The sequence below is a fragment of the Cellulosimicrobium sp. TH-20 genome (assembly GCF_002105775.1).
Taxonomy (GTDB): domain Bacteria; phylum Actinomycetota; class Actinomycetes; order Actinomycetales; family Cellulomonadaceae; genus Cellulosimicrobium; species Cellulosimicrobium funkei.
This window is the reverse complement of record NZ_CP020857.1, coordinates 683,703-740,093: the sequence shown is the minus strand read 5'-3', so window position 1 is coordinate 740,093 and position 56,391 is coordinate 683,703. Positions and strand designations below refer to the sequence as shown.

Sequence of the window (56,391 nt, the reverse complement as noted above, 5' to 3'; positions counted from 1 at the left end):
CGCCGCGCGAACCGCTCGTCCGTGGTCAGCGGGCCCGGGCCGAGCGCGTGGGCGCAGCGCCGCTGCACCTCCTCGACGACCTCCGCGACGACGCCGCGCACGCGGCGCGCCAGCAGGGAGGCGTCCGGGCCGTCCACGCCCGCGTCGACGGCGCTCGCGGCCTCCGCGAGGACCGCCCGGCCGGCGGCGAGCGCGCGGTCCGTCGCGCCGAGGTGCGCGAGCGCGAGCTGGTCGGGCTCGCGCGCGGCGAGCGCGTCGCGCTGCGTCCGCGCCAGCCCGACGGCACCGCCCCACCAGCACGCCGCGACGCCGATCCCGCCCCACGCGAACCCCGGCCGCTCCAGGTACCAGCCGGGCGCCCCGACCGGCACGGCCGGGACGTCGTCGAACCGGACCGCGGCGCTCACGACCTGGGCGAGCCCGCGCGCGACCCACGGCCCGTCGGCGGGGACGACGCCCGGCGCTCGCAGCGCGACCGCGAACAGCCGGCGACCGGCGTCGGTCCACGCCGTGACGAGCGCGTGCGAGAGGTCGGCGGCGAGGGAGCACCACGGCTTCGTCCCCGAGAGCACCCACGCGCCGTCGCGCTCGTGCGCCTCCAGCCGGACGCCGGGACCCTCCGCCGCGAACACGCCCCACGTGCTGTCCGGACCCGCCCCGACGGCGTCGAGCGCGACGGGGACCGGGACCTGCCCGAGGATCGCGAGGGCGTCGAGGTGCGGCTCGACGACGCGCGCGGCGCCCACGTCCGTCGCGGCCAGCGAGGCGAGCGCCCCCCAGAGCTCGGCGGTCCGCCCGTCGCCGGGGAACGGCGCCCGGGCGCCGATCGTCCGCGCGTGGTCGAGGAGGGCCGCGACGTCGGTACCGGCCGCGTCGATCGCGGCGAGCTCGTCGGGCCCGACGAGCGCGGGCCGGTCGGCGAGCGGGGTCGACGGCGGGCCTAGGTACAGCGGGACGAGGCCGGGGGTGGTGGGTCGAGCGAGGTCGGGCACGTCGCGGCTCCGGGGGATCGAGGACGGGCCTCGTCTCGACCCGGCACGACCGTAACCGCGGGGGCGCCGCCGGGCGCGTCGAGCCCGGCGGCGCCGGCGCGGTCAGTCGCGCCGCGGCGTCGTGCCCGGGCCGGTGCCCTCGTCGTCCGTGCTCGCGCGCCCGGTCCCGGGGGAGTCGGTGTCGGTGTCGCTGTCGGTGTCCGTCGACCGGCCGTTCGACTCGCGGAGGGCGCGCGCCTGCTCGACGGCTTCCTCGCGCTTGGCGGCCTTCTTGTCGCTCGCGCGCGTGTCGCGCGGCGGGAGCTGGATGCGCTCCTCCGCGGGCATGCCGCTCTGCAGCTCGCGGCTGCGCTCGACCTCGGCGTCGAGCTCGGCGCCGAGCAGGAGCGCGAGGTTCGTCAGCCAGAGCCACAGGAGGAAGATGATGACGCCCGCGAGGGTGCCGTAGGTCGCGCCGTAGTTGCTCAGCCCGCTGCCGAGGTAGAGGCCGAACGCCGCCGAGGCGACGACCCACACGAGGATCGCCAGGATCGCGCCCGGGCTGACCCAGCGGAACTTGGGCTGCTTGATGTTCGGCGTGAGGTGGTAGAGCAGCGCGACGAGGATGACGACGAGCAGGAGCGCGACCGGCCACTTCGCGACCTGCCAGACGGCGATCGCGGTGTCCCCGAGGCCGACGAGCTCGCCCACCTGGCGCGCGATCGGCCCGGACAGGACGAGGCTCCCGACGACCAGGCCCGCGAGCAGCACGGTGATGACGGTGACGCCGAGCATCACGGGGCGCAGCTTCCAGATCGGGCGCCCCTCCTCGATCTCGTAGATGCGGTTCATCGACCGCGAGAACGCGCCCACGTAGCCGGACGCCGACCACAGGGCCAGCACGACACCGATGACGAGCGCGAACCCGGCCTTGTCCGTGTTGGCGGCGTTCTCGACGAGCGGCTTGATCATGTCGAGGGTGGTCTGCGGCACGACGCCCTCGACGCTCTTGAGCACCGACTCGACGGCCTTCTCGCCGTCGCCCACGAGTCCGAGGATCGACACGAGCGCCAGCAGCGCGGGCGCCGACGCCAGCACCGCGTAGTACGTCAGCGCGGCGGCCAGGTCGGTGCACTGGTCGTCCATGAACTCGCGCACCGCGCCCTTGACGGCGAAGCCCCACGACGGCTTGCGCAGGTCCGTGGGGGAGTCGGGCTTGTGGTCGGCGTCGGGGGCAGGCCGCGACTCCTCGTCCCGTGCGGTACCGGACGCGTGGCGTCCGCTGCTGTCGGTCATGGCGGCCTCCTCGGTGGGCGTCGCCTCGGCGCACGACGCTCGCGTCGGTGGACGGCCTCACGGCGCGTCCCGGACGAGCACCACGCTCCGTGCGCCGGGCTCCACCCGCAAGCGGAGCGCCCCCGCGCCGGCGGCTACTCCAGCCCGAGGTCCTGCTGCGCGGCGTGCAGGGCGTCGGCGGACGCGCGGAGCTGACGCTCCTCGGCCGCGGACATCGTGAGGTCGAGGACCTGCTGGACGCCGCTGGACGCGACGACGCTCGGTACGGAGAACGCGACGCCGCCGATGCCGCGGTAGCCGTCGTGCACCGTGCCGACGGGCAGCACGGCGTGCTGGTCGCTGACGACCGCCTCGACGATCCGGGCCCCCGCGAGCCCGATCGCGTAGTTCGTCGCGCCCTTGCCCTCGATCACCCGGTACGCGGCCTGGCGCACCTGGTCGGTGATCTCGTCGAGCTCGCCGTGCGTGAAGTGGTGGCCGTCGGGCGAGACCCAGTCGAGGATCGGCACCGGCCCGATGCGCGCCTGCGACCACAGCGCGAACCCCGTGTCCCCGTGCTCGCCCACGATGTCGGCGTGCACGCTCGTCGCCGCGACGCGAGCCTTGTCGGCGATGAGGCGCCGCAGCCGGGAGGTGTCGAGCACCGTGCCGGACGAGAACACGCGCGACGTCGGCAGGCCGCTGATCTGCTGCGCGGCGACGGTCAGCACGTCGCACGGGTTGGTGACGATGCAGTAGACGGCGTCCGGCGCGTGCTCGAGGAGCTGCGGCAGCAGCGTCTCGAGGATGCGGACGTTCGTGCCCGCGAGGTCCAGGCGGCTCTGGCCCGGGTCCTGCTTCGCACCGGCGGTGATGACGACAACGTGCGACCCCTCCGCGACCGACGGGTCCGCACCACCGACGACCTGGCTCGCCCCCGTGAACTGCGTGCCGTGCGCGAGGTCGAGCACCTCGGCCTCGACCTTCGCGCGGTTGATGTCGTAGAGCGACACCGTCCGTGCGGAGCCGCGGATCAGCGCGGCGTACGCCAGGCTGGTCCCCACGCTCCCGGCGCCCACCACCGTGACCTTCGAACTCTCGACGCGTGTCATGGGCACCACGCTACGCAGACGGCGCCGCTGCGGCTCGTGCTCGCCGTCCGGGAGCGGTGACGGAGGGCCTGGGGCATCATCGGCAGTGCTCCTCGGCCGCCCGGGGAGGCCGGGCCGCCCAGGCCGGGCGGGGTGCGAGGCGAGGACGGTCATGAGAGCTCTGCGGTCCCGGGTCGCGGCGGTCGCCGCGGCAGGTGTGGTGCTGGTGTCGGCAGGGGCCTGCTCGGCGGACGAGCCGAGCTTCTGCGACGCCGCCCGGTCCTACGAGGAGACCGTCAGGGCCAGCACGGAGTCGCTCACGCGCGAGGAGGCCGCGGACGCGTTCGCGCAGGACGCCGAGGCGATGCGCGAGGTCACCGCGCCCGACGCGCTCAGCGCGGACTGGGACCGCGTGACGACGACGGCCTCGGACGTGGCGGACGCCTTGGCCGACGGCGACGACGGGACCGAGCTCCTGCTCGACGACGACTACCAGGCCTCGTTCAGCGCGGTCACCGAGCACGTCGAGAACAGCTGCAGCTGAGACGGCTCTCGCGCGAAGGTCGGGAAGGGTGGTCGTGGCTCTGGGCTGACGCCAACGAGCGCCGCAGAGCCCGGGAGCGACGAGCCCCGACCGGCTCAGGGGGTAGCGGCAGAGGCGTCGTCGTGCCGTACCGCTGTCGCTCGGGGGAGCGGCGGGCGCACCGGTGAGGTCCTGGCCGAGCAGGCGCTCGACACCCCCACCACGCCGTAGGCCGACACCCGCGCGCCGATCCGTCCGAGACGACACCCGGCCTCTGCCACACTCCTCAGGCATGGACGACGGACGAGGCTGGACGTGGGGCTTTCGCGCTGCGCGCCCGGCCGTCGAGCTGTTCGCGATCGCGACCGTCCTGCTCTGCGTCGCCTGGCTGGCTGATCGGGCGTCGGCAGGGCACGCGGACGACGCTCGGGCCCTACGGGTGGCCGTCGACGGCCGGTCCGTGCTCGGAGATGATCAGAGCGTCCAGCCCACCCGGGCTTCCATCGGGCCGCCGCACGCTTCCGACCCTCCGACGCGGACCCAGTCGACGGACTTCTCGGTCTCGGCGAGGACTGCTCCGGTCTCGTCGAGGGCGCGCAGCCCGACCGGGTTGGTCCGCGAGAAGACCGTGAAGGACCAGGTGTCACCCTCCCGTGAGGTCGCGATGGCCGGCTCCTGCGCGTCGGGACCTGTCGGCAGCGGTGGTTGCCACCCGGCGTGTCCGCCATCGCGCACCTGAAGATGGTGCACCTCCTCGGTGTCGCCGGTCACCACCACCTCGAGGAGATCGGCGTACCCGATCGCGGGGCAGACCTCGGCGCCGCCGGAGAGCCGCGAGACGAGGAGCGCCACGACGACCAGCGCCCCGACGACCACGAGGCTCGTCCCCGCCCAGACGGGCAGGCGCACGCGCCGAGGTCTCGTCGGCCGGTGCGCCCGGTCGACGTCCTGCTCCTCCATGAGTGCCCCCTCGTCGCGGACCGGTCCCGGTACCGTGCACGTCGCGGTCGACGACCCTGGCCGCGTGCGACACCGAGGACCATCATGGCCGATCTGCCGCCCGGTCAGGCGGTGCGCACCCGTCCCCGCAGGTCCACCCAGGTCTCCTCGCGGAGGTCGGGTGCGGCGGCGTCGACCCCACCCGGTTCGCCCGTCGCGGGTGATGCCGCGCCTCGCTCGTCGTCCGTACGGTCGAGCCGATGCCCTCCGCCGCGCTGTCCTGCTGCGCGCCGGTCGGCGACGACGTCGCACCCGCCCACCGCACCTCGGCAGGTCCGCACCCGAGGCGGGCCACGGCGTCGGTCCGCACGGCCCAGGACAGACGGGAGAGAGTGGATGAGCACCGAGCCCCGCCGGACGGTCGTCGGACCGCCCCTGCCCACGGAGCGGTCGTTGCCGTTCCCGCCCCGCCGCTCCGGCAGCGTCGCGGGCCGGACGATCCAGGAGTCGACGTACTCCCCGCGCCCGCCGGAACGCCACCTGCCCCCGGGCACGCCGAACGTCGTCGTGATCCTCATCGACGACGCGGGGTCCGCGCTCCCGACGACGCTCGGGGGCGCCGTCCGCACCCCGACGCTCGACCGGGTGCGCGCGAACGGCATCGGGTACAACCGCTTCCACACGACCGCGATGTGCTCGCCGACGCGCGCGTCCCTGCTCACCGGGCGCAACCACCACCGCGTGGGCAACGGCCAGATCGCGGAGCTCGCGAACGACTGGGACGGCTACTCGGGGCACATCCCGAAGAGCAGCGCGACGATCGCGGAGGTGCTGCGCCAGTACGGGTACGCGACCGGCGCGTGGGGCAAGTGGCACAACACCCCGGCGGAGGAGACGACGACGGCCGGCCCGTTCGACCGCTGGCCCACCGGGTACGGGTTCGAGTACTTCTACGGCTTCCTCGCGGGCGAGGCGTCGCAGTACGAGCCGCACCTCGTGCGCAACACGACCCCGACCCTGCCGCCGAGGACCCCGGAGGAGGGCTACCACCTCAGCGAGGACATCGCCGACGACGCCATGCGGTGGCTGCGCGACCACAAGGCGAACGCGCCGGACAAGCCGTTCTTCGTCTACTGGGCCACCGGCGCGCTGCACGGGCCGCACCACGTCATGAAGGAGTGGGCGGAGAGGTACGCCGGCGCGTTCGACGACGGGTGGGACGCCTACCGGGAGCGGGCCCTCGCGGGCGCGAAGGCGGCGGGCTGGGTGCCCGACGACGCGGAGCTCACCCCGCGCCCGGAGAGCCTCGCCGGCTGGGACGACATCCCCGACGACCAGAAGGCGTTCCAGGCGCGGCTCATGGAGGTCGCCGCGGGGTTCGGCGAGCACGCGGACGTGCAGGCCGGGCGCCTGCTCGACGAGGTGGAGCGGCTCGGCTACGCGGACGACACGATCGTCGTCTACATCTGGGGCGACAACGGCTCGTCGGGGGAGGGACAGAACGGGACGATCAGCGAGCTGCTCGCCCAGAACGGCATCCCCTCGACGGTCGAGCAGCACATCGCCGCCCTGGAGGAGCTCGGGGGCCTCGACGCGCTCGGCACCCCCGCGACGGACAACCAGTACCACGCCGCGTGGGCGTGGGCCGGGTCGTCGCCGTACCAGGGCATGAAGCTGCTCGCGTCCCACCTCGGCGGCACGCGGAACCCGATGTTCGTGAGCTGGCCCGGGCACATCGAGCCCGACCCCGTGCCGCGCACCCAGTTCCACCACGTCGTCGACCTCGTGCCGACGATCTACGAGATCCTCGGCATCTCCCACCCGGAGACGGTGAACGGCGTCCCGCAGGACCCGATCGACGGGACGAGCCTCGCGTACTCCATCGACGACGCCGGGGCCGAGGGCCGCCGTCGGACGCAGTACTTCGAGATCATGGGCAGCCGGTCGATCTACTCCGACGGCTGGATGGCGTCGGCGACCGGCCCACGCCTGCCGTGGGTCCAGGGGATGCCGGCCGGGATCCAGACGTGGACCCCGGACCAGGACCGGTGGGAGCTCTACCACCTCGACGAGGACTGGAGCCAGGCGCACGACCTCGCCGCCGAGCACCCCGAGAAGCTCGCCGAGCTCAAGGAGCTCTTCGCGATCGAGGCGGCGCGCAACGACGCGCTCCCGGTGGGCGGCGGGCTGTGGGTGCCGGTCATGCACCCCGAGGACCGGATCAGTCCCCCGTACACCGCGTGGGACCTCTCGGGGGACACCGTGCGCATCCCGGAGTTCTGCGCGCCGGCGCTGGGCAACCGCCCGAACCGGGTCGAGATCCGGCTCTCCGTCCCCGACGCCGCGAACGGCGTGCTCTACAAGCTCGGGGGCGCGGGCGGCGGGCTGACCTGCTTCCTGCTCGACGGCGTCCTCACCTACGAGTACAACCTCTTCCTCGTCCAGCGGACCGTCGTGCGGTCGGGCGCGCCGCTCGCCGCCGGCGACCACACGGTCGAGATCGTCACGACGTACGCCGAGCCGCGGCCGGCCGGGCCGCTCGACGTCGTGCTGCGGCTCGACGGCGAGGAGGTCGGTTCCGGCACGGTGCCCGTCAGCGCGCCGCTGCTGTTCTCCGCGAACGACTGCCTCGACGTGGGACGCGCGTACGGGGGCGCGGTGTCGCGCGCGTACGCGGACCGGATGCCGTTCGCGCTCGACGGGCGCATCGACGGCGTGCACGTCGCGTACGTGTGACGCGACTTCACACTTCCCGGGTGAGGACGCGGACGGCGCCCGGGGGCGAGCCTGGGGGTCGAGCCCGTGCGCCGCGCGGGACGGACGCGGGGAGGACGCGACGATGACGCAGGAACTCAGCGACGGGCCCGGTGACGGGCTCGACGACCTCCGGGAGAGCGGGCCCGTCGACTTCCTCGTCGTCGAGCTCCCGACGGACCGCGCGACGGGCGACGCCGCGTTCCCCTACCTCGTCGACCTCGTGGACCGCGGCATCATCCGCGTGCTCGACCTGGTGGTCGTGCGCCGCGAGGACGACGGCGGCGTGACGGCCGTCGGGCTCGAGGAGCTCGACGACGGGTCGACGGAGCTCGCGGTGTTCGAGGGTGCGCGGTCGGGGCTGCTCGACGACGACGACCTCGCGCAGGCGGTGGACGCCGTCGAGCCCGGCATGACGGCCGTCGTGCTGGTGTACGAGAACGTGTGGGCGGCGCCCTTCGCGACCGCGCTGCGTCGCAACGGTGCCCAGCTCGTCGCGAGCGGGCGCATCCCGGTCCAGGCGCTCATCGCGTCGCTGGACGCCACCGAGCCGGTCGGCTGACCGGCGCCAGGAAGGAGACCACCGTGCCAGGACTGCTCCGCGGCGTCGCCCGCACCGCCGTCGTCGCCGGGACGGCGACCGCCGTCTCGAACCGTGTCTCGCGCCGCCAGGCGGGCCGCTGGGCCGCCCAGGAGTCGCAGTACGCGGCCCCGCCGCAGCAGCCGCAGTACGCGGCCCCGCCGCCGCAGTACGCCGCGCCGGCACCCGCCCCGGCGGCCACGGACGCGCGCATCGAGCAGCTCACGCAGCTCGCCGCGCTCCGCGACCAGGGCGTGCTCACCCCGGCCGAGTTCGAGGCCCAGAAGGCCCGCATCCTCGCCTGACACGGCCGGTCCGCCGGCGCGCGGGCCGGCCCGGCACGGCGGAAGGACGAGCATGACCCGCACCCGCACCGCCGACCCGGGGCGTCGCCTGCGGCGCGAGGCGTGGGGGTTCGCGGCGGGGTCGCTGTGCTTCCTCGTCGGCGCGCTCCCGCCGTACGCGGGCGCGGTGGGCGCCGTGGCGACCGGGGTGACGTTCGTCGTCGGCTCGGTGTTCTTCACGGCCGCGGCGTTCGTCCAGCTGGGCCTGAGCGGGCGCCGCCCGCCCCGCACGGGCACGCCGCCCGCCGACCGCTGGGACTGGTGGTCCGCGGCCGTGCAGCTCGTCGGGACGCTGTGCTTCAACGTGAGCACGACGGCGGCCCTCGTCGCGGCCGTGAAGGCCCCGACCGCGCTGTGGGTGGGGTGGCGGCCCGACGCCTACGGGTCGGTCGCGTTCCTCGTGTCGTCGGCGCTCGCGGTCCTCGCGACGCGCGACCGGGGCCACCTGTGGGACACCGACGCGCGCACGTGGCACGGCACGTGGCTGAACATGATCGGCTCCGTCGCCTTCGCGGCGTCCGCCGTCGGGGCGTACGTCGACCCGTCCACGGGCACGTACCTGAGCGCGTGGTGGGACGACGCCGGGACGCTCCTCGGCGCCGTCTGCTTCCTCGCCGCCGCGCTGCTCTCGCGCCGGTCGGCCGGTGCTCCCGCCCGCACCGACGCCGTCCCGGCCGGGTGACGCCCCCGCGTCACCCGGCCGGGCGCTCCCGGTGTCAGGAGCAGTCGGTCGCCGCGTAGTCGGCGTCCACGGCCGCCGTGGCCGTCCCGGCGCTCGCACTCCCGGCGTCGACCGACGCCGCGCGGACCGCGAACGACTGGTACGCCGCCCGGCCCGGCTGGACGCCCGCCACCGTGCGCTCGCCGTACGGCGTGCGCAGCGTGACGTCGGCGGGCTCGTCGCCGGTGTTGCGCGCCGTGACCGCGACGTACGCGCCGCCGGCGAGGCAGCGGCTGGTCGCCTGGACGGCGAGCGCGGCAGGGGCGGCGGCGAGCTCGACCGTCGGACCGTCGAGCTCGACGACCGTCACGCTCGACCCGGAGGTCGAGGTCCACGTCGTGGCGGGCGTGAACGACCCGCGGTCGAGGTCGGCCTGCGTGACGACGTGGTGCGCGAACGTGCACGTGTACGACCCCTCGGCCGGGAGGTTCCGGTACCGGCAGTTCTGCGCGGCGTTCGCGGGGTCGAGCCCGGCGAGGTTGCCCGTCGGCACGACCTGGGTCGCGGCCGTCGAGAGGTTGCGCACGTCGAACGTGAAGCTCAGGCGGTCGCCCACGGCGTACGACTGCTGCGGGTTCGCGTGCGTCCCGCGCACGCTGATGTTCCCGGGCGCGCCGAAGTACACGCCGGGACCCTCGTGCTCCACGGTGGTGACGGTCGTGCCGGACGTCGACGTCCACGTGGTGCGCGGGGCGAAGAAGCCCGCGTCGAGGTCGGCCTGCGTGATCGTGTGCCGGGCGGACGTGCACGTGTACGCCGCGCGCGCCCCGAGGTTGCGGTAGCGGCAGTTCGGCGCGCCCTGCGCGGGGTCGAACCGCTCGAGGTTCCCCGTCGGCGAGACGGTCGTCACGGCGTCGGACAGGTTGGTCACCGTGAACGAGTAGGTGACGACGTCGCCGACCTTCCAGCCGCCGGCCGGGGTCGCGCTCGTGACGCTCGCCGCGGTGACCTCGACCTCGCCCGGCGTGCTGCTCGGGGCCGCGAGGAGCCAGTCGTGGTCGAGCTTGGCGAACCGGATGCCGCCCCCGCCACCGCCGGGCTCGTAGAGCAGGCCGACGGTCCCGTCCGCGAGCGTGGCCAGCGTCGAGTACGCCATGCCGCCCGGCTGGAAGACGCGAGCGACGGGCCACGTCTCGCCGTCGTCGTAGCTGACGCGGACGGTGCCGTTGACGCGCCCGGTCTGCGACGCGGCGTTCGAGAAGAGGAGCACCTTCGCCTCGGCCGACCCCTGCGGCGCGTTCGGGTACGCGCGCACGATCGACGCGTTGTTGGTCGGGTCGGGCAGCTCGGTGTCGATGGTGACCGGCCCGTACGTCACGCCGCCGTCGGTCGAGTACGCGACCTTGCGGTACATCGACCCGGCGGAGTCGCGCGAGTTGAGCATGACGCGCCCGTCCGAGAGCGCGACGGTCTTGTTCTCGTCCATGCCCGTGCCGACGGGCTGCCCGACCTGCCAGGTCGCGCCGTGGTCGTCGGAGTAGACGGACACGGCCTGGAACTGGCCGGAGCCGTTGATGATCGTGTACTGCTGCACGAGCCGGCCCGCGTGGGGGCCGTAGCGGAGCTGGATGCCCTGGCCCGACGCGGCGAAGCGCGAGCGCCACCCGAGGTCCGCGGTGACGTCGGCGGTGATGGTGCGGTGGGTCCACGTGCGGCCGTCGTCGGTGGAGGCGGAGACGTTGGCGTGGATGACGTCGCGCGCGGTCGGGTCGACGCCCGGCCGGGAGCCGCCGAAGCCCTGGTCGTAGGACTTCACGTGGAAGTTGAAGATCGTCCCCGTCTCCCGGTCGACGACGTAGCTCGGGTCGGAGTAGCCCTCGATCGGCGCGGTGGTCTTCCCCGCGGCGACGACCTCCTGCGGCCCCCACGTGACGCCGTCGTCGGTGGAGCGGCGCTGGAGGATCGAGTTCGGCCCGGGGGAGTCGGCCGCGGTGGGGCGGCCGTCGTACGAGGCGAGGACGTCGCCGTTGGGCGCCACGGTGAGCGCGGGGATGCGGTAGTTGGGGAAGCCGCCCTGGCCGTTCGTCGCGAGCTGCTGCTCGGTGTACGAACCCGGTCCGCCGGTGGCGGGCGCGAGGTCGAAGTCGGGGGCGAGGGTCGTGTGGTGGGCCGACGCCGTCGTGACGGGGGCGACGACGCCGCCCACCGCGAGCGCGAGCGCCGCGGCGAGGGGCACCGCGCGGTGCGCGGGTCTGCGGAGGTGTCCGATCATGCCGTTCCTTCCGGTCGGTGCTCGGCGCGGGCGGACGGTCGCGGGGGAACGCGGCGACGCTGCCGAGAACGCTTGAACAGATGATGTCAGATGTCTGACGTCAGGAAGGTAGCCCGGCGGGTCGGCAGGGTCAAGGGCGGCGCGCGGACAGCACGACGCCCGCCGGCCGCGCGGGGTGCGCGGCCGACGGGCGTCGGTGGGGTCGGAGCTCTCCGGCGGCTCAGCCGCGGCGGGTCCGGCGGGACGCGATCACGACGGCGGTGCCCGCGGCGGCGAGCACCGCGGCGATCCCGGCGTACAGCGCCGCGCTCACGCCGGTCTCCGCGAGGCCCGGGTTCGCCGCGGAGGCGCTGACCGTGCTCGAGACCGGGACGACGCCGGCCGGGTCGCCCAGCCCGGGCGGGTTCGTCGCGCAGTCGGGGGACGCCGGCGGGTAGACGGTCGTCACGACGACGTGGGGGTTGACCTCGAAGCGGACGTCGACGGAGGGGCGCACCCAGTCGTACTCGTCGCCCTCGACCCATTGGCCGTCCTCGAGGCGCCAGCCGGGCCAGTCGACCCCGCGGCCGGAGTCGTCGACGACCGCGCCGGGCCACAGGAGGCGGCCCGAGAGCGGGAGTCCGCTCTGCACGACGCTCTCGCCGTCGGGGTTGATCCACGTGACCGTCGCGGTGTCGTGGTCCGTGCCCTCCACCTCGATCGCGTAGTCGAGGTACGCGGCGTCGCTCTCGCACACGGGCGCGAGGGTCGTCAGTCGCATCGAGGGCTCGGTCGGCACGTAGGTGTCGCCCTCCGCCGCGTGGGCCGGCCCCGCGAGGAGCGCGGCGGTGGCAGCGAGGGCGGCGGCGGCGGTGGCCCGCCCGGCGGCGCGGCGCCCGGTCGAGGTGCTCATGGTGGTTCCCGTCGGGTCGTGGTCGGTCGGGTCTCGGCGGTCGTCGTCCACGGGCGCCGCCGTACCCCCGCGGACCAGCGGGACCGGAGCAGCAGGGGCACGGGCGTGTCGGACACGATGAGGCGGCACCGCCGTCGTCGCCGATGCCCGCACCTGCAGGGGGCTGTGGTGCGGGCATCGGCTGGGCCTCAACCTAGACACCCAACTGGACAGGCGTCCAGTTCTCGAGCGGGTGAAGTCCGGGCGTCGTCGAGCCGCCCGTGCGGCGGGCTAGAGGCCCTGCCAGTCGGGCTTGGACGCGTACGTCTGGCGGTAGTAGTCGCCCAGCTGCAGGCGCGAGGCCGCCGCGTCGTCGACCAGGACCGTGGCGTGCGGGTGCATCTGCATGATCGTCGCGGGCCACATCGCGCTGATCGGGCCCTCCACGAGCTGGTGCACCGCCTCCGCCTTGCCCTTGCCCGTGGCCAGCAGCACCAGGTGCCGCGCCGACATGATCGTCGCCAGACCCTGCGTCAGACAGTGCCGCGGCACCCGCTCCACGTCGTCACCGAAGAACCGCGCGTTGTCCTCGCGCGTCTGCGCCGTCAACGTCTTGATCCGCGTCCGCGACGCCAACGACGACCCCGGCTCGTTGAACGCGATGTGCCCGTCCGTCCCGATCCCCAGGATCTGCAGGTCCACACCCCCCGCCCCCACGATCGACTCCTCGTACGCCGCGCACGCCGCCACCAGGTCCTCCGCGTTGCCGTCCGGACCCTGCACCGCACCCGGAGCGAAGTCCACACGCGAGGCGATCTCGGTCTCGATCACGTTGCGGTACCGCTGCGGATGATCGACCGGCAACCCCACGTACTCGTCCAGCATGAACGCCCGCACCCCCGCGAACGACAACCCCTCCTGCACATGACGCCGCACCAGCTCGTCGTACACCTTCAACGGCGACGACCCCGTCGCCAACCCCAGCACCGCCCCCGGACCCGACCGCACCACCGCCTCCACGGCATCCGCAGCCAGCACCGCCAACCGCTCCGCCGGAGCGATCACGACCTCCATCAGACCCTCGCCTCCTCGGGCACCGTCCGGTGCTCCACCGCGACCACGTCGCCCGTCTCGACCGAGCGGTACGCCGCGTCGATCACGGCGAGCGACGCGCGCGCCTCCTCGATCCCGTAGTCCGGCCGTCCGCCGGCCAGCACCGCCCCGACCACGTGCCGCAGGTACGCCGCCGCGGCGACCTGGCCGGCGTCGGCGGCGATCGTCGTCCGACCGTCCGCGCCGAACCGCGCGACGGCCGGGGCGTCGTCGTCCGCGACGGCGTGGCCGTGCGACCCGAGCAGCCGCACCGACGACGTGGTGGGCGTCCCGCCGGGTGCGAACGGGACGCGCCCGAGGGTGATCGTCGCGGTCACGCCGCGCTCCAACTCCAGCGTGACGACCGCCGTGTCCTCCACCCCGGCCTCGCGGTGCGGCTCCAGGAACAGCGACCCCGCGAAGGCGTGCACCTCGACGGTGCGCAGCCCGGTGAGGTGGTGCGCCGCGTCGGCGCAGTAGCCGAGGAAGTTCAGCAGCTCGCCGCCCCCGGAGAGCGTGCGGTCGACGACGAGGCCCGGGCGCTCGACCGACGTCGCGAAGTGGGCGCCGGACGCGAGGAACTCGAGGTCCAGGTGGCGCGGCAGGCCCACGTGGCCGGCGTCGACCCACGCGCGCAGACGGCGCAGCGCGGGCGCGTGCGTGCGGTTCACGACGGCGCACGTCCGCCCCGTGCGGGCGGCGACGGCGACGAGGTGGTCGGCGTCGGCGAGGGTCGTCGCGACGGGCTTGTCGACGAGCACGTCGAGGCCCGCCTCCAGCAGCGCCGCCGCCAGGCGCGCGTGCCGGGTCGGCTCGGCGCACACGACGACGAGGTCGACCGTGCTGCCCAGGCCCTCCGCGACCGCGGCCACGTCGGCGACCTCGGCGTAGGGCACCCCGGCACGCTCGGCGACGGCGCGCGAGTCGTCGCGCACCCAGCCGGGCGCGTCCGCCTCCTCGACGACGCCGACGAGCTCGACGCGGTCGTCGGCGCCGAGGATCCGCAGGTAGTCGGCCGCGTGGCGCACGGCCGACGCGAACGCGACGCGCAGGGTCGTGCTCATGCGGCCACCCCCGTGGTCGCGTAGCCGGGGACGTCGGCGACGCGCTCGCGCCGCCCGGAGACGAGCGAGCGCTGCGCGGCGAGCGCGGTCGCGAGCGCGGCCCGCACCTGCGGCGTCGTGACGACGGGCGCCGCGTCGCCGCGCACCACGTCGAGCCAGTGCGCGAGCTGGATCCCCAGCGCGCCCTCGACGGAGACGGGTGGGGCGGTCGTGGCGTCGGAGTGCAGGCCGTCCTCCTCGGTGGTCGAGTGCGCGAGCGTCCCCTCGGTCCCCACGAGCACGACCCGGCGCACGAGCTCGCCGCGGCGGCGCAGCGCGTAGCAGAGCTCGAGCGTCGCGAGCGCGCCCGACGCCGTGCGGAGCTGCACGTGGAACGAGTCGGGCGACTCCATGTCGGGCGAGAACGTGCGGAAGCCGCGCGCGAAGACCTCGACCGGCTCGTCGTCGAGCAGCCACGTCGCGGCGTCCATGATGTGGGTGCCGTTGTGCACGGGGTGCCCGCCCGAGAGCTCCGGGTCGAGCTGCCAGCCGCGCCACCCGGCGGGCCACGCGTGTCCCGTGTACCAGGAGATGTGCGCGAGCCGCGGGGTGCCGATCTCGCCCCGGCGGGCCGCGGCGGCGAGCGCCGTCACGGCGGGCTGGAAGCGCACGGTCTGCCCGACGACGAGCGTCGTGCCCCGGCCCTCGGTCGCCGCGACCATCGCGTCGAGCTCGGGCAGCGACAGCGCCGCCGGCTTCTCGACCTGGACGTGCTTGCCGGCCTCGCCCGCGGCGATCGTGTCGCGCGCGTGCGTGGGCGTCGCGGTGACGACGTCCACGGCGTGCACGGCGTCGTCCGCGAGCGCCTCGTCGAGCGCGGTGGTCGCCCGCGCGCCGGGGACGAGCGCCGCGAGCGCGCGGGTGCGCTCCAGGTCGTGCCCGACGACCCAGCGCACGTCCGCGCCGTCGAGCGCCGCGAGCGCGGTGAGGTGCTCGCGCGCGAACGCCCCGATGCCCACGACGGCGATCCCGACGGGGCGGCGGCTCGACGGTCGCCCGGCCGTGGGGAGGTGCTGGGGTCTCACGCGGTCGTCACCCCGAGGGCCCGGTCGATCGGCTGGTAGTGCGAGGCGACGGCGGCCCGGAACGCGTCGACGTCGCCGGCCTCGGCGGCGTCGAGCATCGCGCCGTGCGCGCGGGCGGTCTGGTCGAGGTCGGCGGCGACGGAGAGCCCGAGCTTGGGGATCACGGCGGTGTGCACGTCCCAGAACGCGGCGACGAGCTGCCCGACGAGCGAGTTGTCGAGCCGCGCGAGCAGGCCGGTGTGGAACGCCCGGTCCTGGGTGGGGAACGACTGGCCCTGCGACGCCGCGGCGACCATCTCGTCGACGAGGGCGTGCAGCTCGGGGTTCGAGGTCCCGGTGAGGCTCGCGACGATGCGCTCCGCCATGGCGAGGTCGAGGGACTGGCGCACCTCGACGACGTCGCGCAGCGCCCGCAGGTCGTCGCCGGGGGAGAGGACGCCGCGGAAGACGAGCGCCTCGACGAGCGCGTCGAGCGACATGCTGCCGACGAACGTGCCGTGCCCGTGGCGGACCTCGACGATGTCGAGGGTCGACAGGGTGCGGATCGCCTCGCGCACGCTCGACCGGGAGACGCCGAGGTGCTCGCACAGCTCGGCCTCGGTGGGGAGCGGGTCCCCGGGCCGCAGCCCCTCGCCGAGGATGAAGTCCTTGATCCGGTCGGCGGTGGTGGTCCGCCGCGGTGCGGTCGCACCGGTGCTGCCGGCTCTGGAGGCGTCGAGCGTCGCGAAGCTCCTCCGCCGTGGTGTCGCCATCTTGACCCCTTCGGTTTCTGGTCCTAGTGTCATGCTACACAACGTCAGACATCAGACATCTTCTCTCCGGAAGAGTGTCGGTCTCATGTCAGGAGAACCAATGAAGCTTCACGTCAGCTCACCTCCCCGTCGCCGGGGAGTCGCTGCGGTCGCCGCGGGCGTCGTGCTCGCGCTCGGCCTCGCGGCTTGCTCGGGTGGCGACGCCGCGCAGGACGACCCGACCGAGGGCACCGCCGCCCAGGGCGAGATCGACCAGGACGCCGTGATCGAGGCGGGCATCTCGTACTCCCTCTCCGGTGGGTTCGACCCGATGATCACCACCGGTGCCGTGACAGTAGCCGCGAACTGGCACGTGTTCGAGGGACTCACCGAGCTCGACCCCGCGACGCGCGAGGTCTACGCGGCGCTCGGCACCGACCTCCCGGCGCAGGTCGACGACACCCACTACGAGGTGGACATCCGCGAGGGCGCGGTCTTCCACGACGGCACGCCCGTCACCGTCGACGACGTCGTCTTCAGCTTCGAGCGCGTGCTCGACCCGGCGAGCGAGTCGCTCTACGCCGGCTTCATCGACTTCATCGAGTCCGTCACCCCCGTCGACGACGACACGGTCTCGATCAACCTCAAGTACCCGTTCAGCCTCGTCCCCGAGCGTCTCTCGGTCGTCAAGGTCGTCCCCAAGGCGCTCGTCGAGTCCGACTACGAGGCGTTCAACGCCCTGCCCGTCGGCACCGGCCCGTTCAAGATGACCCAGGCGACGCCCGACGACAAGATCACGTTCGAGCGCTTCGACGACTACAACGGCCGTCGTCCCGCGCTGGCCGCCGGTCTCGTGTGGAACCTGCTGTCCGACCCCGCGGCGCGCGTCACCGCGATGAGCTCCGGCACGGTCAGCGCGATCGAGGACGTCCCCTACATCGACGTCCCGACGCTCGAGGGCGCCGTGGACGTCGAGTCGGTCCAGTCGTTCGGCACGCTCTTCATGATGTTCAACACCGACCTGCCCCCGTTCGACGACGTCCGCGTGCGCCAGGCGTTCTTCTACGCGCTCGACATGGACAAGATCATCGACAACGGGCTCCTCGGCAACGGTGCCGCGGCCACGAGCTTCCTGCCGCAGAGCCACCCGAACTACCACGAGGCGTCGACCGTCTACTCGTACGACCCGGAGAAGGCGAAGTCGCTGCTCGCCGAGGCCGGCGTGAGCGACCTGTCCATCACGCTCCTCACCACCGACACCGGCTGGGTCGCGGACATCGCGCCGCTCATCAAGGAGAACCTCGACGCGATCGGCGTCGACACGACGCTCGACATCGGCCAGTCCGGCGGCCAGTACACCAAGGTCGACAACGGCGACCTGCAGGTCATGGTGGCGCCCGGCGACCCGTCCGTCTTCGGCAACGACCCCGACCTGCTCATGCGCTGGTGGTACGGCGACAACGTGTGGTCGCAGTCGCGCTACCGCTGGAACGACGACCCGAAGTTCGCCGAGCTCCAGGGCATCCTCGACGCCGCCGTCCGCACGTCGGGCGACGAGCAGCAGGAGCTGTGGAACCAGGCGTTCGACCTGATCTCCACCGAGGTGCCGCTCTACCCGCTGCTGCACCGCAAGCTGCCGACCGCGTGGGACGGCGACACGCTCTCCGGCTTCAAGCCGCTGCCCATCACGGGCCTGTCGTTCCTCGACGCCGGCCTCGTCAAGTAGCCGCGGGCGCGTAGCCCTCGGCGCCGACCGACCCCGGGCCCCTCGCCCGCCCCGGCGAGGGGCCCGGTACCCGCCCGGCACCCAGAACGGACAGACCATGCACCGCACCCCCGACGCACCAGGAGGTCGACCATGAGCGCGCTGCTGCGACTCGTCGGACGCCGCCTCCTGCAGCTGCCGATCATGATCCTCGGCATCACGTTCCTCGTGTTCCTCGTGATGTCGTTCTCGCAGGTCGACCCCGCGATCCAGGCCCTCGGCGAGGGCGCCTCGGTCGAGGCGCGCGAGGCGTACCGCGAGGCCAACGGGCTCAACGACCCGCTCCTCGTCCGGTACGTCGCGTTCCTCGGCGGCCTCCTGCACGGGGACCTCGGCACGTTCAGCGCCCGCCAGGTGCCCGTGGCCGACGAGGTCGCGCGCGCCCTGCCGATCACCCTGCAGCTCACGCTCATGGGCCTCGTCATCGCCGTCGTGGCCGCGCTCGTCATGGGCATCCTCGCCGCGCTCTACCGCGACCGCTGGCCCGACAAGGCGATCCGCGTCGTGTCCGTCGCGTCCCTCGCGACGCCGTCGTTCTGGCTCGCGGTGCTGCTCATCCAGGTCGTCACGCTGAGCGCCGGGTGGCTGCCCGCGAGCGGCCCCCTGCCCGACCCGTCCGAGGACCTCGGCGGCTACCTCGCGCGCATGACGCTGCCCGCGCTCGCGCTCGCGATCCCCGTCGTCGGCCAGCTCACGCGCGTCGTGCGCACGTCCGTCGTCGAGGAGCTCGACAAGGACTACGTCCGTACCGCGATCGGCGCGGGCATCCCGCGCCACGTCGTCGTGGGGCGCAACGTGCTGCGCAACGCGCTCATCACCCCGATCACGGTCCTCGGCCTGCGCGTCGGCTACCTCATCGGCGGCGCCGTCGTCATCGAGATCATCTTCGCGCTGCCCGGCATGGGCACGCTCATCCTCAACGGCGTCACCAACAACGAGCCCAACCTCGTGCAGGGCGTGACCCTCACCGTGGCGCTCGCCTTCGTGCTCATCAACATCGTGGTCGACATGCTCTACGTGCTCGTCAACCCGCGGATCAGGACGGTGTGACGTGCGCCGACAGCTCACCGAACGACTCTCGACCCCCGGGCTGCGCCTGCGCGCGCTGCCCCTCGGGTCCAAGATCTCCCTCGCGTTCGTGCTCCTCGTGGCGCTCGCGGCCGTCTTCGCGCCGCTCGTCGCGAGCCACGACCCGCTCGCCACCGGCACGCCCGTCCAGCCCCCGAGCGCGGAGAACTGGTTCGGCACCGACCGCCAGGGCCGCGACATCTTCTCCCGCGTCGTCTACGGCGCGCGGTACTCGCTCGTCATCGGCCTCGGGTCCACGGCGATCGCGCTCGCCGCGGCCGCCGTGCTCGGCGCCGTCGCCGCGACGGCCCGCAAGAGCGTCTCCGAGACCCTCATGCGCGTGCTCGACATCATCATGTCGTTCCCCGGCATCGCGCTGGCCGCCGTGTTCGTGTCCGTCTTCGGCCGGTCGCTGCCCGTGCTCGTGCTGACGATCGCGTTCCTCTACACGCCGCAGCTCACGCGCGTCGTGCGCGCCAACATCCTCGACCAGTACGGCGAGGACTACGTCGCCGCGACCCGCGTCATGGGCGCGCGCACGGCCTGGATCCTCGCGAAGCACGTCGCCCGCAACTGCGCGGCGCCCGTGCTGGTGTTCACCACCGTGCTCGTGGCCGACGCGATCGTCTTCGAGGCGTCGCTGTCCTTCATCCAGGCCGGCGTCCCCGACCCGGAGCCCTCGTGGGGCAACATCATCGCCGCCGGCCGCGACCTCGTCATGGGCGGCTACTGGTGGGCGACGTTCTTCCCGGGCCTGGCCATCATGCTCACCGTCCTGTGCCTCAACATCCTCTCCGAGGGCATGACGGACGCGATGGTCGCCGCCCCGCGGGCGACGCGCGCCACCCCGGCGAAGGCCGTCGCGACCGACTCCGACGACGCGGCCGTCGCCGCGGAGCTCACCGCGATGGACGCCGACGAGCCGGTCGAGACGGCGGACGAGGCACGCCTCGCCGAGTCCGAGCCGGTCGTGCCGGACGTCGAGCCGCAGGTCGCGCACGTCGGGCGGGCCGTGCCCCTCGCCTCGCGCCTCGCCACGCTGCGCGCCGCCGAGGCGGCCCGCACGGACCGGCCGGTGTACGACGGCGACGCCGAGCCCCTGCTCGAGGTGCGCAACCTGTCCATCCGCTTCCCGCGCCACGGGGACGTCGCGGTCGTGGACGACGTGTCGTTCTCGGTCCGCCCCGGCGAGACGATGGCGCTGGTCGGCGAGTCCGGCTGCGGCAAGTCGATCACGTCGCTCGCCGTCATGGGCCTGCTGGACCCCTCCGCGCAGATCAGCGGCGAGATCCGGTACGGCGGCAAGGACCTGCTCGCGATGGGCAACCGCGAGCGCGCGGCGCTGCGCGGCACCGAGATCGCGATGATCTACCAGGACGCGCTGAGCTCGCTCAACCCGTCGATGCTCGTCCGTGCGCAGATGAAGCAGCTCACGCGCCGCGGCGGGACCCGCACGGCCGAGGAGCTCCTCGAGCTCGTGGGCCTCGACCCGGAGCGCACGCTCAAGAGCTACCCGCACGAGCTCTCCGGCGGGCAGCGCCAGCGCGTGCTCATCGCCATGGCCCTCACGCGCGACCCGAAGCTGGTCATCGCGGACGAGCCGACGACGGCGCTCGACGTCACCGTCCAGGCCCAGGTCGTCGCGCTGCTCGACGAGCTGCGCGTCAAGCTCGGCTTCGCGATGGTGTTCGTCAGCCACGACCTCGCGCTCGTCGCGCAGATCGCGCACCGCATCACGGTCATGTACGCGGGCCAGGTCGTCGAGCAGGCGCCGACGAGCGAGCTGCTCACCGACCCCCGCCACGAGTACACGCAGGGCCTGCTCGGCGCGGTGCTCTCGATCGAGCAGCGCTCCACGCGCCTGCACCAGATCCCCGGCACCGTCCCGTCGCCGCGTGACTTCCCGACGGGCGACCGGTTCGCGCCGCGCTCGTCGCGCCCCGACCGCGGCCTCGACGTGCGGCCCGTGCTGCGCGCCGTGGACGCGGACGGGCAGCACCTCGTCGCGATGCCGCCGGACGAGCCGCTCGGCGCCGTCGCGGGCGGTGGCCCCGCCCCGATCACCACCGGAGGGACGCGATGAGCGCCACCGACCAGACCCCGACCGCCGCGGAGCGGGGGTCCGTGACCGACCACGACACCCCCGTCGTCGAGCTGCGCGGCGTGCACGTCGTCTTCAAGGCCCGCACGGGCACGCTCTTCAAGGCCAACCGGGTGCACGCGGTGAACGACGTCAGCGTCGCGGTCCGCCGCGGCAGCACGCTCGGGATCGTCGGCGAGTCCGGCTCGGGCAAGTCGACCATGGCGAAGGTGCTCGTCGGGCTGCAGGCGCCGACGTCCGGCGAGATCCGCTTCCGCGGGCAGCCGGTCGACAAGTACACGACGCGCGTGCGGCGCGACGTCGGGCGGGTCGTGTCCGTCGTCTTCCAGGACCCGGCCACCGCGCTCAACGCCCGCATGCGCGTGCGGGACGCCCTGCGGGACCCGCTCGACGTGCACCGCGTCGGCGACGCCGCGTCGCGCGAGGCGCGCGTCCGCGAGCTCGTGCACCTCGTCGGGCTGCCCGAGTCGGCGCTCGACGCGCTGCCCGGCCAGCTCTCCGGCGGGCAGCGCCAGCGCGTCGCCATCGCGCGCGCCCTCGCGCTCGCGCCGGACGTGATCGTCGCCGACGAGCCCACGTCCGCGCTCGACGTGTCCGTGCGGGCCCAGATCCTCAACCTGCTCGCCGACCTCAAGGCCGAGCTCGACCTGGGGATGGTCTTCATCTCGCACGACATCCAGACGGTGCGCCACGTCTCCGACGAGATCGTCGTCATGCAGGGCGGCCGCATCGTCGAGTCCGGCCCCGCCGCGCGCGTGCTCGACGACCCCCAGGACGACTACACCCGCACCCTGCTCGGCGCGGCGCCCGCGCTCCTGTGAGCGCCGCCGCGCCCCGCCCGACGCCGGGCACCACCCCGACCACCACACCGCTGAACCCAGAACCGGAGCTCCTCGTGACCACCCCCTTCCGCGGGATCGTCCCGCCCGTCCTCACCCCGCTCACGACCGAGGGCGAGGTCGACGTCGCGTCCCTCGAGCGTCTCGTGGACCACCTCGTCACCGAGGGCGTGCACGGCCTGTTCGTGCTCGGGTCGACCGGCGAGGTCGCCTATCTCACCGACGCGCAGCGCGACGTCGTCGTGCGAACTGTCGTGCGCGCTGCCGCCGGTCGCGTGCCCGTCATGGGCGGCGCCATCGACCTGACGACGGCGCGCGTCGTCGAGCAGGCGAAGGCGCTCGTGGCGGGCGGGGTGGACGCGGTCGTCGCCACGGCCCCCGTCTACGCGCTCAACGACCTCGACGAGATCGAGCGCCACCTGCGCGCCGTCGCGGCCGCCGTCGACGTGCCGCTGTTCGCGTACGACATCCCGGTGCGCGTGCGGACGAAGCTGCCCGCGGACCTCCTCGTCCGGCTCGGTACCGAGGGCGTCCTCGCGGGCGTCAAGGACTCGTCGGGCGACGACGTCGGGTTCCGCCGCCTCGTCGCCGCCAACGCGGCGGCCGGCTCGCCCCTCGCGCTCTTCACGGGGCACGAGGTCGTGGTCGACGGGATGCTGCTGCTCGGCGCCGACGGCGTCGTGCCGGGCCTCGCGAACGTCGACGCGGGCGGCTACGTGCGCCTGTGGGACCTCGCCCAGGCCGGGAAGTGGGACGATGCCCGGGTGGAGCAGGACCGTATCGCCGCGCTGTTCGAGATCGTGTTCCAGGCACGCGGCCGCTCGGGCGACGCCGCGGGCGTCGGGGCGTTCAAGGTGGCCGCGCAGCGCCAGGGGCTCATCGCGACCGAGACCCTCGCGTTCCCCGTCGAGCCGCTCGCGGACGACGTCGCCGCGCGCGTCGAGGAGATCACGCGCGCCGCGGGGCTCCTGCGTGGCTGACGCCTCCCCGGACGCCGCCGCGCCGACGGTCGTCGTCGGCGTCGACCTCGGCGGCACCAAGACGGCCGCGGCGACCGTCGCGGCCGACGGGACCCTCGGTCCCGTGCTCGCCGTGCCGACCCCGGCCGCCGGCGGCCCCGACGCGGTGCTCGACGCCGTCGCCGGGGTCGTGGGCGAGGTCGTCGCCGCGCTGCCGGGCGCGGCGCGCCTGCGCGCGCTCGGGGTCGGCACGGCCGGGGTGGTGGACGTCGGTCGCGGCGTGATCGTGTCCGCGACCGACACCCTGCCCGGCTGGCCCGGGACCGACGTCGCGGGCGGCCTGCGCCGCCGGCTCGCCGACCTGGCGGCGGACGCCGACCTGCCCGTGTTCGTCGAGAACGACGTCGACGCGCACGCCGCCGGCGAGGTGTGGCGCGGTGCCGCCGCGGGCGCGCGCAGCGCGCTGCTCGTCGCCGTCGGGACCGGGGTGGGGGGTGCCGTCGTGCTCGACGGGCGTCCCCTGCGCGGCGCGCACCACGTCGCGGGCGAGCTGGGGCACGTGCCCGTCCCCGGCGCCGAGCTGCTGCGCTGCCCGTGCGGACGCACCGGCCACCTGGAGGCCATCGGGGCGGGCCCGGCCGTCCACCGCCGCTACCTCGCGCTCGGCGGGGACGCGACCAGCCCCGACACGCGCGACGTCGTCGCCCGGGCCGACGCGGGCGACGAGCTCGCGGCCTCGGTCGTGCGCGACGCCGCCCGCGCCGTGGGCCGCGCCGTCGCCGGGGTCGTCACCGTGCTCGACCCGGAGGTGGTCGTCGTGGGCGGCGGCATGGCCGGCGCGGGCGACCTGTGGTGGTCCGCGCTCGAGGACGCGCTGCGCGCGGAGGTCGTCGACGTGCTCGCCGACCTCCCCCTGCGGCCCGCCGCGCTCGGGAACGTCGCGGCGGTCGTCGGCGCGGCGCGCGGCGCGTGGAACCTGCTCGACGACCGCACGACCGACGGAGGAGCGCGATGAGCGCGGAGCAGCACGACCGGACGCCCTGGACGCGCGAGCGCGTCCTCGACGCGATGCGCGGACGCCTCACGGTGTCCTGCCAGGCTTACCCCGGCGAGCCCCTGCGCGACCCGCGCACGACGGCGCAGATGGCGCGCGCCGTCGTCGCCGGGGGAGCGGCCGCCGTCCGCGTGCAGGGCCTGGACGACGTCGCGGCCGTCGTCGCGGCGGTCGACGTGCCCGTCGTCGGGCTGTGGAAGGACGGCGACGGCGGGGTCTTCATCACCCCGACCCTGCGGCACGCCGTCGCGGTCGCGGACGCGGGCGCGCACGTCGTCGCGCTCGACGGCACGCGCCGGCCGCGCCCCGACGGGCTCACGCTCGCCGAGACCGTCGCGCGCCTGCGCGAGACGACCGACGCGCTCGTCATGGCGGACTGCGGGTCGCTCGACGACGCGCTCGCCGCGCAGGACGCGGGCGTCGACCTGCTCGGCACGACCCTCTCCGGGTACACCGGCGAGCGGCCCCGGACCGACGGCCCCGACCTCGCGCTGGTCGACGAGATGGTCGCCGCCTGCACCCTCCCGGTCGTCGTCGAGGGTCGCGTGCACACCCCCGCCCAGGCCGCCGAGGCGATGGCGCACGGCGCGTTCGCCGTGTGCGTGGGCACCGCGATCACCCACCCGACGACCCTCACGTCCTGGTTCGTCGACGCGGTGGCGCCGCCCGCCTGACCCGGTGGGTGCCGGGGCTGCGACGCGTCGCCCCGGCTCCGCGTGCTGCGCAACCCCGGCGCGAGCGCGGACTGCGCGGCGTGCGACCTCGCCGGGCTGCGGGCGATCCACCGGTAACCGGCGCCCCGCTGTCACGCGAGAGTCCGCACGCCACCATCGCGAACCCGGCCTGGTTCTTCGCCCCCGGGATGCCGACCCCGATGCGCGAGGAGCTGCACGCGCTCCTCCTCGGCTTCCGTGCCACGATGGAGAACGAGGTCGCGCACGACAAGTGCGCGATCGTCCTCGCCGTGCCGCCCGGGGCCGGCAAGTCGCGGATCCTGGGAGGGCTGATCGGTGAGCCCGGTAGCGAGAGCCAGCGCAAGTGGCTTGAAGTCGATCCAGACGAGATCAAGATTCAGCTCCTGGACGCGGCCGCCGCCGACGGGTCCTACGGGAACTTCATCAAGCCGGCCTCGGTGCGCGAGCTCGAGGCCCAGGGAGGAGCGGCTCTTCCCGCTCGACTTCGCCGCCCTCGTGCACAAAGAGTCCTCCGCGCTGGCCAAGGTCGTGCACGAGGAAGCGATCCGCGCCGGCGCCAACGTCGTCATCGACTCGGTCCTGTCCACCGGACGCGCCGTCGAGCCCGGGCATCAGCTCGAGCGCGCCGGCTACCTCGTCGACGTCGTCGAGGTGCCCTACGACGTCGCGGCCGCCAGGATCGCCCAACGCTGGCGCGACGACTACACCCTGGCGCTCCAGGGAGACCCCGAGTACCGCCACGGCGGCCGCTGGGTCCCCGAGGACTACGCACGCAGCGTGTACCCGGAGGAGGGAACCCGCGCGATCTCCCAAGAGTCGGCTGAGCGCCTGGCGCACGAGTGCACCAACGTCGTTAGCTTCCGCCGCTACTGGACGCCGGCGGGTGACCGGCCGCGGGTCACGGAGTCGGATCGAGTCCGACACGGTGGCGGACTGATCGAGCGCCGGGCTGCGGAGGTTCCCGGACTGCGGGCGCGAGCTTTCCTGTTCCACCGCGGAGGGGGCGGCGCAGCGGCCGGAACCCTGAATCGCGCGGCACCGAACGGTAGACGCGGCGTAGGTGAGGCGGGCCCCCGAGATCAGCTCCCGCCCTGCTGCCGCGGGTCTGGATTGGGCTCTTCGCCCAGGCCAGCGAGGGCATTGGCTGCCTTCTGCTTCTCGGAAGGCGTGGGATCGACCTCGGTCCAGAAGGTATCGACAGCATTGATGTCGAACAGCATGCGCGCATGCGTATGCATGAGGGGCGTTGAGAACCTGTATTGCCCCCCGAGCGTCTTCCGAATGACCGCGCCTCGGTCATCCCCCTGAAGGCGCACAAGGTATGTCGTGAGATTACCTGATGGGTAGTCCGGCTCGGTCTCTCGGATCTTCAGATAAAGCTCGTTGTGCGTCGCGCCAGATTCCCCGAAACTAGCCAGGGCGCTGAGGATCAGCGCGTAGTTGTCGAACTTGCGCTTTCGCTGGACGACCGCCAGCGCCTTCTCGAACGCCTCGCGCACCTGGGGGGCGCGGGTCCGTCCGTAGGAGCGCTTAGCTGCTTCCAGAGCCGCCGGGGTTACCTGGACGCTTTCGGCCGCGGGCTCTTCGATGCCGAGTTCCTGGCACGACATGAAAGCTAGGGCGTGGGTGACGCTGGCGAGACCGACGGAGTGTCGGATGATCTCGGTACGGACCTTGGAGAAGTCCACGTTCAGGAGCTCGGAGCCAGTGTCGAGGATTGCGCCCAGCTCCTCGGGCGTCAGCGGGGGGACTTCGATGGAAACGAGCCTCCCGGGGAGGTTCGCCGGGCTTCCCCAGACTTCGGCAGGGGTGTTTGCCGCGCCGAGTACGACGATGGTCGTCTTCGGAAACTCCTGGCTCATGTCCGAGAACACCTTTAGAGCGTGGGCCAGGCTCTCCTTGGTTTTGTCGCTCACCTTGTGGAAGTCATCGATGATCCACGAGACGCCCGCCGCGCCGAGGCGGCGCGCGAGGTGCTCAGCGGTCCGCGGGGCTTCCACCACCGGGGAGTACGACTTCTCGTTGTTGACGGTCCAAGACGCATGCGACTCGGCCCCGGCCACTCCGGGGGCTCCGACCGAGCCTTTGGCCCCCACTGTTGCTTCGTCGGTCTGCCGCACGCCTGTCGTCGCGTTGGCCCCGATCTGGTGGAACGCCGAGGTCAGCACATCTTCGTATGAGGTGACGGCGTCACAGCTCGTCACGATGCGCCTCCGGCCGAGGTCTGCCATCACCCGGTGCGCGAGGGACGACTTGCCGGCGCCCGATTCTCCGTAGACCACGATCTGGGTGCCGGGCGTCTTGAGCGCTGTTCGGAGGTCTTGCTCCGGTCCTTCGCGCTTGACGTAGGCCTGGTTGGCGGGCCGGCTGGGAGTGAAGACCGTGTCGAGCCTGACCTGCGGAGAGGCAACACCAGGCGCCGGGCTCGGTTGCTTCTTCCAGCGTCGCCAGAAGGCAAGCACGCTCCAGTTAATCGCCATCTTGCCCCTCGTCGGTCCCGTCGGATCGGACCATCATCCCAGGTCTGCGGGCTGGTAGAGGTGCGTGCTCGTGAGATGCGAGTCCCGGGCTCCATGCGGGCGGTCCCGCGGTCCCGCGCGCTCATGCGCTATTGCTATCGGCCTTCACCCGCCATATATGGCCGGCCTGGAAGTACAGAACCAGGGTGATAGCGGCGAAGGTCGCCGGTTCCGCGTCGGCGCCGCTCACTCCGAGAGGAACCTCTGGGTCATCGGTCCCGTGACGGTCGAACTCGCTGCGCCACACCATTCCCATCAGGTGATGGAGCGTGTCGCGGGAGTCGTTGTGCTCGTCACCGTCGAGTCGGACGCGGAAGTTCGAGCGGCCCGTACGAAGGTTGCCCATCAGCTTCCCGAGAGTCGCGTCGTCGTCATCGGGAGCGAGCGTGCTCTTACCCGCTGCTTCGATCGCCTTCACCGCGTGCCAGTAGGCCCCGCTTGGATCCGGGTGGAGGCCGTAGAGCTTGGCCCAGGCCAGCCGCAGGTGTTCTCCAGCCCGCCGTCGTGGCCCTGAAGCAGCCAGATGCGCCGCAGAGTCGGCGGTCGGTGATACCTCCCGGCGGAGGCCGTAGCAGCCACGACCGTTCTCGTCCGTGTCGAGGACCGCGACGCGCCAGATGGATTGAGCGGCTTCAAAGTAACTGCTCGACATCCGGCGACGCTCAACCCCGCGAGTCATCTGGGTTCGCGTGGGGTAGAACAGTTCCAGCCAGTCCCGCAGCAACCGACGACCATGCTCGTTGAACGTCGTGCGCGGCTTGAGCCACTCATCGACGGGAGCCCACCCCTCCCGGACCGGCAGCGGGAGCATCCAATCTGCAACTTGCTGATCGTCGACGGTGTCGCCCTCGTCACTCATGCGAGGAAGGCCACGCGGCAGCAGGAAGGAGCGGCTCGACGCTGCGCTCCTTTCACCCGTTGCCAACGGCAGCGGGCATTGCCTGACCGGCGCGATCGTCGGCCTCGCCGCGAGACGCGAGCTCGTGCATCCCATGCAGCCCGCACGGACCGGGAGCGGTGGACCTATTGCGGATACGGTTGCTCGAGACGTCTGGTCTCGCCCGGAAGGCTCCGAAGTGGAACGCATCAGCCCGCGCCCTGCGCGCCGCTCGTCGACTACTGCTCCTGCCGACGCAGGGAGCAGCCAGGAATGAGTCCATCTGGTGGGATAAGAGACGAGCCCATCGAGGTTCTGGGCAAGTGGTGGCTACCTGAGACACCCGACCACAAGGTCAACGGTGTCCTGACCTTCACCGAGGAAGACGGAGCGCGCCTGCAACTCAATGACGCCCTGCGTCCTAACGCGGAGGTCGTCTGGGACGACACACAACCCGACGGCACCCGCGTCGGGCACGTGACCAGTCAGTCGCTCCAGCACGCCGGTACGTACCCGCGCATCGTTGGCCGCGCCGACAATGAGTCCTACACGCTCGAGGACTGCTTCCGAACCCGATTGCGCGGCTCCCTGGGACTCGGCGACGCCGCCGAGACAGTCCATGTCAACGCAGTTCTCCGTGGGATCGAGTTCGAGGCCGACGAGGCGTTCGAGTTCACCTCCGCCACCGTCTCCCTCACGCAGCTCACGGCCTGGAGCGGCATCAACGGCATCACCGTCGAGCACCACCGGGTCGCGCCAGGCGCCAACGATTCGCCCACACCGTTCGTTACCGTCACAGCGAGCACGGTGCCAACGCTGGAGGTTCCGTTCGACGGTGGGTCTGTGAGACTTCTGCATCGGATGTCGGCAAGTCCACAGATCCCCAACGTCATGACGATCACCCAACAGGCCCGCGTTCAGGTGAGTTTCGATGGTGAGGAGCTGCGGCCGCTACCGGATTTCGTCGCGCGGGTGAACGACGTGCAGGACCTCGTCACGATTGCGACGGGTACGACCGCCGCGAAGCACCACTTCCAGCTGACCCATCCTGACACCGGCGGCCCGCCCGCCGACTACTTCGTCCGGTGGAACAACCGAGCCACCACAGACACGTACCTTCACTCCACCGAGATGCTCTTCACCCTCGCCGATCTTGGGACGGACGGCCTCGCGGCATGGCTCAAGACCGCCACGACCTTCCAGTCCGAACTGCGACGCATCACCGCCACCAAGTACCAACCGTCGATGTTCCTCGAGGACAGGGCAACCAATCTCATGGCCGCGCTCGACTCACTCACGCGCCATGGGAAGAAGAAGCCCGGCAACTTCGGTCCCCGCATCACCGCTGCAATTCACGAAGTGGGCGAACCGTTCCTCACGCTCATTGGTGGCGATGATGCCGGATGGACCGAGCACGCGAAGCAGCGGCGCAACGACCTCGCACACCACAACGTAGGAGTGCTCGAGACGTCGTCTAGCTCCGTGCAGCTCACCCGCGAGATGTACTGGCTCACCGTGCTGCTGCTGCTGCGTCGTGCCGGAGCACCCGCGGCGGTCTTCGACAAGATTGGCCGTTCGAGCGAGTTTACCTTTCTCGCCGAACAGCACGCGGCACAGCGAGCCGCCGCACCGCCGTCGTAGCCTCGAGCACCACGACGACGGCTACGCGCCGCAGGTTGGCTCGACCGGTGGTGGTGGGATCGTCTCGCCGGTGAACGTCAGCAGCAGGTAGATGACGAGGGCGACAGCGAGAATGACGGCCACGATTTTGCCCACGTGCCTTGGGCGCGCGATAAGAAGCCCGACGACGGTCGGTGCGACCAGCATCACGATCGACTCTGCATACCCCTGAGCCGCTGTGTGGCGGCACATGTCAGGGATAGGCCCCGACTCGCGACAGTTGCCGTTCTTGAAGTCGGTCGCGACGGCGAAGGTGATCACTATCGGGATGAACAGTGCGACGGTGCCGCCGAGGGCAACGATCGAGCCGAGCAGCGCACGCCACCACGGAACCCGCAGCGCTGTGGTCTGCAGAGCTTCTGCCAGTGAGCTCACCACCGGAGTGTTCCATCGCGCGACGCGCACCATGGGACGCCTCCCGAGGTTACGTGCATCAGATGCACGAAACCTGCGGTGATCTGCGGCAACACGGCAAGAGCCGGGAGATCCTTGCGACCGTCACGACGGAGCGACGGCAGTCCTGCCCTGCACAGACGCGGGCTTCGCCGCGAGGTGCGAGCTCTTGCGTCAGATGCAACTCGCACGCATCTCTCGCCGATAACCTCTGTTACGTCTGGTTTGTGATCCAACGCCGACTCGGGCCTCCGGGATCGCGTGAGCTCGTCGGGGCGGGGGAGTGCGACCTGCTCGTCGGGGGCAGGCCGGCGTAGGTGTAGTTGGCGACGATGAGGGGTGGGGCGCGCCGACGAGGGCGTAGCGGTCGGACGTGCGACGGTGGTCGTTGACGGTGAAGCGGACCTGGTGCTTGGACCAGCTGCGCTGCACTACTTCGCTCAGCCCTTCTTCCTCCGTCGGAGGACGGAGTCGACGGCGCGGGAGACGGCGCCCTTCTTCGTCGATAGCAGTCTCATGTCGTGCAGTTGTGCCATCTGCTTCTGCGAAAGTTTGTGGTTCGCCAGAGAGGTCTCGGCGTCGAACGCGGCACGGAGCTTCATCACGCGGCCGTGGGCGCTGTCGCCAAGCTGCAGTGCGACCTTGGCGGCGAGCGGTCCGTCACCACGTACGTTCGTGTGCAGCAGCGCCAGGGCGAGGTCCGCCAGGGCGCGGGCGGCCGCCGTGTCCGCGGGGCGTGCTGCCAATGCTCGCTCAACGAGCTTGGTGCGTTCGGCCTGTGCGGTTGACCTCGGTAGCAGCTCCATGATGGTCCTGAACGCGGTCGCGCTCACACCGTGTTGTCCGACGATGGTCAGGGAGTTCACGTCGGCGGAAGCCATGGCCTGCCATAGGGTCGTGCGATCCTCGGTCGTGAGTCGCTTGGCATAGGTGGCTAGCACGTCCGTCCTGGCACTTCGGATCTGCCGAATACGGATGTAGTCCGCAACGGGCGGTTGTAGCCCGACCCAGTCGGAGACGACTCCGTCCTTTGGATCGGCGAGCGGCACAACTTCGAGCATCACGTCGAGGGGCAACGCCGCTAGCTTCGCGACGCTCCGAGCGGCCAGCCGGATCCGCACGGAAGCGACGAGGTCTGCTGGCGTCGTCTCGCGCTCCTCAAAGGCGGCGTCAACACCAACAGCCGTTTCCTTGTCCAGTTGGTGCACACGTGCCAGCACATCCGCGACCGTCTCGGGCGCAAAGTACGACTCGAACGCGGCGACCAAGTCGCTCACAAGCGCCTCGCGTACCCGCTTGGCCTGACTGCCGTCGAACAGCTCCTGCGCGAGCGCATACAGGGCCGTTCGCTGCTCCTTCTCGTCGGCGTCCGCGGTCCACTCGATCTCTGCTGCCGCGTCGACGAAAGTGTCCACCGCCGCCTCGACACCAGCGTCGTCGGCGTACCCGAGCGCGGTCCTGGCCGCTGTCTCGATCGCCGACGCAACCGACCTGGAAGCCCCCGGCAAGTCGGCGATCAGCCGTACGGCGGCACGCTTCGCGAGGGATTCGTCGGCGGTGTCCGCCGTCGCGAAGCTCGCCCACCACGCGCAGTTCTCGAGGGGCGCTTGAGCCATTCCAACTAGCGCGTGCTCCGTGCGCTTGCGGGTGTCGGTGACGCGCTCAATCGCGGCGTCCTCTCGCTCGAGCACGGCGGCCTGAACAGAGGTGGCTTCGCACAACTGGCCTAGTATCAGCACTCCGGAAACGAGGGAGCCTGCGTCGTCGGAGCGCGCCATGACGGCGTCCATTAGATCGCGCCAGCGTCCTGCAGCATCCGGTTTGTCCGCTTCGTCCGCTGGAGCTGTCCGGCTCGTGGTCGCTGGTCGGGCGGCCGTGTCCTCCTCTGCCATCTCGGTCAGCAGCTTGTCTATCCGGTCACGGCTCAGAGTCCAGAGCTTCCACGCACGGTCCGGGGGCAGCGTCCGCAGTAGGTCGTGCATCGCCTCTGGGTGGTTCCGGTACGCCTGCAGGAGCAGGCGGCGCACGGTCTCGACCTGCTGCTCGTCTCCGGAGCCGAGGACCGGGCCAAGTCGCGTCAGTAGCCCCTTTTCGGCGAACTCGTCGGCGGAGTAGCGGGCGACTAGCTCGTCCACCAGGTCGGTCCGGCCAGTAACGACACCGAGCGTGAATGCTCCGGGGATCGCCCCCTCGCGTAGCGCTCCCTCCTTAGTCACAGCGCGTACGATCGGTTCGACCAGCTCGGCGACCTGCCCGAGGTCGTCGTGATCCAGGCCCTCCAGCAGACGGCACAGCGACTCCACGATCGTCGCGCGACCCGGGCCGAGTTCATCCTCGGCCTGCTGGGCGAGTAGGTGCGCTGCGGTGGTGAGTACCTCCACCGGCTGACCGTCGAGGGCCTCAAGAACCTCGTCTGGCGAGAGATCGGCTGCGATATCGATGACGTGCCCGACCTCAGGGTCGGTAATCCCGTGCTGGGAACCTGCGGACTGCATGTAGAACAGGTCGGGGCGCGGGTCGTCGATGCCCTGAGCGGCTGCCTTGGCGAGGTAGGACCGCAGTTGAGTGTTCAGTACGCGGTTAGCCACCCGTGCGCTCTCGTCGCTCTCTTGCTCCGAGTTGAGCATCGGGCCGGCGGGCTCCCCGCTGCCAGTGGGGGCGTACTCCTTCACCAGCTGCTGCAGCCGCTCCGCCCCTGCGGGGACAGGCGCTCCGCGCAGGTGAGTCAGGAGCATCGGAGCGGTCGCCAGGTCGGCGGCCAGTCGTGGGAACTCGACCTGGAGGACGGTGTACATCGCGATTTCGCTTGCACGCGGTAGCCAGTCAAGGCCACGGGACTGCGCGGTGCGGACGGTCGTCGCGTAGTGATTCAGAAGGACCTTTACGCGTCGTGGGCTTCGAACGTGGACGGGGACGAGGAGGTAGACGACCTCCAGAAAGAGCTTGTCGTCGGGCTGCGCGGCGCGCAGCTCAGCCCATATCCCTCCGTGCCCATCCACGAGGTCGCGAGCGAACTTGGTGAGCGTCTGTGGACGCAGCGGTGGCAGGGCGAGCTGGTGCTGGAAGATCTTGTCGAGGAACGCGCCGGGTGTGGAGTAGTACGGGTCGCTCTCGCGGATGGGGGTGGTCTGGGGGACTTCCTGCAGCGCCGACTCCAGCACCTCGCGGTCGGCTGCCACGACGAACACGCAGCCTGACACCTCGAGGAATGTCTTCAGGTCGACGAGGGTCGCGACGACGTCTTTCGGGCTACACCGGTCGAGTTCGTCGACGAACACGACCAGTTTCTTCTTTCCCTTGTCGGTCGCCTTGTCCACGAGCTTCTTGAACCGGGATGCGAACTGGTCGTCGGTTTGCGGAGCGGGCGTGGTGACCTTGACGACCGCTGAGTCCAGCATCCGGGGGCCGACGAGCAGGGCAATGAGCGCCAAGCTGAGCACGGAGCCGAGCCCGGTGACGGTGACGTCCATCGCTGTGCCAAAGCCTCGTTCGCGGCTGACTAGGAACGCGGCGAACGAGGTGGCGAAGAACCAGAGCGCGGCGATGACTGCTGCCACCAGCAGGCCGAGCAGCAGCGTCTTCCAGTTCGTGCGCAGGTAGCGCAAGAGTCTGACGTGGTTGGTTTCTTGGTCGACACGCAGGCCGGTGCCGAAGTCCTCGGCCTTGATGCCCAGGTCGTCCGCGAGCGACTCGATGAAGTTCAGTTTGAGCGCCCGACCGCCGTACTTCCACGCGTCGTACCGCACGACGCGGACGCCGCGGCTTCGTTGCTTGAGGGCGGCACGCAGGGAGGACAGGAAGGAGGACTTGCCTGAACCCCACGACCCAAATAGCGCGATGTTGACCGGCGCATCGGTGGCGAGAACCATGTCGGCGGCGACCTTCACGATCGCCGCGTGATCCAGCCGGTCATCGTTGGCACTGGTCAGCACGGTGTCGCTGACCATGTCGGCAGCCATCTCGTTCTTGTCGGTCTCGCGCCGGCTGCGGGCGCTGGCATCCGTCTGACGGGTCATCCTTGAACCACGACCATCGACACGTCCCCTCGAGCCTCGCTGTGGCGCGTCATCGTATCGGTCAGGTCCGACAGCCTCGCCCGTGTTGCGGGGCGGCGCCGCTCACGCTTCGGAATGGGCGTGGAGCCGTGCAGCGCGCGAGCTTGCGATCGGTGTCAGCTGGGCTGACGAGCAACGGTGTGAGGTCGCTCCTTCGTGGGATAGCTACGGCAGGATGTGCGGATGACGGCGTCTGGAAGCGAACTGGAGCCTGCGGGGTACGCCGAGCTCCTGGCGGAGCTGAAGGCGCGGGTGCGCGCGACGCAGTTCCGCGCAGCGCGTGCGGCGAACACCGAGGTGCTGCGTCCGTACTGGTCGGTCGGGCGCGACATCCTCGACCGACAGCGTGCGGCGGGCTGGGGGAGCAAGGTCGTGACGTCGTTGGCGGCGGACCTGCAGCGCGAGTTTCCCGACCAGCGCGGCTGGTCACGGTCGAACCTGCTCTACATGCGCCGAGCGGCGGAGGCGTGGCGGACCGAGGACGAGTTCGTCCAACAACCCGTTGGACGATTGCCGTGGGGGCACGTCACCGTCCTGCTCGATCGGCTCACGACCCGCGAGGAGCGTGACTGGTACGCCGCGCGTGCGGCCGAGTACGGCTGGTCTCGCGCGGTGCTCGAGCACCAGATCAAGGCCGACCTGCGGCGCGCCGTCGGTGCTGCGCCGACGAACTTCACCGAGGCGCTCGAGGCCCCGGACTCTGAGCTGGCGCAGCAGCTGGTCAAGGACCCGTACGTGTTCGAGCACCTGGCGATGGTCGAACGGGTGGCCGAGCGGGACGTCGAGCAGGCCTTGATGGACCGGCTGCAGGACACGATGCTCGAGCTCGGGCGGGGCATGGCGTTCGTCGGGCGCCAGGTGCGCCTGACCGTGCCGGACGACGCGAGCGACCGGGTGGACGAGTTCTACGTCGACCTGTTGTTCTTCCACGTCGAGCAGCTGCGCTACGTCGTGGTCGAGCTCAAGATCGGTCAGTTCGAGCCCGCGCACGTCGGCCAGCTCGGCACGTACGTCGCGATCGTCGACGATCAGTTCCGCCGGCCCGAGATCCACGCCTCGACGATCGGGATTCTGCTGTGCACGGGCAAGACTGGCCCGACGGTGCGGTACGCGCTGGCTGGTACCCGGGTGCCGATCGCCGTCGCGGACTACCAAGGTCTGCCCGAGGACGCCCGCGGCGTGCTGCCGTCCGCCGCCGAGCTCGAGGCCGTCATCGAGGATGAGCTCGACCACCGGGCCGAGGGCTGAGAAACGCCTTCTGACCAGCGCCGACGCTGCGCCGATAAGTCACCTTATGTCAGTGTATGCCTGTTTCGCCAAGAGGCGGATCGATGGGGCGTCCTGATCCTCGCTCCGGTGCGGGTCGTTCGTACCTCTCAGCAGTTGCCGCCGAGTGGAGGGACCTCATCGTCGAGGACGCGGCGTCATACGTTGAGAGCAGCACCACGGCTACTCGACCTTGCAGCACTTTGCGGCCGTGCGCATGGCTGTGCAGCGCCGAAGGCGGCTATTGAGCGCCAGTCCGCGCGATACGGGCGCTACGCGGAAACGAAGAACGCGTTCATCACCACGGTGGCGCGATCGGGGTCGACTCCTACGTCCATGAGCATCCGAGCCACGAGGGTGACTATCAGCGCCGTGGCGAGGCGATGTGTCTCGAGGTCGGGATCGGGAACGCGGGGCCGTGCCGTAGCGAGTAGGCCCTCACGTTCGGGGGCATGGGCGACGGCGACCACGCTCGTCGCATGGGTGTACTGGGTGTCCTCACGCCAGGCGTAGTAGAGACCGGCAGCCTGACCTTGCAGCGCCCGAACAGCGGCGAGGAACTGCTGCGCCTGTTGGTGGTGGGGCCCGTTCGTGTGCGCGTCGAGAATCATCGACTCCATGTCGCTGAGGTCGACTGGGCTGTCGTAGCCCATGTCGCTGAGGTGGCGCGCCGCCTTGCGCGTCTGTACGCGGTCCTCTTCGATCAGCGTCTCGACGACGCGAGCACGCTCGTCCGCTGGGATCGAGTGCAGCCACTGGATGCGGGTGGTGATCTCGATGAACGCGCGCCTGTTCGGGGCGGCGGCGTGGCTGAGCCCGGCCAAGGCAAGGTTCGCAATGACGCGGGACTGCTCGAACGCAGCTCGCATCCACCCGACGATCACCTGTGTCAGCCGCGCACAGGGGACGCTCGTCAGGTCCAGCGCGAGGATCTGCTCGGCTGAGGCCAGCGCGGCCCTCGCGTGGCGCGTCCCTGGGTCTTCGTTCGACACGGATCTGCGCTCGCTACGTGCTCGCTTGCCGCTCATGAGCCAGACCGTAGCGCCCTTGGATAGCCCAAGCGGGGTGAGACCAAGACCAGATGCCGCTACCGGGGCGTCACCGACGCGGTTTAGCGATCTCGTCCGGTCGCAGCCCGCGCTGGAAGGTACCGAAGGCGGTGGGTCGGGTCGAGCGATCGATCGACGCGATGGGCGACCCGCGCTCCATCAAGGCCTGCAGTCGGCGCGCGTGGCGCACGAGATACGGCGCACCGTCCAGGCCCAGGTAGAGGGTGACCGCTTTGGTGAAAGCGTCGCTGACGGGCATGAGGGGCGCGATGATGGCGCGGATCGCCTCGTCGGCATCGTTTGTGAGCCCATTGAGCAACCACGGCTTGCTGTGCGTCGCACCCGAGAGCAGCCCATAGAGCCACCGGTCCTCGGGCAGGTAGTCGTGCGCGAGCTGAGTGATGTTGTGGTTGATCGACGCCTTGCGTCCGTCGTACATGACCGCAGCCACCTCGTCCTGGATCACCCCATGCTTGTCGCGACGTCGGACCGACTCGATGCCGTGCCGAGCGTTGTACTCCACGAGCTCGTCTCGAGCGGCGTGCTTCGCCTCGAGCTCATCTTGGCCGCCAGAGAACAATCCGAGCTGGCGGATGGCTCCCTCGATCACGCCCGGCATCAGGGAGGCCGCTCGCGCGATCCGCGTCGACGAGTCGGCCTTGGCGTCCAAGAGCCAGCACGTGAGCAACACCGGCTCCAACAGCGCCCGCGCGTTCGTCCAGGCCGGGATCAGGAGGAGCTTCTGGTGCTTCAGCAATAGGAGCAGGACCTCGGCGTGGTCGTGCACCGAGAAGATCCATCTCTGAACCTGCTCCGAGGCGTACGCAAGGGCCCCCTGAGCGCCCTCGTTGCCTCCCGCAGCGGCCTGGTCGAGGCCCCACAAACTCTCCGGCCCGGGATCTCGGGCAGCCTGCACTGCGGCGGTAAAGAGGGTCGTGAAGTCACGTACCTCCTGGGCGAGGATCCGCTCGGCCAGCCGCGCCAGCTCTGGGCGCTGGTCGTCATCGGCGCCCGGCATCGCGCCTACCCCCTCGGCCTCACAGTCCAGTCGGGGCGCTCAACGACCGGCCCTCCCGGAAGGAAGCCCAGCGTGCTCGTCGACGCTCCACGTCATCCGCGCGCCAGGCTAGCTGCTGCGCGGACCCGAAGTGGGAGTTAGTCCACTCCCGTTCCTCGTGGATCACGGCTGCCACCGCGCGCGGGTAGTCCTGGTCGATCAGTCTGTGCAGCGCCTCCTCGTACGCGAAGAGGTCGAACACTTGCCCGTCGAAGATCAACAGGCCCGGCCATGGCGCGAACACGCGCAACGCCACAGTTCGCGGCGCGTCGCGCCCGTCCGGAAGCTGCGTCGGCCCCGTGGCCAAGTACCCCTGCTTGGCGATGAAGAAATCCGAGACCGATACAGCGCCCTGCTCTACGGCCCTATCTATCCGCTCGTCGAAGTGCTCGATAGGGTCCCTTATCGCGGAGATCTTCAGCAGCGGCGACTCCTCCTCCACGGAGAGCAGTCCGCGCAGTTTCGCACCGCGATCGGCGGAACGCTTCTCCGATTTCGTCCTAGACAGCGGCGCCCTTGGCCGCACCCCGGTCGGTCGCAGCATCCGGCTCAGGATGATCCCGGCGGTCATCGCGCCCTGCAGCTCAGCCCAGACCAAGGTGTCGTCACTCGGGCCAGCGTGCCGCTCCGTCAGCGCCCATGCCCGGTCGATGTGCAGCGCGGCGATCCGCGCCTGACGCTCACACTCCACGAGCTGCAAGCGTCGCGGCACGCGACGGTGGTCCCCCGCCTTGTTCTCTCCAAGGATCGAGAGCAGCGGCACCTCAATGTTCGCGGTCGGGATGTACTGCGCCTCTGGCAACTCGTACTCCATGAGCAATCCCTAGCAGCACGCGTGACTCGCCGCGAGGAGGACACAGGGTGATTTCCTTGCCTACCTCGTGGCTCCAATCGCGAGCGACCTAGATCACACGACCAGGCGCAGCGGCGCGCGTCGCTGCACCGCAGCAGGGCGGCCCTCGCCCTCGAGGCCATCGACGAGAAGCCCGCCCCGCGCGGGGAGCGTGATTGTCCATCGGTCCGTGGTGCCGCGGGCCGTGCGGGCGACGTCGAGCTCGCAGCGCCGGAGATAGCCGTCGCAGGCGTCAACGCCGCACCAGCGGTACGCGACGACGTCTAGGCGCAGCGCGGCCTGCTCCCACGCGCTGACGGCAACCAGCCCGGAACCGCGCTCGCGCGCGCGGGCGAGCAGCCGCCGGCGCTCTGAGGCCGTGGGCCGGGCGTCCGGCCCGTCATGCCGTCCAGAAGCGCCCCGACGACGCCGGCAGGATCGTCCCCGGCGCGAGGCACGAGCGCGACGCGCTCGAGCGCCACGCCGGCGTCCGCGGCCGCGAGCATCCCGAGGTGGGAAGCCCTCACCACGGCGAGCCAGTCCGAGGCGCCCTGCGACGTCGCGAGCAGCGCGAGCAGGAGCGACGTCGAGCCGGTCACGACGCTGGTCGCGCCGCGAGGCAGGCGCCCGTCGTCGAGGATCGCGCCGAGCGGCCGCGCAGCGTCGTCGAAGTCGACGACTCCGGCGTCGACGCGCGCACGCCCGTGAGTGGCTCGGCGTGACGCAGGGTCGCGCGAGCCACCCCGAGCGGGTCGAGTGCGGTCGCCGTCACCCGGCCAGGCTACGCCGTTGTTCGAACGGGTGTTCGAATACGATGGTGTCGTGGGTACTCGTCGACGTCCGCCTCCGGGCGGCTGGCCGTCCGGTATCGAGACGGTCCCGATGCGCGACCATGCCGAAGAAGCGCCCGAGCTCGCGCGTCGCGACGTGGCGATCGTGCGCCCGGCCGAGGGCATCCCGGTGCGCGCGTGGATCACGCAGCGCCAGAGCGGCGAGGCCCGCGTCGACGGCGAGGCCGTCGCGTGGGCAGGCCGCCAGGTCCACGTCCGCTACCTCTCCTACGAGGGGCGGGAGGGGTGGGCGTGGCTCTGGGCCGACGCCGTTGAACGGCGCTGACGTCACCGACCGAGGACGGCGATTGGGGCGCAGCTTGGGTCGGTGCTGAGTGTGGGTGGGGGCCTCTACGCTTCGGTCTGTGCTGCCTCAGACCTGGACTCAGATCACGGTCCTGTTGACGGCGGTACTCCCTGGGTTTGTGTACCAGGTGAGCCGGCGTCGAGTGGGCGGTCCCGATCCTGAGGCGAGAGACCTAGGCGAACGACTGTTACACGCGATCGCCGCCAGCGCGGTTTTCGCGAGTGTCTACGCGGTGGTCTTGGGCCCAGCCATCCTCGACCGTGTCCGCAGGCCGCAACTCGCGATCGACGAGATCCGCGAGTTGGGATGGATGTTCCTCCTGCTCGTCGTGGTAGTTCCATGGGCAGCAGCCCGAGTCAGGTTCTACGTGACGACAAGTCAGTGGTGGGGTCGCTTGCGGACTTGGGGCGTGGGTACCTTCAAGCTGAGAAGACAGTGGGATCCCACCCCTAGCGCGTGGGACTTTGCCTTCAACCGGGCGAGCGTCGGATGGGTGCGGGTCCAGACGCCACACGGCTGGGTAGGCGGTTGGTTCGGCGAAGACTCGTTCGCGAGCTCGTTCCCAGACCCTCAGGAACTCTTCATCGAGGTCGGGTACATCATGGAGGAGGACGGTACGTTCTCCTCAGAGATCAGTGCTCCAGGAGGGGTGCTCGTCAACTGTCGCGAGGTACGTCGCGTCGACTTCATCCCCGCAGAATCGGAGCCGGAAGAGCAGGAGGGACCATGAGCGAACGCAAGAAGGACGCGACGGTCCGGTGGGTCGCGCCATCCAAGGGCGGTTACTCCGGCACGGTCAAGAGCGGCAAGTTAGTCACGCGACCGTCTACTCCTCCAAAGATCCCTGCAACGAGAAGCAAGAGCGAGGGCAACAAAGGATGAGCAGCGACACCCTCTACGGCGTGCCCGGAAAAGTCCCCAGGGACGACGACTCGACGCTGAAGGCCGGCTTCCGGCCGTCGTCACTTGCCCAGCCCGTTCGTCGACCCGCCACACCTCCCAAGACCCCTGCCGTTCCGGCGGCGGACACAAGCAAGAAGGAGAAGCCCCGTGCCTGAGCGGCCGAGCACTACCGGGAAGGGCGCGCTCGAGGAGAAGGGCTGGCGGCCTGTCGCGACGACACAGACGCCGCAGCGGCCTCCCAAGCCGCCCACGACACCTGCTACTCCCCAGAGTGGGGCGGCCAGGCCCAGCTGACGGGATCGCTGACAACGCTTGCTGCCCCAGCGGGAACGTCGCATGTGCCTCGATCGACCTCTGTGCCCAGGCGGTCATCCCCTCCACGTTGCACGCGACACCGCCCTTCACGATCTACCTCGGGAACGCCTCACCCGGGGGCCATGGCTCGGGGAGCTGGAAGAGTTCATGGTGGCGGACTGCGGCGAGCGTGCGCTCGACGTGACTGTCGTGCAACCCGACGACGTCCCATGCCTCCAGCGCGGCGACCTCGCGGCTCGCTCGTGGGTTGGCCCAGTAGGTCGGTGTCTGCTGCGTGACAGCGCAGTGGTGAAGGTTGTTCACGATCAAGACCCCGGACACGTGCTGGTGCGCCCACTGACCGTTGCCAGCATGGAAGTACCCGCCAGGTCCCCTGGTGACCCCGAGGAACTGGCGGCCCTCGCGATCGAGCACCCATTGCTCAGGGCCGTAGAGCGCGTTCATGACGCCGAAGTCGTCGCTCGAGAAGAACGTGGTGCCGATCGCGACGACGAGGCCGTGTTCCGGCGTGCCGTACGCGTTGCCCTTGTCGGACAGTGCGTCCTTGAGCACGCCGGCATCGTCGGCCCACTCCGCATGACTTCCCCCGTAGACCGCGAGGGGACGCAGCCCGGTTCCGCTCCCCTGCGCGGCAGGGCTCTTGGGCAGGGCGCGGAACCTGATCTGCCAACCTTCCCGCTCCCAGTGGTAGGTCGGCGGATCCTCGTGGGAGGTCTCGCAGTCCGGGTCGAGGCTTGCGAGCCAGCCCTCGAGCTGTGCCCGTAGACCCTTGGTGGCGAGTGGTCGGCCGCCCTCTGCTTCGACATCGATCCAGAGCCAGAAGTTCGGGCTGTCGACCTTGTTGAGCGCGTCGTAGACGTCACCGACTCGCCCGGCACTCGCTCGCTTGTTCGTGGCCGTGCTTGGCGACCGCGCCTCGAGGTAGAACGTCGAGCTCGTGGAGTGGGCGAGGAAGTCTGGCCGTCGACGGACACCCGGCACCTCGGGGTGAAACTCCACGTCGAAGCCCGACTGAATCAGGGACTCGTGCAGGTAGAGCTCGAGGAACGCCGCCTGGAAAGTGTGGTCCTCTGCACGCCGGAGGCGGCCCATCAGATCGCGCCGCTCGGGTGGCGGCACGTGTCCTAGCCAGTCGTCGAGGAGGTCGCGAACCGCCTGCCAGTAGTCCCCGGCGACGCGCTCGAGGAACTGCGCTGAGGACTCCCGGTGTGAGGCCGGCGAGGCATCGTGACGCGGCCCAGGGCCGAAGAGGGAACCGGAATCGCTCATGAGGCACCCCCTGCAGTGATCGTGGCGAGGTGGCGGTACAGGGTGTCTCGGGAGACACCGAGTGCGCGCGCGACGGCCGCGCGTGACTGGCCGCCGGCCAGCGCTACGCGCGCAGCCGAGACACGGTCCGGCGTCATGACGCTCGGGCGGCCGCCGACCCTGCCCCGGGCGCGCGCGGCCGCGAGGCCGTCGAGGGTGCGTTCACGGGCGAGGTCGGCTTCCATCTGCGCGACGGCGGCGAGCACGTGCACCATGAGCCGCCCGGTCGCGCTCGAGGTGTCGATCGTCTCCGTCAACGACCGGAGCCTGACGCCACGCTCGTCGAGGTCGCGCACCAGCCGCGCGACGTGCGCGGCCGACCTACCGAGGCGGTCGAGCTTCGTCACGACGAGCGTGTCCCCCTCGCGCAGCCCGGCCAGGAGCCGGCCGAGCTCGGGGCGGTCCTCGCGGGTGCCTGATGCCTTCTCCACGACGACGTCGCGCTCGTCGACGCCGCCGGCGCCCATGAGCGCGTCGACCTGGGCATCGAGGTTCTGCGCGGTCGTGGAGACCCGGGCGTAGCCGTAGGTGTGCGTCATGCGGTGACCGTAGCGAAAACCCCGGGGCCGTGTTCTGCGACACTAGGGGTTTTCGGACACTAGTTATGCGACATGTTCCTTTCGGCGTGTCGCGACGGACATCCAGGCGTACGGAAAACGGTCGGTTCTGCGGCGTCGGACAACCTTGTGGGAAGTGACCAAAGACGTGGCGAGGGTGAGACGCTGAGGCGACCGGGGGCGCTCGGACGCCGGAGGTGACCGTGATCGACATTCCAGGGCTACCGGAGCCGGACGCGGGCCCGGTGTTCGATCTTGCGCTGCTGGTGCACGTCGCCGCGGGGGTGACGTCGGTCCTTGCGGGGTTGGTCGCGATGCTCGCGCGCAAGGGCGGGCGGTGGCACGTCGCGGCAGGGCGAGTCTTCCTCGGCGGGATCGTCGCCCTCTTCGGGTCGATGGTCGTCATGGTGGTGATCCGCTGGCCCGCCACGGTCCATCTGGCCGTGCTCGGAGGTGTCGCCCTGGCCGCCGTGCTGCTTGGCTGGCGCAACCGGCGCCGTGGCGGCAGCGACGGTGCGCACATCGCGTGGATGGGTCTGGCGTACATCGCGATGCTGACGGCGTTCTACGTCGACAACGGACCACACCTGCCGGTGTGGGAACGGCTGCCCGCCTGGTCGTTCTGGTTCCTGCCCGCCGCGATCGGGACACCGCTCACGATCTGGGCGATGCGACGACACCGCCCACACCACCCGACAGCCTCGCGCGAACCCGCACCGACACCGTAGGTCGGTCGAGCTCAGTCAGCGCGCGGCCCGGGCCGCGACAGCCGCGGCAAGCGCCTCGTCGTCAGGAACACCGCGCAAACCTGCGCTCGTGGGATAGACGCGGCACGCCACACCAGGACGAGCCCCGGGCACGGGGAACACGTCCTGCCCGTCGACGTGGAACGACGGCGACCCGTGGAAGCCATACCTCTGGGCCTGGTCGTCGTCCGCGATGACCACGGTCGCGATCGGCACGTTCACCCCGACCCGGTCCAGGACCCGGCGCAGCACGTCCCGGGCGGGTGCCTCATTCGGACACGCGTCGACGACCAGGAGCTCAACCTTCACCGGTCCATCATCTCTCGCCGGCGCCGTTGCTGCCGCGCTCACAGCAGCGAGGCGATGTGGGCCAGGGTGCCGGACTCGATGAGGATGAACACGCCGAGGCCGATGAACACCACCGGCACGAGCCAGTGCTCGACCTTCTCCAGCCCTTCGGTCACCTTCTCGTTCGTGCCGATCGCGCGCGCGAGCAGGCACCACAGCGCGAGCAGGACGAGGAACACCGCGATCGTGACCAGGGCGTCGGTGGTGGAGATGGTGCGGAACACCGGGGTGTAGATCGCGATGTTGTCCCCGCCGTTGGCGATCGTGATGCCCGCGACGCCGAGCAGCCCGACGGCCTTGAGCGCGGACTCGGCCTCGTCGTCGTCGTCCTTGCCGCGCAGCGTGCGCACCAGGGCCAGCACACCGATCGCGAGCGGGATCAGACCGAGCAGGCCCACCCACTCGTCCGGCACGATCGTCAGGCCGAGCGCAGCCAGGAAGCTCACCGCGATCAAGGTGACCAGGCCCAGGTACTGCCCTGCCACGATCTGCCACCCGCGCAGCCGCGACGTCCCACGCGCGGCGACCGCGAACAGGACCGTCAGGACCACGATGTCGTCGAGGTTGGTCGCGACGAACAACCCGACCGCGGCCGCGATCGTGCTCAGCACGCCGACACCTGCCCGTCCACGCCGTACGTCGGGCACAGCGCGACCGCGCTGCCCGTTGCCGCGAGCAGCGTCTCCGCGGCCGCGAGCATGTCCAGCAGCTCCGGGCGGGCCAGCGAGTAGAACACCCGCCGGCCCTCCATGCGCCCGGCCACCAGGCCGCAGTCCTTCAAGCACGCCACGTGCGAGGACACCGTCGACTGCGCCAGCCCCAGATCAGCCGTCAGTTCCGCGACGCGCGCCTCCCCGACCGCGAGCCGGCGCACGATCGCCAATCGCGCCGGGTCACCCAACGACCGAAACAACGCGACCGCTGGCTCAACATCGGCCGTGGTCGCGGCGCACACCTCAGGTTCTATGATCGACACAGGACGATAATAACCGGTCGCTGACGATCAACGCCGGGTTGCCGCAGCACGCCGTCAGCGCGGCTCGCGAGCACGCCGCGTCCCTGTGCGCCCCTACGGAGCGGCCGTGCGCAGAACCCACCGTTTGCCGTACGTCGCAGAACCCTCTTCTCGGACGCCCGACAAACGGTCGGTTTAGCAGCGTCGGACAATCTCGGTCGATTGCAATAGCCAGGTCGAGCGGAGGTCATGCCACGGCCCACCACTCGGGGGCCAGAGCCTGCGGTTCGTTGACGAAAGTTACTCTGTACGGCAGAGTCTGGCCATGAGCACCGCATCGGAGTACGTGGCAGCGATTCAGGCGCAGCAGCGAGCGGTCCGGCACGCGACGTCGTTGCCGTTGGCCGTCAACGGTCTCGCCATGCTGTTCCTGACGTATGCCGAAGCGACCTTGCGCTGGTTCCTCCTCCCTCAAGCGTTAGTGCCAGCGCTCACCTACGCGCTGCTCTTCGTCTCCATGTTGATTCAGCGGCGCGTGACGGGCGTCGGGGCAGGCAATGACCGTTATGGCCTCATCGCCCTTGCTCTTCTGGCGTTGCTCTTCGTGCCGTTCGGCCTGGTCGCTGTGTTCTTCGTCGGCCCGGTGTTCTTCCTCGGTCTCGGGCTCGTCGTCCTCGGGTGGCGAGGGCGCGACGCGTGGCTCTGGGGGCCCGGACTGTTTCTGATGGCACTGGGCCCGCTCGTCTCACTCGGCACGCTCAGCAACCATGCGTCGTTCTTGGGCGGTGGCGTCGGTGGGATGGTGATCGGCACTCTCGGGGTCCTCGCGCTGGCGATCGTGGCGTTCGTGCGTGAACGGCGAGCCTCTGGGGCAGTCTCGGCATGAGCGGCAGTCCGGAGCAGCATCCGCTCTCGCAGCTCGACGAGACGGTCCACCAACGCGCACGGCTGGGGATTCTGGCGATCCTCGCCGAAACGCGAGATGCAGACTTCGCCTACCTCAAGCGCGCGCTCCAACTCACTGATGGCAACCTCGGACGACACCTCGAGGTGTTGGTGAACAGCGGCTATGTCACCCTCCGCAAGGGAAGCGACGGTCGGCGCTCTCGCACCTGGGCTCGAATCACCAAGGAGGGCCAACAAGCGCTGGTCCTTGAGGTGGAGCTCCTACGAGGGCTGCTCGCTGCCGTGCCGCCCCTCGCGACTCAACCCGACAAGCGCGACTCGTGATCGGTGCGCTATGGCTGATCGCCCTAGGCTGTGTTGCTAAAGCGGCTCTGATCGCGAGTTCTGGCTCGTTAGGGTGGTCGGCATGGTCACTGTGACATGGTCTGGTCCGGAATCGGATGCAGTCGCGGTCGTTTTGCCCGGCGGGAGCGGATACACCGCTCGATCCCCTCTATTGCACTGGACCACGGCAGCGCTCGTAGAACAGGGATGGCGGGTCGGTGCCGTCGAGTGGACGATCACCGCAGTGGAACGCTCTCGCCCGCAAGAGTTCGTCAGTAAGATCGCCGAGGCCACGTTCGCGGAGGCGCCGACATCCGTGGCTCGTCTCGTGATCGGCAAGTCGTTCGGCTGCCACGCGCTGCCGTGGGCGATCGAGCGTGGTCTACCGGGGGCATGGCTCACTCCTGTCGTCACCGACGAACCGATTCGGGCAGCGCTGGCGATTGCCGGGCCTGAGCACCTCGCGATCGGTGGGGACCGTGACCACATGTGGACGCCGGACGCTGTCGGTCAGACTTCGGCAACACTGATCACGGTGGCGAATGCAGACCATGCCATCGAATCCGATGAAGGATGGCGGGCGTCGGTCGAGATGCAGATCCCCGTGCTTGAGCGCGTTATCGCTCATGCTGACGCACGGTTAGCAACTTCACGGCGGGTCCGCTAATGCGCTGGAACTGTTGAGCCAGTAGAGCGTCGCGGCAAGGCAGAGCGCGGCGTGGTAGTTGCGGGCGGTCTTATCTGAGCGCATCGCGATGCCACGCCATTGCTTGAGTCTATTGAAGCATCGCTCGACGACGTTTCGGTCGCGGTAACGGACGCGCTGCTGGTCGCCAAAGTCGATCGGCCGGCCCGGCTTCTTGCGGCGGTGGGCGATCTGGTCTTCGCGCTCGGGGATCGTCGCGGCGATCCCGTGTTGCCGCAGCCACGCCCGGTTCGCTTTCGACGGGTATCCCTTGTCAGCGAGCACCCGGTCCGGGCGGGAGCGTGGCCTGCCCCTGGCACCTGGGACGCGGATCTCGCTGAGCGTCACGGCCAGCATGCTGGTGTCGGCCGCCTGCCCCGGGCTGAGGACGAACGCGAGAGGCCGCCCCTTCCCGTCGCAGACCAGGTGATTCTTCGTCGTCAACCCTCCGCGAGAACGCCCGATCGCATGATCAGCAGGCTCTTCACCGAACTTCTTGTAGTTCGACAGAGCCCCCCGTGGCCCGCGGGAGGGTGGCGCCGTGCTGGTGCACGCGCACGATTGTGGAGTCGATCGACGCGACCCAGTCGAGGTCGCCGGCCTGCTGCGCGAGCGACTGCACGTGCTCCAGTAGTCGCGCCCAGACGCCCTGCTCAGCCCACCGGTTGAAGTTCTTGTATACCGTGTTCCAGTTCCCGAACCGGTCCGGCACGTCCCGCCATGGAGCTCCCGTGCGGAATCGCCATGCCGTCGCCTCCACCACGGTCCGACGATCGATAGGCGGCCGACCGGTCCACTTCACTTTCGGGAGCAACGGGCCGATCACGGCCCAGTCCTCGTCAGAAATCACATCGCGCGACACGCATCCAAGACTCTCCCGCGAGTCCCTAAGAACGGTTTAGCAACACGCCCTAGAACTTTGGGCTTAGGCAGACATCGCAGGGGGCTGCTGCATGATTCCGTGACAGTTGGTTGGGGCTGCTGCATGATTCCGTGACAGTTGGTTAGGCAGCTTGGTCGGCGGCCTGGCTCATGATGATCTCGAACTCGATCGGGGTCAATCGTGCGAGTCTGGCCTGGCGTCGGCGACGGTGGTAGGTCCGTTCGATCCAGGTCACGATCGCGATCCGCAGCTCCTCTCGGGTGGTCCATCTGTGCCGGTCCAGGACGTTGCGCTGAAGCAGGCTGAAGAAGCTCTCCATGGCGGCGTTGTCACCGGCTGATCCGACCTGGCCCATGGATCCGCGCATCTGGTGGCGCCAGAGGGAGTGCTGCAGCTTTCGGCTTCGAAACTGGCCGCCGCGGTCCGAGTGCAGGGTGCAGCCGGCCACGCGCACCCCGCGGCGCGAGACCGCCGATTCCAGGGCGTCGACGGCCAGCTGGGACGTCATGCGGTCGGCGATGGAGTACCCCACGATCCGGTTCGACCACACGTCCTTGACCGCACACAGGTAGACCTTGCCTTCGCCGGTGGGATGCTCGGTGATGTCCGTCAACCACAACCGGTTCGGGCCAGGAGCGGTGAATTCGCGACGCACCAGGTCATCGTGCGCGGGCGCGCCGGGCCGCCCATTCTTCCCGCGGCGCTTCTTGCCGAACACGCACCACCACTGGTTCGCCGAGCAGATCTTCCACACCGTGCGCTCACTGACCTCGTGCCCGGCCGCGTTCACCTCGTCGAACAGCAGCCGGAACTCGGGGTCCTCACGGTGGGCATCGAAGACCGCGTTCGCGAGATACGCCTCCTCGAGCTCGCCGCCGGTGACCGGCTGGGCGAGCCAGGCGTAGTAGTGCTGGCGGTGGAGCTTGAGCACCCGGCCCGCCACCGCGACCGGCACCCTGATCGGGGCACCGGCCGCGGCGAGCTCTCTCACGAGCGGGTAGAGCCTTTTCCCGGCAGCTGAGCCTGGGACAGGTACGCCGCCGCCCGCCGCAGGACCTCGTTCTCCTGCTCCAGCAACCGAATCCGACGTCGAGCCTCACGCAACTCCCGTGCGTGCTCCGAGGCGACGCCGGGCTTCACGCCGTCCTCGACATCGGCGGCACGCAACCACTTCGTGATCGTCATCTCATGGACCCCGAAGTCCTGGGCGATCTGCGCCAGCGTCACACCGGGACCACGGTTCCGGGCGACCCGCACGACGTCCTCACGAAACTCACGGGGATAGGGCCTGGGCACAGCAACATCCTTCCAGCCTGCTCGGCAAGCAAGCGATCTGAGATGTCACAGATCCGTGCAGCAGCCCCGTTGTTGCCGGCGATGAGCTCGAGCAAGAACCGCTCGATCCGGAGTAGATCGCAGTCGCTGGCTGGCACGATGGCTTCGTGGCAGAGCACAACTTCTACAGTGACCGAGTGAACGGCCCGCAGGCAGCGATCCACGACGTCCTGCCCACCGCAACGTCGCGCGGTCTGCTGGGGCTGCTTGACGCCAAGATCAAGGCGAACTGGTTGGCGCGGGGCTTCCCGGAGCGTTGCCCGGACGGCCAGGGCATCTGCGATACCGACCTTGGCGTGCTGTCAGCGAACCTGCAGGCGCTCGTGCCTGGGGCGCCGTGGCCGCTCCTCCACCCGGATGTTTCCGCGACCGATGAAGTCGTCTTCGACCTGGTCGAGTATGCCGCCGTCCGGGTCGCAGAGCCCGTGGACCGTCAGTACCACAGCTTCTTCCGGCATTTCGAGCTCGGCTTCAACGAGGACGAGGGTCGCCAAGCCTTCCGGACGGAGGTCAACGCGATTCTTCGGCGTGGGCAGACGATGTATGAGCTCCGCGACAACGGCGAGATCCATCGGCGTGGGACGCCCGAGGTTCAGACCGTGATCGTCGGCCTGAACCCCGCGTCCGGAGACGACCGTCTGGACGAGCTCATCGTCGAGGCTCGTTCCCTCTACACATCGCATCGACCGAGTGAGCGCGCAGTCGCTCTTGAGCGGTTGTGGGATGCATTCGAGCGACTTAAGACGATCGACCTGCCTGGCGGTGACAAGCGACAGTCCGTGCAGGCGCTGCTTAGCAACCTCGATGTTGGGTGGCGCGACACCGTGGAAGCGGAGATGAAGTTGCTGACCGACATCGGAAATCAGTATTCGATCCGTCACCACGAGACACGTACAACGCCTGTGCCCGAGGACGGTGGCGCTGACTACCTGTTCGCGCGAATGGGGGCCCTTATCACGCTGTTGCTCAGGGCGAGCCATCGGATTCGCTCGGTGGAGGCGACGTTTCCATGGAGCGAGTAGGAGCGCCCGTCGCCTTGCCGCGGAAACGTGCATCTGATGCACGAAACCTAGAGTGACCTGCGGCGAGGCGGCAAGAGTCGACCGGTATAGCCACACCCCCGACGGCGGAAATGTGCTGCTGACCTGCAGCGACGACGTCATCGCACCGAGGTGCGAGTTCTTGCATCAGATGCAACTCGCACTAGTTCGGCGCCGATAATTGCCGTTACGGCATATTGCGTCCGTTACGTCGGTCTCTTGAGGCCGATGACCAGGGCGAGCGCCCATCCCTGCGCCGCCACGTTGCCGCTCCGCATCGCGACGTCGTCGCGGGCGTGGGGTCGCGGCTCGACGCCTCGTCGACGAGTTGCCGCGTAGACGGCGACGCGGTGGCGGAGCTCTGGCGGCGCCCGTTGCTCTGGGCCAGCAGCATGGCGAGCGGCGAGGTTGCCGTTCGGGCCGCACACCCGCTCCCACCGCGATGGTGTGCGGCCGGTTGTTAATAGGCGTCAGTACGCGTCAAGACGTCTCGTCGCGGTGTGCTTAGCGCAACCAAGCCTCTCAGGCCGTGCTGCCGTACGACGCGAACCTCCGGACGAGGCGCAGAGTATGGTCACGATCGTGACGACTACCGAGGCCCCTTTGCCCGGGACTTACCGTGTCGCAGATGAGTCTCCCGTGAGGTTCGCTGATGCGATGGATGCCTGGATGCCTCTCGCGTACGAGGAGCTCATCGCTACGGCGCGCCGGTATCACGCCGTAGTCACATACCTGGAGCTCAGCGAGCACGTCCAGGCACGATCTGGCATCCGCACCCGCGCTCTGTTGACCAACTGGATCGGGAAGCTGCTCGAAGGAGTCGCAGTCCGTGCGACGGCGAACGGTGAACCACCGCTAACGGCGTTGTGTGTTCGCCAGGACGGCACGATCGGCCCCGGCTACGCCAGAGCACCGAAGTCGGTCGTGGGCGAACCTGGCGACGATATCGAGCAGTACGCTGCCGAGCACCGGTTGCTCTGCTACCAGAAGTTTGCCGGCGATCTCCCGCCGGACGGCGGGATGCCTGCGCTGACGAGAGCCGAGGCCGAGCGTCGTGCGCGCCTGAGGGCGAAGGAGCCGGCACGGCGACCCGCGTGCTCGAGCTGCTTCACAACGCTTCCCTCGACCGGTGTGTGTGACTACTGCTGACCAGCAGCCCCGATCTCGGCGCGGCGCGCCTATTGACGAGCGAGTCACCCGTCGATTCGCGTTGTGCGGCCGCACATGAAGCCGCGTCCTAGGCGATACCTGCGAAGTGCTCGCGGTGGTACAGCGCGTTGGTGAAGTCGATGTCGTGCCCGTCGTTGACGGTGAGGGTACCGACCGGCTGCCCGGTCAGGGTGTCGATGACCTTGCCGTCGTGGATGTGGAGCGCGCCGGTGTCGAACCGCACGTGGTCGTTAGGGCACAGGCACAGGATGTTCGAGGGCGTGTCGGCGCCCGCGTGACCGCCGCCGAGCGCGCGGATGTGCGCGGCTTCGGAGTAGGTCCCTGTGCGGGTGGCGAGGGTCGTGCCGCAGAACTGGCACGTGTCGGCGTAGTGGCGCTTGACCCAGCGGGCCACCGCGCCGTCGCGCACGATCCGCTGCCCGACCACGGTCACCTTGTCCGGGGCGCTCGCTCCGGTGGGGACCACGCCAGCGCCAGCGACGGGAGCTTCGAGCTCAAGCCCCTGCCCGAAGGCTGCCGTGCCGGCGGCGACCGCGTCTCCGAACTCCTGGGCTTCGGGCTCCGTCGCGAGTGCGAGCTGTCGGAACGGGTAGTCCGGGCCCTTCCCGAGCAGGGATCGGACCTCGGGGTAGGGGATCGCCGTCTCCTCGAACTCGAGCACGCTGTACACGAGGGCGTAGGAGCCCTTGTCGGCGTCCGGGGCCCAGAGGGTGTCAGCGAATGCAGCGTTCTTGAAGACCGCGCCGATGACGCCGATCCCTCGGGCGTGGCTGCTGGCGGTGAAGACCACCGCGGCGCCGGGACCGGTCTCGCGGAGGTATCGCTCGCGGTTCGGCTCGTCGAACGTGCCCCAGAACCTGGCCGTTCCGTCGGGGTGGAGCTTCAGGAGCGCGTCGCGCTGCTCGGGCGTGAGGTACGACGCGTGCTCTTCGGCGGTGAAGTCCACCGGGTTGCCGAGGGTCTTGATCCAGTTGATCTTCCCTCGTCCGGCGCCGCCGGAGGGGTGGATGAGGACGGCGGTCACGGGTCACTCCTGTGTGTCGCGAAGTCGGTCGTACTTCTCGTTCGATCCCCGGGCGAGGTGCTCGGGGTAGCGCTGCTCGTTCCGGTCGATCTTGGCGTTCGCTGCCTCGATGAGATCCACGTCGAGCACGTCGGCGAGGCGGACGAGGTAGATCAGCACGTCGGCCATTTCATCGCTCACCCGATCGAGCTCGGGAGCTCGCGTGGCCGCCGCCTCGGTGATCTGCGCGTCGGTCCGCCACTGGAGCTCCGCGGCCAGCTCACCGACCTCACCGGCGAGGGCTAGTGCAAGGTTCTTCGGGGTGTGGAACTGCTCCCAGTCCCGCACCACTGCGAACGCGCGGATCCGCTCAGCGAGGGCCTCGATCTCAGACATGAGCAGGACAGTAGCGCCCGGCCCCGGGGCTACCGAAGTGGAAGGTAGGGAAGAATGCACAGCGCCTCACGGCCATGCGTCCGACGCGTCTGGAAGCACGGACGAGGGCCGCAACTCCCGCCGCGACCCTCGTCCCTCGTCGCTACGCGAGCTTGCTGTTGATGCGGTCGTCGTCGTGCGGCTCGTACTTCGAGTCCACGAACGACCTGAACACCTCGACGAGGTTCTCGCCGTTCGCGTAGGCCCGGCGGACGACCTCGAGGATCGTCGCACGCCCGCGTCCGAGAGCCTGTTGCTTCTTCAGGTCCTCCTTGCGAGTCTTGATGACCTTGCCGTCCTGCGTGACTGTGGCCTGCTCCATTTGGACGTAGCTCAGTGTGCTCGTCTCGTAGAAGCGTCCCGCGCTCATGAGAAGGGTTGCTCGTGCCCAGTCCCTGGGGACGAGCAGGAGCGCTGTACCGTCAGCGACGGGGAGGTCGAGCACAGCAGTGGTCCACTGTCTGCTTTGCGGGTCCCACACCTGTCGCTCCACCTTCTTAGTCTCGTGGCCTGCAGCGGTGAACTGCGGGAACTGCGCCACCATCTGAGCGGTGAACTCGGCCAGCGGCCCGAAGACGATGCGAGTGGTCAGGTCCGAGGTGATGTCCTCTGCGACGCCCTCGACGAACAGGGGGATGTCCTCGATCTGGGTGAGGATCCCCACGTCGACCAGCATGCGCGCGTCGCCGCGCAGCGCATCCCAGATCCATTCGCCGACGTCGTCGGAGCCACCGTGTCCCTGAATCCCGGACTCTGCGAGACCGAGGCGCGTCTCCCACGGCTCCGTGAACCGCTGAAGCAGCGCGAGCCCGCGCCGCTGGTCGGACTGTCTGTTGCTCAGGGCACAGGCGGTCACCTCGTGGAAGAACGTCTCCATGCACCTGATCGCGTCGGCGGCGAACGGCTGAGGGGTGCCAGAGAGACGGATCGCGTGGGGGTCGACGAACATCGGCTTGTCGATGCTGACGTCGACGTCGAGGAACGGAACCGGGCCGGGGATGCTGTAGTGCGTCGTCACTTGCATGAGAACTCCTGTCTCGTGAGCGAGCGCGACACACACCCGCGCCGATCGTTGGGCCGACGCGGGCGCAGTAGAGTCCGAACTGCCTACCAAGCAGGCTCGAGCCCCATTCCGCAACGTCGAGATGGGGCTCGACGCTTGTGTGGCGCGTCACACAACCTACTCGAACACACGTACAAGAACCCACGGACACGACGAGATGGGCACAAGATGTCGTGGCGAGAAGGCTTGATAGCCACTACATGGGGTGTGCTGACTGCACGCTCTTCGCGTGCGGCAGTCCGCTCGACTGCCCAGATCTCTCTCGAGGCCCCCAAGGTCCCAGAGCCACGCATGCGCGGGCTGTCCTCTCCAGAGATGGGGCAGGATGTCGCGCATGACGTCCTCGGGGAGCGAGTTGGAACCAGCCGGGTACGCCGAGCTCTTGGCGGAGCTGAAGGCGCGGGTGCGTGCGACGCGGTTCCGCGCAGCGCGGGCGGCGAACACCGAGGTGCTGCGCCTGTACTGGTCGGTCGGTCGTGACATCCTCGACCGGCAGCGCGACGCCGGTTGGGGGAGCCGTGTGATCGACCGTCTCTCGGCGGATCTGCGGCGCGAGTTCCCCGATCAGCGCGGTTGGTCGCCGTCCAACCTGAAGAACATGCGGCGCATCGCCGAGGTATGGCCGACGGCCGAGGAGTTTGGCCAACAGGCTGTTGGCCGATTGCCGTGGGGGCACGTCGTCGTCCTGCTGGAACGCCTCGAGTCTCGCGAGGCGCGGGACTGGTACGCCGCGAGTGCGGCCGAGTACGGCTGGTCGCGCGCGGTGCTCGAGCACCAGATCAAGGCCGACCTGCGTCGCGCCGTCGGTGCTGCGCCGACGAACTTCACCGAGGCGCTCGAGGCGCCGGACTCTGAGCTGGCGCAGCAGCTGGTCAAGGACCCGTACGTGTTCGAGCACCTGGCGATGGTCGAACGGGTGGCCGAGCGGGATGTCGAGCAGGCGCTGATGGACCGGCTGCAGGACACGATGCTCGAGCTCGGTCGCGGCATGGCGTTCGTCGGGCGCCAGGTGCGCCTGACCGTCCCGGACGACGCGAGCGACCGGGCGGACGAGTTCTACGTCGACCTGCTCTTCTTCCACGTCGAGCAGCTGCGCTACGTGGTAGTCGAGCTCAAGATCGGGCCGTTCGAGCCGGCCCACGTCGGCCAGCTCGGCACGTACGTCGCGATCGTCGACGATCAGTTCCGCCGGCCCGAGATCCACGCCCCGACGATCGGGATCCTGCTGTGCACGGGCAAGACCGGCCCGACCGTGCGGTACGCGCTGGCCGGCACCCGGGTACCGATCGCCGTCGCGGACTACCAGGGCTTGCCCGAGGAGGCCCGCGGTGTGCTGCCCTCCGCCGCCGAGCTCGAGGCCGTCATCGAGGACGAGCTCGACCACCGACCCTGAGCGCCAGAACCTTGTGCTGACCACGGCAAACGTCACGCCGGCACAGACCCGGTGTGCCTGGTCGAGCCTGCGTGGTGTGGGGGAGCGGGGCATATTTGGGCGTCAGTCGTTGGTGTGGTTGAGGAAGCCGATCTCTTCGGCGCGCGCGATGAGCCAGATCACAGTGAGCGTAGCTAGACCGCCGCCAGGCTCAGTTAATTAACCGCTCGGGTCGACGGGGGATGCCTCGAAGGCTAGTCAGGGAGAGAGCCCTGATGGTGTCGCTTGCAGTGGTCAGTGGGTGAAGTTGCAACAGATATCTGACGACGTCTTGCGCTGCGTTGAGGGATCGTGCATGATCTTCCACGTGAAGCCACTGGTACCTAACCTCGGGCACCCGTCCATGGTGGGGTGGTAGCGGCGGAGCTGCTACAGTAGAATTTCTCACAGCCACGGAGCCGGTGGCGGAGTCCGCTCCCGTCACCCGGCTCGAGCGGTGGTCGGCGTTGATGGATGGGCCCAACCCATCCGGAGCCAGGGCCACCTCTCGGGCCCCGCCACCACCTCGGGGCCGGCGTCCACAACCGGTCTCGGTAGGGGTGTCGAGCCGTCGCGACGGGCGTGTCCAAAGCGTCCTGAACGGCTCGACACCCCTACGAGAGAGTCCTCCCGAGGTGTCCACGGACCGCAAGAACCCACACACAGGAGGACCACCATGACCACCGAGCTCAGCGTTCCGGCCCGCCCGGGCATCCACCTCTACGCGCTCAAGGGGCAGCAGGGGAACCGGCAGATGTACCTGCTGCTGGTGACCAACCACGAGCTGCTGCGCAACTTCGCTGCCGAGGCGGAGATCAGCGACAGCACCGAGCGCGTCCAGCGCGACCTCGATAAGCGGCACGCCAGCGACATCGTCGGCTACATCCTCGAGAACCCCGCCGAGTACCTGCTCGGGGCCATGACGTACGCGATCGACACCGTCGAGGAGACCGACTTCATCCCGGCCGGCCCCGGCAGCAACATCGGCACGCTCGTCCTGCCGACCAACGCCCGTCTGCGCTGCCTCGACGGCCAGCACCGCCGGTACGCGATCGCCGAGGCCGTCCGCCAGGACGAGACGATCGGCGACGACTACAGCGCCGTGGTGCTGTACGTCGAGGACGACTTCATGAAGCGTCGGCAGATGTTCAGCGACATGAACGCCACCCCCAAGGTGGTCTCCAAGGCGCTGAACATCACCTTCGACAGCCGCGACCACTACGCCCTCGCCGCTCAGGAGCTCGCCGACACTCACCCGCTGCTCAAGGGAGTGGTCGAGACACACAAGGCCCGCATCACGACGACCGACGCCAAGGTCTTCTCCCTGGCCGGCGTCTTCGACGGGCTCAAGCGGTTCGACCTCGGCATGGTCCTGCCCCGCGGCCGCTCTCCCAAGGACAAGTCGAAGGAGGAGCTCGTCGCCATC

51 protein-coding genes and 2 pseudogenes (2 of these 53 running past the window's edge) are annotated in these 56,391 nt (G+C 70.3%); 25 read left to right on the top strand and 28 right to left on the bottom strand.

Annotated elements, in window-relative coordinates:
* The 3 genes from B8281_RS19675 to B8281_RS03300 all read right to left on the bottom strand — a co-directional run.
* A protein-coding gene (locus tag B8281_RS19675; RefSeq protein WP_085386906.1) for an acyl-CoA dehydrogenase crosses the window boundary here: on the bottom strand, positions 1-992 show its 5' portion. The gene continues 100 nt to the left of window position 1, outside the view; the window shows 992 of its 1,092 coding nt (coding positions 1-992); the start codon lies at positions 990-992; its stop codon lies off the left edge, out of view.
* Positions 993-1,094: 102 nt separating this feature from the next.
* Positions 1,095-2,267 carry a YihY/virulence factor BrkB family protein gene (locus tag B8281_RS03305; RefSeq protein ID WP_021480868.1) on the bottom strand — a complete coding sequence of 391 codons (1,173 nt, stop codon included), beginning with the start codon at positions 2,265-2,267 and terminating at the stop codon, positions 1,095-1,097.
* Between the two features lie 134 nt (positions 2,268-2,401).
* Complete coding sequence (locus B8281_RS03300; RefSeq protein ID WP_085386905.1) at positions 2,402-3,358, bottom strand: L-lactate dehydrogenase; 957 nt, start codon at positions 3,356-3,358, stop codon at positions 2,402-2,404.
* A 151-nt stretch (positions 3,359-3,509) separates the two neighbouring features.
* Here B8281_RS03300 and B8281_RS03295 point away from each other — a divergent pair, with 151 nt between their 5' ends.
* Entirely contained in the window at positions 3,510-3,881 is a 372-nt protein-coding gene (locus B8281_RS03295; protein WP_021480866.1) for a hypothetical protein, read from the top strand.
* 453 nt (positions 3,882-4,334) lie between these two features.
* On the opposite strand, the gene B8281_RS03290 is transcribed toward B8281_RS03295, so the two are convergent.
* Complete coding sequence (locus B8281_RS03290; RefSeq protein ID WP_085386903.1) at positions 4,335-4,820, bottom strand: hypothetical protein; 486 nt, start codon at positions 4,818-4,820, stop codon at positions 4,335-4,337.
* Between the two features lie 375 nt (positions 4,821-5,195).
* Between B8281_RS03290 and B8281_RS03285 the strand changes: the two genes are divergently transcribed.
* The 4 genes from B8281_RS03285 to B8281_RS03270 all read left to right on the top strand — a co-directional run bounded on the left by B8281_RS03285 (position 5,196) and on the right by B8281_RS03270 (position 9,159).
* On the top strand, positions 5,196-7,535 hold the full coding sequence (locus B8281_RS03285; protein ID WP_085386902.1) for an arylsulfatase: 2,340 nt from the start codon (positions 5,196-5,198) through the stop codon (positions 7,533-7,535).
* 103 nt (positions 7,536-7,638) lie between these two features.
* Complete coding sequence (locus B8281_RS03280) at positions 7,639-8,115, top strand: DUF6325 family protein (protein WP_021480863.1); 477 nt, start codon at positions 7,639-7,641, stop codon at positions 8,113-8,115.
* Between the two features lie 23 nt (positions 8,116-8,138).
* Positions 8,139-8,438: an SHOCT domain-containing protein gene (locus B8281_RS03275; protein ID WP_034653437.1), complete on the top strand. Its 300-nt coding sequence runs from the start codon at positions 8,139-8,141 to the stop codon at positions 8,436-8,438.
* 52 nt (positions 8,439-8,490) lie between these two features.
* Positions 8,491-9,159, top strand: a complete 669-nt coding sequence (locus B8281_RS03270) for a YrhK family protein (RefSeq protein ID WP_043653552.1) — start codon at positions 8,491-8,493, stop codon at positions 9,157-9,159.
* A gap of 34 nt (positions 9,160-9,193) precedes the next feature.
* Here the strand turns inward: B8281_RS03270 and B8281_RS03265 are convergent, their stop codons facing one another.
* The 6 genes from B8281_RS03265 to B8281_RS03240 form a co-directional block, all read right to left on the bottom strand.
* Positions 9,194-11,410, bottom strand: a complete 2,217-nt coding sequence (locus tag B8281_RS03265; protein WP_085386901.1) for an exo-alpha-sialidase — start codon at positions 11,408-11,410, stop codon at positions 9,194-9,196.
* A gap of 220 nt (positions 11,411-11,630) precedes the next feature.
* Positions 11,631-12,302, bottom strand: a complete 672-nt coding sequence (locus B8281_RS19095; protein ID WP_043653576.1) for a hypothetical protein — start codon at positions 12,300-12,302, stop codon at positions 11,631-11,633.
* Positions 12,303-12,572: 270 nt separating this feature from the next.
* Positions 12,573-13,355, bottom strand: coding sequence for a glucosamine-6-phosphate deaminase (gene nagB, locus B8281_RS03255; RefSeq protein ID WP_085386900.1), 783 nt, complete (start codon positions 13,353-13,355; stop codon positions 12,573-12,575).
* Entirely contained in the window at positions 13,355-14,437 is a 1,083-nt protein-coding gene (locus B8281_RS03250) for a Gfo/Idh/MocA family protein (RefSeq protein WP_085386899.1), read from the bottom strand. The genes nagB and B8281_RS03250 overlap by 1 nt, the downstream gene beginning before the upstream one ends.
* Positions 14,434-15,501, bottom strand: coding sequence for a Gfo/Idh/MocA family protein (locus tag B8281_RS03245; protein ID WP_085386898.1), 1,068 nt, complete (start codon positions 15,499-15,501; stop codon positions 14,434-14,436). The genes B8281_RS03250 and B8281_RS03245 overlap by 4 nt, the downstream gene beginning before the upstream one ends.
* Positions 15,498-16,253, bottom strand: coding sequence for a FadR/GntR family transcriptional regulator (locus B8281_RS03240; RefSeq protein ID WP_021481961.1), 756 nt, complete (start codon positions 16,251-16,253; stop codon positions 15,498-15,500). The genes B8281_RS03245 and B8281_RS03240 overlap by 4 nt, the downstream gene beginning before the upstream one ends.
* Positions 16,254-16,353: 100 nt before the next feature.
* On the opposite strand from B8281_RS03240, the gene B8281_RS03235 reads away from it, so the two are divergent.
* The 8 genes and pseudogenes from B8281_RS03235 to B8281_RS20070 form a co-directional block, all read left to right on the top strand.
* Positions 16,354-17,958: an ABC transporter substrate-binding protein gene (locus B8281_RS03235; protein WP_157446544.1), complete on the top strand. Its 1,605-nt coding sequence runs from the start codon at positions 16,354-16,356 to the stop codon at positions 17,956-17,958.
* 132 nt (positions 17,959-18,090) lie between these two features.
* Complete coding sequence (locus B8281_RS03230; RefSeq protein ID WP_021481963.1) at positions 18,091-19,047, top strand: ABC transporter permease; 957 nt, start codon at positions 18,091-18,093, stop codon at positions 19,045-19,047.
* 1 nt (position 19,048) lies between these two features.
* The gene (locus tag B8281_RS03225; RefSeq protein WP_085386896.1) at positions 19,049-21,148 is read left to right on the top strand and encodes a dipeptide/oligopeptide/nickel ABC transporter permease/ATP-binding protein; all 2,100 of its coding nucleotides are present in this window, start codon (positions 19,049-19,051) and stop codon (positions 21,146-21,148) included.
* On the top strand, positions 21,145-21,987 hold the full coding sequence (locus tag B8281_RS03220) for an ABC transporter ATP-binding protein (RefSeq protein ID WP_085386895.1): 843 nt from the start codon (positions 21,145-21,147) through the stop codon (positions 21,985-21,987). The genes B8281_RS03225 and B8281_RS03220 overlap by 4 nt, the downstream gene beginning before the upstream one ends.
* A gap of 74 nt (positions 21,988-22,061) precedes the next feature.
* Entirely contained in the window at positions 22,062-22,985 is a 924-nt protein-coding gene (locus B8281_RS03215) for a dihydrodipicolinate synthase family protein (RefSeq protein WP_085386894.1), read from the top strand.
* Positions 22,978-23,979 carry an ROK family protein gene (locus tag B8281_RS03210; RefSeq protein WP_085386893.1) on the top strand — a complete coding sequence of 334 codons (1,002 nt, stop codon included), beginning with the start codon at positions 22,978-22,980 and terminating at the stop codon, positions 23,977-23,979. Before B8281_RS03215 ends, B8281_RS03210 begins: the two co-directional genes overlap by 8 nt.
* Complete coding sequence (locus B8281_RS03205; protein WP_074804515.1) at positions 23,976-24,692, top strand: N-acetylmannosamine-6-phosphate 2-epimerase; 717 nt, start codon at positions 23,976-23,978, stop codon at positions 24,690-24,692. The genes B8281_RS03210 and B8281_RS03205 overlap by 4 nt, the downstream gene beginning before the upstream one ends.
* Before the next feature lie 336 nt (positions 24,693-25,028).
* Positions 25,029-25,436, top strand: a pseudogene (locus tag B8281_RS20070) (zeta toxin family protein); the annotation flags it as partial.
* 356 nt (positions 25,437-25,792) lie between these two features.
* Here B8281_RS20070 and B8281_RS19090 read toward each other — a convergent pair.
* Together B8281_RS19090 and B8281_RS03190 are read right to left on the bottom strand one after the other, a co-directional pair.
* Positions 25,793-27,193 (bottom strand): ATP-binding protein, encoded by a 1,401-nt coding sequence (locus tag B8281_RS19090; RefSeq protein ID WP_157446543.1) that lies wholly within the window; start codon positions 27,191-27,193, stop codon positions 25,793-25,795.
* A gap of 121 nt (positions 27,194-27,314) precedes the next feature.
* Positions 27,315-28,091 carry a hypothetical protein gene (locus tag B8281_RS03190; RefSeq protein WP_085386890.1) on the bottom strand — a complete coding sequence of 259 codons (777 nt, stop codon included), beginning with the start codon at positions 28,089-28,091 and terminating at the stop codon, positions 27,315-27,317.
* 291 nt (positions 28,092-28,382) lie between these two features.
* On the opposite strand from B8281_RS03190, the gene B8281_RS03185 reads away from it, so the two are divergent.
* A complete protein-coding gene (locus B8281_RS03185; RefSeq protein ID WP_157446542.1) occupies positions 28,383-29,750 on the top strand; it encodes a hypothetical protein in 1,368 nt (455 codons plus the stop codon).
* Positions 29,751-29,771: 21 nt separating this feature from the next.
* On the opposite strand, the gene B8281_RS03180 is transcribed toward B8281_RS03185, so the two are convergent.
* Positions 29,772-30,164, bottom strand: a complete 393-nt coding sequence (locus tag B8281_RS03180) for a hypothetical protein (protein ID WP_157446541.1) — start codon at positions 30,162-30,164, stop codon at positions 29,772-29,774.
* Between the two features lie 458 nt (positions 30,165-30,622).
* The gene (locus B8281_RS03175) at positions 30,623-34,198 is read right to left on the bottom strand and encodes a P-loop NTPase fold protein (RefSeq protein WP_085386887.1); all 3,576 of its coding nucleotides are present in this window, start codon (positions 34,196-34,198) and stop codon (positions 30,623-30,625) included.
* A gap of 222 nt (positions 34,199-34,420) precedes the next feature.
* Between B8281_RS03175 and B8281_RS03170 the strand changes: the two genes are divergently transcribed.
* Positions 34,421-35,485, top strand: a complete 1,065-nt coding sequence (locus B8281_RS03170) for a YhcG family protein (RefSeq protein ID WP_085386886.1) — start codon at positions 34,421-34,423, stop codon at positions 35,483-35,485.
* Between the two features lie 290 nt (positions 35,486-35,775).
* Here the strand turns inward: B8281_RS03170 and B8281_RS03165 are convergent, their stop codons facing one another.
* From B8281_RS03165 to B8281_RS03150, 4 genes are all read right to left on the bottom strand, one after another.
* Positions 35,776-36,531, bottom strand: a complete 756-nt coding sequence (locus B8281_RS03165; protein WP_157446540.1) for a hypothetical protein — start codon at positions 36,529-36,531, stop codon at positions 35,776-35,778.
* A 70-nt stretch (positions 36,532-36,601) separates the two neighbouring features.
* Positions 36,602-37,570 carry a hypothetical protein gene (locus tag B8281_RS03160; protein ID WP_085386884.1) on the bottom strand — a complete coding sequence of 323 codons (969 nt, stop codon included), beginning with the start codon at positions 37,568-37,570 and terminating at the stop codon, positions 36,602-36,604.
* A gap of 19 nt (positions 37,571-37,589) precedes the next feature.
* Entirely contained in the window at positions 37,590-38,423 is an 834-nt protein-coding gene (locus tag B8281_RS03155; RefSeq protein ID WP_085386883.1) for a hypothetical protein, read from the bottom strand.
* A 302-nt stretch (positions 38,424-38,725) separates the two neighbouring features.
* Complete coding sequence (locus tag B8281_RS03150) at positions 38,726-39,040, bottom strand: hypothetical protein (RefSeq protein ID WP_085386882.1); 315 nt, start codon at positions 39,038-39,040, stop codon at positions 38,726-38,728.
* A 223-nt stretch (positions 39,041-39,263) separates the two neighbouring features.
* Between B8281_RS03150 and B8281_RS03145 the strand changes: the two genes are divergently transcribed.
* Entirely contained in the window at positions 39,264-39,557 is a 294-nt protein-coding gene (locus tag B8281_RS03145) for a hypothetical protein (RefSeq protein WP_232322656.1), read from the top strand.
* A 79-nt stretch (positions 39,558-39,636) separates the two neighbouring features.
* Entirely contained in the window at positions 39,637-40,308 is a 672-nt protein-coding gene (locus tag B8281_RS03140) for a DUF6338 family protein (RefSeq protein WP_157446539.1), read from the top strand.
* 581 nt (positions 40,309-40,889) lie between these two features.
* On the opposite strand, the gene B8281_RS03135 is transcribed toward B8281_RS03140, so the two are convergent.
* Positions 40,890-42,065 (bottom strand): hypothetical protein, encoded by a 1,176-nt coding sequence (locus B8281_RS03135; protein ID WP_085386879.1) that lies wholly within the window; start codon positions 42,063-42,065, stop codon positions 40,890-40,892.
* Positions 42,062-42,643, bottom strand: a complete 582-nt coding sequence (locus tag B8281_RS03130; protein WP_085386878.1) for a recombinase family protein — start codon at positions 42,641-42,643, stop codon at positions 42,062-42,064. The genes B8281_RS03135 and B8281_RS03130 overlap by 4 nt, the downstream gene beginning before the upstream one ends.
* A gap of 215 nt (positions 42,644-42,858) precedes the next feature.
* Here B8281_RS03130 and B8281_RS03125 point away from each other — a divergent pair, with 215 nt between their 5' ends.
* Positions 42,859-43,389: a hypothetical protein gene (locus B8281_RS03125; protein ID WP_024841847.1), complete on the top strand. Its 531-nt coding sequence runs from the start codon at positions 42,859-42,861 to the stop codon at positions 43,387-43,389.
* Between the two features lie 15 nt (positions 43,390-43,404).
* Here B8281_RS03125 and B8281_RS03120 read toward each other — a convergent pair whose 3' ends face one another.
* Genes B8281_RS03120 through B8281_RS03110 form a run of 3 tightly spaced genes read right to left on the bottom strand, consistent with a single transcriptional unit; the run spans position 43,405 to position 44,731 of the window.
* The gene (locus B8281_RS03120; RefSeq protein WP_024841848.1) at positions 43,405-43,716 is read right to left on the bottom strand and encodes a hypothetical protein; all 312 of its coding nucleotides are present in this window, start codon (positions 43,714-43,716) and stop codon (positions 43,405-43,407) included.
* A 38-nt stretch (positions 43,717-43,754) separates the two neighbouring features.
* Positions 43,755-44,366 (bottom strand): cadmium resistance transporter, encoded by a 612-nt coding sequence (locus B8281_RS03115; protein ID WP_024841849.1) that lies wholly within the window; start codon positions 44,364-44,366, stop codon positions 43,755-43,757.
* The gene (locus tag B8281_RS03110) at positions 44,360-44,731 is read right to left on the bottom strand and encodes a helix-turn-helix transcriptional regulator (protein ID WP_024841850.1); all 372 of its coding nucleotides are present in this window, start codon (positions 44,729-44,731) and stop codon (positions 44,360-44,362) included. Before B8281_RS03110 ends, B8281_RS03115 begins: the two co-directional genes overlap by 7 nt.
* Before the next feature lie 304 nt (positions 44,732-45,035).
* Here B8281_RS03110 and B8281_RS03105 point away from each other — a divergent pair, with 304 nt between their 5' ends.
* From B8281_RS03105 to B8281_RS03095, 3 genes are all read left to right on the top strand, one after another.
* Complete coding sequence (locus B8281_RS03105) at positions 45,036-45,596, top strand: hypothetical protein (RefSeq protein WP_085386877.1); 561 nt, start codon at positions 45,036-45,038, stop codon at positions 45,594-45,596.
* Positions 45,593-45,940: a transcriptional regulator gene (locus B8281_RS03100; protein WP_085386876.1), complete on the top strand. Its 348-nt coding sequence runs from the start codon at positions 45,593-45,595 to the stop codon at positions 45,938-45,940. The genes B8281_RS03105 and B8281_RS03100 overlap by 4 nt, the downstream gene beginning before the upstream one ends.
* 82 nt (positions 45,941-46,022) lie before the next feature.
* Positions 46,023-46,607, top strand: a complete 585-nt coding sequence (locus B8281_RS03095) for a hypothetical protein (RefSeq protein WP_157446538.1) — start codon at positions 46,023-46,025, stop codon at positions 46,605-46,607.
* Here the strand turns inward: B8281_RS03095 and B8281_RS03090 are convergent.
* Positions 46,590-47,487: pseudogene (locus B8281_RS03090) on the bottom strand (IS5 family transposase). The gene B8281_RS03095 and the pseudogene B8281_RS03090 overlap by 18 nt on opposite strands.
* Before the next feature lie 142 nt (positions 47,488-47,629).
* Positions 47,630-48,804, bottom strand: a protein-coding gene (locus B8281_RS03085; RefSeq protein ID WP_232322655.1) for an IS3 family transposase whose coding sequence is annotated in 2 segments (ribosomal slippage) — positions 47,630-48,517 and positions 48,520-48,804 — 1,173 coding nt in all. Because the reading frame shifts where the segments join, the coding sequence is not laid out codon by codon here.
* Between the two features lie 146 nt (positions 48,805-48,950).
* Between B8281_RS03085 and B8281_RS03080 the strand changes: the two genes are divergently transcribed.
* Both B8281_RS03080 and B8281_RS03075 read left to right on the top strand, forming a co-directional pair.
* Positions 48,951-49,865 carry a hypothetical protein gene (locus B8281_RS03080; protein ID WP_085386874.1) on the top strand — a complete coding sequence of 305 codons (915 nt, stop codon included), beginning with the start codon at positions 48,951-48,953 and terminating at the stop codon, positions 49,863-49,865.
* Between the two features lie 600 nt (positions 49,866-50,465).
* Positions 50,466-51,032 carry a hypothetical protein gene (locus B8281_RS03075; protein ID WP_157446536.1) on the top strand — a complete coding sequence of 189 codons (567 nt, stop codon included), beginning with the start codon at positions 50,466-50,468 and terminating at the stop codon, positions 51,030-51,032.
* Positions 51,033-51,120: 88 nt separating this feature from the next.
* On the opposite strand, the gene B8281_RS19085 is transcribed toward B8281_RS03075, so the two are convergent.
* The 3 genes from B8281_RS19085 to B8281_RS03060 form a co-directional block, all read right to left on the bottom strand.
* Positions 51,121-52,077, bottom strand: a complete 957-nt coding sequence (locus tag B8281_RS19085; RefSeq protein ID WP_157446535.1) for an HNH endonuclease — start codon at positions 52,075-52,077, stop codon at positions 51,121-51,123.
* A 3-nt stretch (positions 52,078-52,080) separates the two neighbouring features.
* Positions 52,081-52,452 carry a nucleotide pyrophosphohydrolase gene (locus B8281_RS03065; RefSeq protein ID WP_085386872.1) on the bottom strand — a complete coding sequence of 124 codons (372 nt, stop codon included), beginning with the start codon at positions 52,450-52,452 and terminating at the stop codon, positions 52,081-52,083.
* Positions 52,453-52,594: 142 nt separating this feature from the next.
* Positions 52,595-53,515, bottom strand: coding sequence for a hypothetical protein (locus B8281_RS03060; RefSeq protein WP_085386871.1), 921 nt, complete (start codon positions 53,513-53,515; stop codon positions 52,595-52,597).
* A 373-nt stretch (positions 53,516-53,888) separates the two neighbouring features.
* On the opposite strand from B8281_RS03060, the gene B8281_RS03055 reads away from it, so the two are divergent.
* Positions 53,889-54,947 carry a YhcG family protein gene (locus tag B8281_RS03055; protein ID WP_085386870.1) on the top strand — a complete coding sequence of 353 codons (1,059 nt, stop codon included), beginning with the start codon at positions 53,889-53,891 and terminating at the stop codon, positions 54,945-54,947.
* A gap of 694 nt (positions 54,948-55,641) precedes the next feature.
* On the top strand, positions 55,642-56,391 hold the 5' portion of the coding sequence (locus B8281_RS03050; RefSeq protein WP_085386869.1) for a DNA sulfur modification protein DndB. The gene runs 372 nt beyond the window's last position; the window shows 750 of its 1,122 coding nt (coding positions 1-750); its start codon is at positions 55,642-55,644; its stop codon lies beyond the right edge, outside the window.

Excerpts from the sequence above, each read along its gene's own strand:
- B8281_RS03190 (WP_085386890.1), bottom strand. The coding sequence starts at position 28,091 with ATGAGTGACGAGGGCGACACCGTCGACGATCAGCAAGTTGCAGATTGG.
- B8281_RS03290 (WP_085386903.1), bottom strand. The coding sequence starts at position 4,820 with ATGGAGGAGCAGGACGTCGACCGGGCGCACCGGCCGACGAGACCTCGG.
- B8281_RS03135 (WP_085386879.1), bottom strand. The coding sequence starts at position 42,065 with ATGAGCGATTCCGGTTCCCTCTTCGGCCCTGGGCCGCGTCACGATGCC.
- B8281_RS03250 (WP_085386899.1), bottom strand. The coding sequence starts at position 14,437 with ATGAGCACGACCCTGCGCGTCGCGTTCGCGTCGGCCGTGCGCCACGCG.
- B8281_RS03055 (WP_085386870.1), top strand. The coding sequence starts at position 53,889 with ATGACGTCCTCGGGGAGCGAGTTGGAACCAGCCGGGTACGCCGAGCTC.
- B8281_RS03295 (WP_021480866.1), top strand. The coding sequence starts at position 3,510 with ATGAGAGCTCTGCGGTCCCGGGTCGCGGCGGTCGCCGCGGCAGGTGTG.
- B8281_RS03100 (WP_085386876.1), top strand. The coding sequence starts at position 45,593 with ATGAGCGGCAGTCCGGAGCAGCATCCGCTCTCGCAGCTCGACGAGACG.
- B8281_RS03230 (WP_021481963.1), top strand. The coding sequence starts at position 18,091 with ATGAGCGCGCTGCTGCGACTCGTCGGACGCCGCCTCCTGCAGCTGCCG.
- B8281_RS03130 (WP_085386878.1), bottom strand. The coding sequence starts at position 42,643 with ATGACGCACACCTACGGCTACGCCCGGGTCTCCACGACCGCGCAGAAC.
- B8281_RS03155 (WP_085386883.1), bottom strand. The coding sequence starts at position 38,423 with ATGGAGTACGAGTTGCCAGAGGCGCAGTACATCCCGACCGCGAACATT.
- B8281_RS03280 (WP_021480863.1), top strand. The coding sequence starts at position 7,639 with ATGACGCAGGAACTCAGCGACGGGCCCGGTGACGGGCTCGACGACCTC.
- B8281_RS19090 (WP_157446543.1), bottom strand. The coding sequence starts at position 27,193 with ATGGCGATTAACTGGAGCGTGCTTGCCTTCTGGCGACGCTGGAAGAAG.
- B8281_RS03185 (WP_157446542.1), top strand. The coding sequence starts at position 28,383 with ATGAGTCCATCTGGTGGGATAAGAGACGAGCCCATCGAGGTTCTGGGC.
- B8281_RS19095 (WP_043653576.1), bottom strand. The coding sequence starts at position 12,302 with ATGAGCACCTCGACCGGGCGCCGCGCCGCCGGGCGGGCCACCGCCGCC.
- B8281_RS03240 (WP_021481961.1), bottom strand. The coding sequence starts at position 16,253 with ATGGCGACACCACGGCGGAGGAGCTTCGCGACGCTCGACGCCTCCAGA.
- B8281_RS03265 (WP_085386901.1), bottom strand. The coding sequence starts at position 11,410 with ATGATCGGACACCTCCGCAGACCCGCGCACCGCGCGGTGCCCCTCGCC.
- B8281_RS03105 (WP_085386877.1), top strand. The coding sequence starts at position 45,036 with ATGAGCACCGCATCGGAGTACGTGGCAGCGATTCAGGCGCAGCAGCGA.
- B8281_RS03165 (WP_157446540.1), bottom strand. The coding sequence starts at position 36,531 with ATGAGCGGCAAGCGAGCACGTAGCGAGCGCAGATCCGTGTCGAACGAA.
- B8281_RS03300 (WP_085386905.1), bottom strand. The coding sequence starts at position 3,358 with ATGACACGCGTCGAGAGTTCGAAGGTCACGGTGGTGGGCGCCGGGAGC.
- B8281_RS03175 (WP_085386887.1), bottom strand. The coding sequence starts at position 34,198 with ATGACCCGTCAGACGGATGCCAGCGCCCGCAGCCGGCGCGAGACCGAC.
- B8281_RS03285 (WP_085386902.1), top strand. The coding sequence starts at position 5,196 with ATGAGCACCGAGCCCCGCCGGACGGTCGTCGGACCGCCCCTGCCCACG.
- B8281_RS03205 (WP_074804515.1), top strand. The coding sequence starts at position 23,976 with ATGAGCGCGGAGCAGCACGACCGGACGCCCTGGACGCGCGAGCGCGTC.
- nagB (WP_085386900.1), bottom strand. The coding sequence starts at position 13,355 with ATGGAGGTCGTGATCGCTCCGGCGGAGCGGTTGGCGGTGCTGGCTGCG.
- B8281_RS03170 (WP_085386886.1), top strand. The coding sequence starts at position 34,421 with ATGACGGCGTCTGGAAGCGAACTGGAGCCTGCGGGGTACGCCGAGCTC.
- B8281_RS03060 (WP_085386871.1), bottom strand. The coding sequence starts at position 53,515 with ATGCAAGTGACGACGCACTACAGCATCCCCGGCCCGGTTCCGTTCCTC.
- B8281_RS03095 (WP_157446538.1), top strand. The coding sequence starts at position 46,023 with ATGGTCACTGTGACATGGTCTGGTCCGGAATCGGATGCAGTCGCGGTC.
- B8281_RS03220 (WP_085386895.1), top strand. The coding sequence starts at position 21,145 with ATGAGCGCCACCGACCAGACCCCGACCGCCGCGGAGCGGGGGTCCGTG.
- B8281_RS03160 (WP_085386884.1), bottom strand. The coding sequence starts at position 37,570 with ATGCCGGGCGCCGATGACGACCAGCGCCCAGAGCTGGCGCGGCTGGCC.
- B8281_RS03235 (WP_157446544.1), top strand. The coding sequence starts at position 16,354 with ATGAAGCTTCACGTCAGCTCACCTCCCCGTCGCCGGGGAGTCGCTGCG.
- B8281_RS03065 (WP_085386872.1), bottom strand. The coding sequence starts at position 52,452 with ATGTCTGAGATCGAGGCCCTCGCTGAGCGGATCCGCGCGTTCGCAGTG.
- B8281_RS03305 (WP_021480868.1), bottom strand. The coding sequence starts at position 2,267 with ATGACCGACAGCAGCGGACGCCACGCGTCCGGTACCGCACGGGACGAG.
- B8281_RS03270 (WP_043653552.1), top strand. The coding sequence starts at position 8,491 with ATGACCCGCACCCGCACCGCCGACCCGGGGCGTCGCCTGCGGCGCGAG.